Origin of the sequence: Gordonia sp. IITR100, assembly GCF_002009645.1 — a bacterium.
GTDB classification, from domain to species: domain Bacteria; phylum Actinomycetota; class Actinomycetes; order Mycobacteriales; family Mycobacteriaceae; genus Gordonia; species Gordonia hongkongensis.
In genome coordinates this window covers 57,672-102,605 of the sequence record NZ_MVKV01000018.1, presented here as the reverse complement: position 1 = coordinate 102,605, position 44,934 = coordinate 57,672, and the positions used below count along the sequence as shown (strand labels likewise).

Genomic DNA, 44,934 nt, shown 5'->3' with positions numbered 1-44,934 from the left:
ACACCAGCACCAACCATCAAAAGGCGACACCGACAACCGATCGGCGAAACCCTACCCACCCGTGAAAGATTCAGGCTGAGGAGGCCGGAGCTTGCGGAGGGCGCGGCCACCCCCGCTCCCTGAGGAGGCCGGAGCTTGCGGAGGGCGCGGCCACCCCCGCTCCCTGAGGAGGCCGGAGCTTGCGGAGGCCGTCACGAAGGGTCCTGGTGAGTCGGGTTGCGAAGACCCTTCGTGACGCGCCCTCCGCAAGCTCCGGGCGCTCCTCAGGGAGCAGGGGGCAGGGCGTTCTTCCGGATTAGAGGGAGCGGGGGTGACCGTCGCTCACACCTCAGGGAGCAGGGGACGACGAACTCACCTGTGCGCCAGATGATCCGGGCGTGGCTCGGTCCCGCCGAACGGCGCCTGGAGGGCGTTCGATTTCGCGTTGAAGACGACGAACAGATTGCTGCGCGGGAAGGGCGTGATGTTCCCGCCGGACGCGTGCATGCAGTTCGAGTCGAAATACAGTGCGGACCCGGCGGGGCCGGTGATCGTGTCGATGCCCAGTTCGTCGGCGAGGCTCGCGACATCCTCCTCCTCCGGTGTCCCGAATGGCGGCCGATACGACGTCAGCGATTCCCGGTGGTAGTCATCAGGTGTCTCGCCCACGCAGCTGACGAACCGGCGGTGTGATCCCGGGATGATCATCAGCGGACCGTTGGTGGTGTGGTTCGGCGTCAAGGCCAGCGAGACGCTCAGCGCACGTGGGGCGGGCATGCCGTCCTCGGCGTGCCACGTCTCGAAGTCCGAGTGCCAGTAGAACGGACCGCCCGCGAACCCGGGTTTCAGGTTGATGCGGCTCTGGTGGATCGTGACGTCGTCGTCGAGGATCTGCCGGGCCACCCCGGCAATCGTTTCACGCGAACATATCTCGGCGATGACGTCACTGAGCTGATGCACCGCGAACAGCGATCGCACCTGCCCGCTCGATGATTCGCGGATCACCCGATCGTCGTCGCCGAGCCGCTCGGTGATGGACTCCACCTCGCGTAGGCAGTCGGCGATGTCGGCGTCCGAGAGAATGTTTGTCTCCGTGTGGTATCCGCGATCGGCATAGTGCCGGAGTTCGGGCGCGGACAGCGGGCCCGGGTTTCCCATGCTCCCCCACACGGTGTTGTGTGGGCGCGGTTCGATCTGGCTGCGCTGCGCGAGCCGGGTGCGGTAGACGTCGACGGGTGTGCTCGTCGACTGCGCGCCGGGCGAGACATCGGCGGCTTCTGGAGTTCTGGCTGCTGTGTGAGTTACCACGATCGCAACGATCCTTTCCTTCATCCGGCGGGCCGCTCGCGGAGCAGTTCTGCCCCGGCGGCAGGCAAGGTGATTGTGTTGTGCGCGACCGTCGCACGACGACGCGTCGCGAGGTACGGCGTCCGCGGCGCGGAGTTCTGCACGCCCTTCGGGAAACGGCCGTATATGTGCACCCTGCCAGGGACGACAAACCCCCGCAACCATGCTGGTATGCGCCGCGGAGAAAGTCCTCGACTCAACCGAGCCGGGCGAACTCCAGGATGATGTCGACGGCCCGCGCCGCGCTCTGACACGCGCCCTCCATCGTCGTGGTCCAGTCGGTGCGGGTCCAGTCACCGGCGAGGGCGAGGCCGTCGACCTCGGTGCGCTGGTCTGGGCGGAGGCCGGCGGTCCCGGGTCGTTGCGCGAAGGTCGATTTCGGCATCCGGACCACGTGGCTGTGGACCACCTGCGCGTTCGCCGCCTGCGGGAAGTAGCGGCGCAGCATGTCCATCTGGATCTCGGTGATCTCGGCGTTCGTCTTCGAGATCAGATTGTAGGACGCCGACACCGTCGTCGAGTAGAAGTAGTTGTCGCGTGGTTCGCGCCCGTGCATGCGCTGGCGGTCCCAGACCTGTTCGAGCACTCCCTCACCGCCGTAGAGGATCTCGCCCCAGTCGGTCATCCCGATCGAGCGGTCGAGATAGAGGTTCACACTGACGATGGGCACCGGGGTCAGGTTCTCGACGGCGCGATAGATCCGCTCGTGCCCGGGCACCTGGTCGAGCAGACCCTTCACGCTCCACACCGGTACCGCGCAGATGACGGCATCGGCTGCGATCTTCTCGCCGTCGGCCAGCGTCACCCCGCTCACCGTCCCGTCGGTGACGTCGATCGACGAGACCACCGCCCGGTGTCGGACCTCCACACCGGCGTCGGCGAAGCGCTTCTCGGCGCCGTCGATGAACAACGTGTCGAGATCGACGGTGGGATACCCGATCGAGATCGGCGTACGCGTCTCCCGCGCCCGGCGGGCTCCCGTGACGAGCAGATCGGCCGGGACCTTGGCCGAGGAGATGTCGGGCTTGTCGCCGGTGAGACCGATGACGATGCCGTCCCACAACGCATCCCGGGCCGACTGCGGCAGTCCGATGCGACGGAACCACTCGTCGGCGGTGACCTCGTCGAGCCAGTCGGGTTGCCGAAATGCCTGCCGTATCAACCTGATCTGCGCACGCGCCGTGCGCAACCGGTCGAGGCCGGTCACCCCGGGCAGGTCGCCGAGTGCGGCCCGCAGTCCGGGCAGGCCGGTGAACGCCGATCGGCGCGTCGACCCACCGGGCATCCGGACCGTCATGTGACCCGGGAAGGCCACGTGCTCCCGCGTACCGACGCTGTCCAGATAGCGCATGAGGTGCTCGTACCCGCTGGCGAAGACGTGCTGCCCGTTGTCGGGCACGTCGTCGACGGCGTGCAGCGGCATCGAGATGGTGCGTCCGCCGAGTGAACCTCGACGTTCGAGCAGGGTGACGCGTTGCCCCGCCTCCGACAGCCAGACCGCCGACGCCAGTCCGGCCAGTCCCCCACCCACGACCACACAATGCATGGCGACAGATTAGCGGTCAGGGCTGACCGATACCGACTGTGCGACGAATTGTCCGGGTCCCGGCGCAGACCTCGTCAACCGGTCATCTTGACGTCCTTGGCGGCGCCGAGGACGGAGAGCGCCTGGGGCACCAGCACGAGACCGAGCACCGCCATGGCCAGGGTCCACGAGCCGGTGACGTCATGGATGGCGCCGATGATGATCGGGCCGGCCGCCGCCGCCAGGTAGCCAACGCACTGCGCCATCCCGGACACCTGGCCCGTCTGTTCGGATCCCGAGCTGCGCAGCACCATGAAGAGAAGGGCCAGACTGATCGACGAACCGGGCCCGACCATCGCACAGGCCGCCCAGAGCCCCGGCCAGACATCAGTGCTCAGCAGACCCACGAAGCCGACGGCGCAGACCGCGATCACCGACAGGGTCACCACCCGCTGACCGGCGAAGCGGCCGGCGACGATCGGCGCGACCAGCGACATGATCAAGGCGACCACCTGCGCCGACGCCAGGACCGCACCCGCCCGCAGCGGCGACATGCCGTCGTCGACGAGGTACTGCGGCAGCCAGGCCACGAACGTGTAGAAGATCAGCGACTGCGTTCCCATGAAGACCGTGATCGCCCAGGCGATCGGGTTCGTCAGCAACGACGATGTCGGCGCCGCCGAGGTCACCCGGTGAACCAGGGGCAGCTGCGGAATCCAGACGACCACGGCGACCACCGCGAGCAGCGACCACGCGGCCAGCGCCAGCCGCCAGTCCCCGCCGAGTGCGTCGTTGATCGGCACGCTCACCCCGGACGCGACCGCCGCCCCGCCGGAGAGAGTCATCGAATAGAGGCCGGTCATCAGCCCGGAGCGGTGCGCGAAGTCGCGTTTGATCAGCGCCGGGAGCACGACGTTGCAGGTGCCGATGGCGGCGCCGATGACCGCCGAACCCCCGAACAGGGCGGCCGGCGACGGGATGAGCCGGACGAGGATGCCGACGATCAAGACGAGCAGGGCCCCGAAGATGACCCGTTCGATGCCGAACCGGTTGGCCAGACGGGGAGCCACCGGCGCCGAGATCCCGAAGAACAGCACCGGCAGCGCGGTCAGCAGACCGGCGACGGCGCTGCTGAAGCCGGCGTCGTCGGAGATCACGCCGATGAGCGGTCCGACGGCCACCACGGCCGGTCGCAGGTTCGCGGCGACCAACATCACTCCGACCGCGGTGACGATGACCCCGACGGCGGACTTCTCGCGCGTGGACAGAGCCTGCGCACTCATCCCCACACCTCGGTGGAGTCGACGTAGGCGTACACCGCCGCGCGCGCTGCGTCGGCGTCGCCGCGCTCGATCGCGTCGACGACATCTCGATGACCGCGCGGGTGCGACTGCTCGGCCAGCGGACGTCGCAAGACCGACGGATGAGTACGGGCGATCGCCTCGGCGATTCCGTCGTACATCGCGATGAGCAGCGCGTTGCGGGACGCAACGACGAGCTCGGCGTGGAATGCGATGTCCGCCTCGGTGTATCGATCCAGGTCACCGTCGGCCATCGCGTCCTCGGTGCGCGCCAGCAACAGCCGGAGGCGTTCGACGTCGGCGGCGTCGCCCCGGGCGGCCGCACCGGCCGAGGCCTCGCTCTCGAGTGCACGTCGCACTTCGAGCAGATCCCGGAGCTCCGACGGCGCGGAGGTCCGCGCGATCGCACCGGCGAGTGGGCTCCGGCCGCGCACATACGTGCCGTCGCCCCGCCGGGGCTCGAGCATGCCGGCGTGTTCCAGGGCCCGGGCGGCCTCCCGGATCGTGTTGCGGCCGACGCCGAACTGCGCCACGAGCTCGGGCTCGGCGGGGATCCGTTCGCCCAGGGGCCAGGTGCCGTCCGCGATCAACTCCTGCATGCGCTGCACGACGAGCTCGCTCGTCCGGCGAGGTGGGGTGATCTGTCCGGACACGCAAACAACCTAACATCCCATGTTTCAGTCCCGGTCGGTGCCGCACGGTCTCCCCCGCCCGTAGCCTCAGCCGGTGGCCGCCCGTTCCAGCGCTCCGGTCAGGTCGTTGACGGTGGTCGGCACCAAGCGCTGGTCGTCGAGAAAGAACGTAGGGGTGCCCTGTACGCCCAGGGCCAACCCATCGGCGACATCGGCACGAATCCGCTCCAGCGTGGCGGGACTGTCGTACGCGGCGTCGAAGGCCGTCATGTCCAGCCCGAGATCGATCGCGAAACCACGGAACACGTCGTCGGCGGGAACCCGCTGCTCCCCCCATCGGGCCTGGGTGGTGAACATGCGCTGGTACATCTGCTCGAATCGGCCCTGCTGTGCAGCCGCTTCGACGGCGCGGGCCGCGCGCTCGGCGTTGAGATGCCCGGGCATCGGGAAGTAGCGGACCACGAAGGTGATCCGGTCGCCGTAGGTGCGCCGGAGATCTTCGATGATCGGGTAGACCGCGCCACAGGCCTCACACTCGAAGTCGAGGAACTCGACAAAACGCGCCCGCTCACGTTCCGGCGACGTCAGGCGGTGGCTGTCCGGGCGCACCACGAGATCGGCCGCGACGGCGGTGCCCGCCGGGGCAGGCGCGGGTTCGCGGTCGATGAGTACCGCGACACCGAGGACGACGACGACGGCCGCGAGGGCCGTCCATGCGATCTTGGTCGGTCTGCTCACTCCTGCCCTGCCCACCCGTACACCGTAGGGGTGACAGAGCCGAAAACGGACATCCGCCTGCTCGATCGCTGACGCAGACACCCATTCGGTGCTTAGATGAGCCATGTCGTTCGGGGTGCGCACGAGTTGGCTGCGCGTGGGTGTCATCGGTGTGGTCGTCGGCGTGCTGCTCGGCGTGTTCGCGGGCACGCCCCCCGCCCAGGCCGACCCCGGGCCGGGCTCGCCACTGCCGTCGGCCGACCCGTTCTACCGTTTCGACGCTTCGCTGTCGGGCGTGGCACCCGGAGCGGTGCTCCGCAGCCGCCCCATGCGGTTCCAGACGCCCACGATGTCCACCCCGATCACCGGCTCCCAGGTGCTCTATCGCACCACCGACCAGTTCGGCGAGAGCGTGGTGACGGTCGCGACCGTGCTGCGACCGCTGATCCCGGGCCCGACGCGCCTGGTCTCGTACCACATGGCCTACGACGCGCTCGGGTCTCAGTGCGATCCGTCGTACACGCTCAGCGGGGGTTACACCAACGGCACCGCGACCGCCGAACAAGGCGTCATCGCAGGCTATCTCGCCGCCGGGTACACCGTCGTGGTCCCCGACTACGAGGGCGAGAAGCTGCAGTGGACCATCGGCCGGCAGTCGGGCTATGCCGCACTCGACGGCGTCCGCGCCGCACAGTCGTTCCTGCGGCTGCCGCGGTCGACCCCGGTCGGCCTCGTCGGATATTCCGGCGGGTCCATCCCCACGCAGTTCGGCGCCGAGGTCGCGCCGCGCTACGCGCCCGAACTGAACATCGTCGGCGCCGCCGCGGGCGGATTGCCGGTGGACCTCGCGCACAACCTGCCCTATATCAACGGCAGTGCGAAGTGGGCGGGTGTCATCCCGGCGCTCGTGGTCGCCTACCAGCGGACCTACCGGCTCGACACCTCGACGTTCCTCTCGACCCGCGGCCGACAGGTCGCCCAGGACGTCAGCGACGAGTGCATCTCGGAGTTCGCGTCGAAGTATCCGGGACTCACCAGCGCGGACATGGTCAGGCCGCCGTACACCGGCCTGCTCGACGTCCCGCAGGTGGTGCGGGCGATCAACGACAACATCATGGGACGGTCGGGCACCCCGTCGACGAAGATGCTTCTCGCGGTGGGCCACTACAACGCGATCGGGGACACCCTGATGATCACCGGTGACGTGATCGGCCTCGCGAACGAGTACTGCTCACGCGGCGTGGACATCACCTACCGGCAACTCAACGGCCTGACCCATCAGGAGGCGTTCCTCCCGTTCGAACCGCTGGCACTGCAGTACCTCACCGAGCGGTTCGCGGGTGCCCCGACACAGAGCAACTGCGGCTCGCTGCCGCACGGGAACAGCCTGGCGCCGCTGCCGGTGCCCTGACCCGGCGGCCTACCCCGGCAGCGTCTCGCCGCCGATCGGGGCCAGCACCTCGCCGGTGTAGTACGACGAGAGCTGCTCGGCCGCGAAGAACACGTACGACGGTGCGATCTCGTCGGGCTGGGCCGCCCGTCCCATCGGCGCCTGGGTGCCGAAGTCCTTGACCGCCTCGGCCGGCATCGTCGCCGGGATCAGCGGCGTCCAGACCGGGCCCGGCGCGACGCAGTTCACGCGGATCTTCCGTTCCATCAGCGCCTGCGCCAGCGAGTAGGTCAGGGCCAGCACCGCGCCCTTGGTCGCCGAATAGTCGATGAGGCTGTCGTTGCCACGCAGACCGTTGATCGACGACGTGTTGACGATGGCGCCGCCGCCGGTCAGATGCGGCACCGCCGCTCGCGTGGTGTGGAAGAAGCTGTCGATGTTGACGTCGAAGGTGCGTCGCCACTGCTCCGGCGTCAGCTCCAGGAAGTCGTCCACGATCTCCTGATAGGCGACGTTGTTCACCAGGATGTCCAATGCGCCGAGCTCGTCGACGGTCCGCTTCACGATGTCGGCGCAGTGCGCCGGGTCGGCGAGGTCGCCGCGGTACGCGCGGGCCTGCCGTCCTTCGGCCTCGATGAGCTCGACCGTGTGGCGGGCGTCATTGTCCTCCTCCAGGTAGGCGATGGCGACATCGGCGCCCTCCTTGGCGAAGGCGACCGCGACCGCGCGACCGATACCCGAGTCGCCGCCCGTGATGAGGGCGGTCTTGCCGACCAGCAGATCGCGGCCGCGATAGTCGCGCATCTCGTCCCGGGGGCGTTCGCCCATCTCGTCGGTCTCACCGGGGTAGGAGATCGTCTTCGGTTCGTGCTCGGGGTTCTGGTCGCTCATGATCGAGATGGTGCCCGCTGAGAAGCGTGCGGAAACATCGGCGCAGACTGAGGAGCGGACGTCGTCAGGGGTTCGGGTCGGGGATCTCCTGGTCGAGTTTCTCGTCGAGGGACTCGCCTTCCCGCTGTTCCCGGGCGGTCGTGCCGGTCCGATCACTGGCCGACCAGTCCTCGGGCGGGTCCATCCCCTCCTCGAGCGGGTCCTGACCGAGCCGGTCCTCGTCGAGATCCTCGAAATCGGCTGTCGACGTCAGATCGGGGTTGATGCCCTCGGATGCCGCTGTCGCACTGTCGCCCACGTTGTCGGTACTCATTCTCGTCCTCCTGGCCGTAGCCGAGATCGGTGTCGGTCGGGCCGGGTCTCGCCGTCGGCCCTGCGAGTACGGCGGATACCCGCGAGACACGGCACCGAAACGATCTCCGCGAGTCCTGCCCCGGGACACGCACCGGGTCGATTCCCGCCAAATGCGTCAGCCAGGTAAGCTCATCTTTCGCCCGAGACCGCTGGCATTCCTGTTGATTTGTGGTTTGTAGGGGTGAGGGTGACAGACGCCAACGATCACACCGCCGGCGAGTCCCGTATCAGTCACGTCGGCAGCTTCCGGTTCTTGTTCGACACCCAGGAATGGGAGTGGTCCGACGAGGTCGCCGAGATGCATGGTTATCGGCCCGGTGAGGTCACTCCGACGACCGAGCTGATCGCGGGGCACAAGCACCCGGACGACCGGCAGTCGTTCGAAGAGCTGCTCGCGACGATGCTCGACCGCCGGATCCCGTTCTCGAGCCGTCATCGCATCGTCGACACCAAAGGTGAGGTCCGCCACGTCGCGGTGGTGTCGCAGCAACTCACCGACGAATCCGGCGCCGTGATCGGCGCCGAGGGGTTCTATCTCGATCTGACGGCAATCGAGGAGAAGGCCGTCAAGGACCGCGTCGACGAGCACGTCGCGCGATTCCGCGAGCACCAGGGCGTCATCGAGCAGGCCAAGGGCATGATCTCGCTGGCCTACGGCGTGAGCGCCGATCGCGCGTTCGAGGTCATGCGCTGGCGTTCGCAGACGGCCAACGTCAAGGTGAACGAGCTCGCGCGGTCGATCGTCACCGGCGTCCACCGATACGTGGTGCTACCGGACCCGGTCCGGCAGTCGTTCGACCATCTGCTGCTCAACGCACACCGCTTCGACGACGAGAACGCCTCGTCCTCGAAGTAGCACCGACGCACCACCGTTCATCGCGTCGACGGGCGGTTTCACCGCCGACATTCCGGGGTATCCGGACCGGCACGAGACAGGTGCCGGAAACCGGCAGTCATCTGCGGCTCGCCGAGGCCGCGATCGTGCAGGCCCGGTTGAGAACACAGCCGTTGCGACCCTAGTGAACGGATGTGGCAGTGAGCAGTGCGCAGCCAGGCGGAACAGCAACCCTCGAGACAACGGGGTCGAACACGACACGAGGTCTGTCGACGATGTCGGCGGGCCTCGGTTCGCGGAGGGGCGGTGCGACCCGCGTGCGCGTCGCGTCGGTGCCGCACTCCCATGTGTACGTCCGCCACCTGTCGCCGCTGAACGGGACGGTCAGCGGGCTCGACTCCGGCCCGGTCTCGGTCGTCCGCCTGCCCGACCCGGTTCCGGCCGACGGCGCCAAGGTGCCGGGCGGCTGGTGGCCCCCGCTGATGCTCGACCCCGCGTGGATCGCCCGCAACCACAACGAGTTCGACGTCTTCCACCTCCACTTCGGGTTCGACGCCGTCGAGCCGGCCGAGATGTCGAAGGTGATCGACGAGCTGCGCACCCACGGCAAACCACTCGTGTACACGCTGCATGATCTGCGCAATCCGCATCACCCCGAACCGGGACGCCACGAGGAGGTCCTGGACATCCTCGTACCGGCGGCGGATGAGGTCATCACCCTGACCCCCGGCGTCTCCCGGGAGATCGCGCGTCGCTGGCAGCGCGAGGCGACCGTGCTGCCTCACCCGCATGTCGTGCCGCCCGGCCGATTCGGTCCGCGCACGCCGCACGCCGACGACTTCGTGGTGGGGGTGCACGCCAAGAGCATTCGCGCCAACATGGATCCGCTGCCGGTGATCATGACCCTGCTCGAGGCGGCCGCGGACTACCCGGACATGACGGTCCAGATCAACCTCCACGACGAGGTGTTCGTCCCCGGGAAGCACGCGTACAACCCGGACTTCGGCACCACTGCGCTGGCACTCTCCCGGCACCCCTATGCCCGCGTGCTCGTGCATGAGTACTTCACCGATGATCAGTTGTGGGACTACCTGCGGAGCGTGTCCGTGTCGGTACTGCCGTACCGATTCGGCACCCATTCCGGCTGGCTCGAGGCCTGCCACGATCTCGGCACCACCGTGATCGCGCCGAGCTGCGGCTTCTACCGCGAGCAGCAGGACTGCCTGTCCTTCGGGTTCACCGAGGACACCTTCGATCCGGACTCACTCGTTTCTGCCCTGGCACAGGCCTATTCGGCTCGTCCCGCGGCGGCCTCATGGCCCGACCGGCGCGCGCAACGCGAGTCCCTCGCAGACCAGCACGCCGCCCTCTACACCAGGGCTCTGGATGCCTGACACGTTGCGGATCGCCATCGTCGCGTCGAGCCGCTACCCGATCGCCCAGCCGTTCGCGGGCGGACTCGAGGCCCACGTCTGGCATCTCACTCGCGCCCTCACCCTCGCCGGTCACGAGGTCACGCTGTTCGCGGGCGCGGGCAGCGATCTACCGGTCGACTCGGATCGCCTGCGCGGCGAATTGTTCGAGCCCTCCGCGGCCGCACGCTCGGATGTGTCGATGCCCCAACTCGAAGCACTGCAGGATCATCACGCGTACCTGTCGCTCATGCTGTCGTTCACGAACAACCCCGGCGACTACGACGTGATCCACAACCACAGCCTGCACTACCTCCCGGTCGCCATGGGTCCGGCCGTCGAGACCCCGATGGTCACCACGCTGCACACCCCGCCGACGCCGTGGCTCGAGTCGGCCCTGACCCTTGCGCCCGGTACGCGTTGTGTCGCCGTCAGTCGGCACACGGCACAGTCCTGGTCGCATGCGCTCGGCGAGGTCCCGGTGGTGCACAACGGGGTTCAGTTGGACCGCTGGCCCGCCGGCCCCGGCGGGGACGACCTGGTGTGGTTCGGCCGGTTCGTACCGGAGAAGGGCGCCCACCTCGCGATCGAGGCCGCCCAGCGCGCGGGCCGTCGACTCCGGTTGGCCGGACCCATCAGCGACACAAGGTATTTCGAGCAGCAGATCGCCCCGTCGCTGGGCGGCCTCGTCCACTACGAGGGACACCTCCACCAGCACGACCTGGCGCGATTGGTCGGCTCCTGCGGCGCGACCCTGGTGACCCCGGTGTGGGACGAGCCCTACGGCCTCGTGGTGGCCGAATCCCTCGCCTGCGGCACCCCGGTGGCGTGTTTCGCCCGTGGCGGTATCCCCGAGATCGTCGGCGAGTACGCCGGCGTCCTCGTGCCGCCGGGCGACATCGACGCGCTGGCCCTCGCGGTGGACGATGCGCTCACCCTCGACCGGGGCCTCGTGCGTCGGCGCGCGGAGGACCACTGCTCGGACATCGCGATGATCGATCGGTACCTCGACATCTACGCCGATCTGGTCGCCGGGCGGCCGTTGGCCGACTCCTCGCTCCCCCGGGAGGTCGGGGTGTGATCGGTTACTACGTCCACCATCAGGGCCGCGGACACTGTTCCCGGGCCACCGCCGTCGCCGGCCACCTCGGCACCGACGTCGTCGCGCTGACCAGCGCGTCGCTGACCGCCCCGGTGTTCAGCGAGGTGATCACGCTCGAGCGCGACGACTCCGACCCGCAGCCGCGGGACATCGACGCCGGCGGCCTGCTGCACTGGGCCCCACGGCACGATGGCGGACTACGCACACGCATGGCGCAGCTGGCCGAGTTCGTCGAGACGCGCCGACCGGCCGCCGTCGTCGTCGACGTATCGGTGGAGGTCACCCTCTTCCTCCGGCTGATGGGCGTGCCGGTGATCGTGACGGCGCAGCCCGGCGTTCGCGACGATCTGCCGCATCAGCTCGCCTACCGGGCGGCCGATGCGATCATCGCGCCCTGGCCCGCCGAGCTGTATCAACCGGACTGGCTCCGGGAGCATCTGCCGAAAACGGTCTTCACCGGCGGTATCTCGCGGTTCGACGGACGACTCCCCGTGTCCCACCCCACCTTCGCCGCCGACATCCTCGTCGTCACCGGCGCGGGCGGGGTACCGGGTGCCCCGCATCCGGCGACCACACTCGGCGAGGAGTTCCCGGAGCACACCGTCGTCGGGCTCGGACCCGCCTTCGGAACGTGGGTCGACGACCCGTGGCCCTTCCTGTGCAGCGCGCGGGTGACCGTCATCGGCGCGGGTCAGGGAAGCGTGGCCGACGCCGCCGCGGCCGGGCGCCCGGCGGTGGTCATCCCCGAGGACCGACCCTTCGCCGAACAACGGGCAACCGGCAACACCCTCGCACGCTCCGAACTCGCTCTCGTCACGTCGTCATGGCCGTCCACCGAACGCTGGCGCTCGATCCTCGACACCGCCGGGAGTTCGTCGCCGGAGTGGTCGCGGTGGCACACCGCCGGCGCCGCCGAACGTGCGGCGCGGGCGATCGAGGCGGTCGCGCACCGATGACCGGCGTCCCCGAGGTGGTCGCCGTCATCACGATCGTGTCGGGGCGGCACCGCCACCTTCGACGACAACTCGAGGCGTTCGCCCATTCAACCCGGCGGCCCGACCTGCATTTCGTGGTGGCCATGGACGACCCCGACATCACATCCGTCACCGACGGTCACCCGGTGGAGGTCATCCGGTTCGCCAACGACGACCCGGACACGCTGCAACTCGCCGATGCCCGGAACGCCGGCGCCACGGCCGCCATGACCGCGGGGGCCTCGCTCTTGGTGTTCCTCGACGTCGACTGCATCCCCGGCCCGGACATGCTCGAGCGCTACCTCCGCTCCTGCACGGCCACACCGGACCTCAAAGTCCTCTACTGCGGCCCGGTCACCTACCTCCCCTGCGGCCAGCCGACCTTCGATGCGCGCGAGCTCGCCCGGTTCACCGATCCACACCCTGCGCGTCCGTCACCGGGAACCGGGCAGACACAACTCTCATCGGCGCTGATGCTCTTCTGGTCGCTGTCGTTCGCCGTCCGGGCCACCGACTGGCTCGCCCTCGGCGGCTTCCACCCCGGCTACCGCGGTTACGGCGGCGAGGACACGGACTTCGCGATGTCCGCGCGCGACAACGGGTTTCGCATCGCCTGGGTCGGCGGCGCGCACGCCTACCACCAGCACCATCCGGTCTCGAACCCGCCGGTCGAACACCTCGCGGACATCCTCCGCAACGCACGAGTGTTCCACCGGCGATGGGGCACCTGGCCCATGGAGGGGTGGCTGCGCGCGTTCGCCGACCGCGGCCTGGTCGCCTACGACACCGCAGGCGACGAGTGGCTCCGGGTCAGCGACGGAACTTCGAGAACCCGATGACGACGCCGCGGGAGGCGGCACCCGGGCGCGGTTCGTCGTAGGAGATCGTGTGGGTGTCGGTGACGGTCTGCACGATTCGCCATCCAAAGGTCGACTGCTTCAGGGTCACGTCCGGTACGAGTTCGCCCCGGATCTCGCCGATCACGCCCTGCGACGACATGTGCAGGGTGAGTTCGATCGACGAGTCGTCCGCGGCGGCGGAGATGATCTGCGAGCAGATCTCGTCCACGGCGACCTTGGCGTCGATGACGTCGTCGAGCGCCCAGTCGTCGATGTACAGCGCGGTCTCGACCAGAGCGCGCACCAGCGCGAGACGATCGGTGGCGGCCGGAACCCGCAGGACCGTCGGCGTACCGCCGTCGATCGATAGCTGGGACGTCGCGTCGGAATCGGTCATCAAATGAGTTTCTTCGCCCGTTGATTGGTGGTGCCGATCTCGGCTGGTCTGGTCATGAGTGCCCCGTGATTCCGTGTTCCAAACCGCGGCCGGAGGACCTTGCCGCGCTGAACGTACCCCCCGAGCACGTGTCGACACGTTAGCAGAGCGTTTACCCAGATCATGACTCGATGAGATTCACGTCTCCATCCGTCCCATGACCGACGCGGGCGCGGTGGGGCGACGTTTCATCGCCGGCCGCTCGCGGTAAACCCTCCGCACCGAGGCCGGTGTCGAGCACGCCGGCCACCGAGCCCGACCAGACAGCGCAGGGAGTGCACCATGCCAGATCTGACACCTGAACGAGAAGTCGCGTCGCGTGAGGCCATCGCGCGGCGCCCGGCACGAAAGTCGCGAGGACTGAAGGCCGTCGGCCTACTCGGCTTCGTCTGCCTCGGACTGATGCTGGTGCTCGCCGGCATCGCCATCGCCGCCGGTGCGAGCGACCGCGATGCGACGGTGTGGCTGGCGGTCGGCGCCGTCGTCATGGGTCTGCTCGCGATCGGACTGCTGATCGGCAGCCGCGTCCTGCTGCGACGTCGCGCAGCCCGGGACGGCGATCGGGCCCATCAGGACCCGATCCAGCCCGAGACCACCGCCGAGGAAGCCGAACGCTATGAGGAGCGGTTCCACGACTTCCCGGTGGAACACGCCGGAAAGAGTGAACGAGGACGAGACGACCGCCTCGAGGAGATTCGCGAAGAGCGTCGAGCCGACAACGGAAAGGCCTAGAGAATGCGTGCAGTGACCTGGCAGGGCAAGCGAAACGTCTCGGTCGAGACGGTGCCCGACCCGAAGATCATCGAACCGACCGACGCCATCATCAAGGTCACCTCGACCAACATCTGCGGGTCGGACCTCCACCTCTACGAGGTTCTCGGTCCGTTCATGCAGGCGGGCGACATCCTCGGGCACGAGCCGATGGGGATTGTCGAGGAGGTGGGCAGCGACACCGGCGACCTGCGGGTCGGCGACCGTGTGGTCATCCCCTTCCAGATCTCCTGCGGCTCTTGCCTTTTCTGCAACGAGGGCCTCATGACGCAGTGTGAGACGACCCGCGTCACCGAGCAAGGGATGGGCGCCGCGCTGTTCGGCTATTCCCAGCTCTACGGCTCCGTGCCCGGTGGGCAGGCCGAGTACCTCCGGGTGCCGCAGGCCCAGTTCACCCACATCAAGGTGCCGCTGGAGAAGCCCGACTCGCGGTTCGTCTATCTCTCGGACGTGTTGCCGACGGCCTGGCAGGCCGTCGCCTACGCCGAGATCCCCCAGGGCGGAACCGTCACGGTGCTGGGCCTCGGCCCCATCGGCGACATGGCTGCCCGCATCGCCGCGCACCAGGGAGCGCGGGTCATCGGTGTCGACCGCGTGCCCGAGCGACTCGCCCGGGCGGAGGCCCGCGGCATCGAGACCGTGAACTTCGACGCGGTCGACGACGTCGGCGACGCCATCCGCGACCTGACCGGGGGACTGGGTACCGATTCGGTCATCGACGCTGTCGGGATGGAGGCCCACGGGTCGCCGGTCAACAAGGCGCTGCAGAGCGTCGTCGGCCTGCTGCCGGACGCCGTCGCCCGCAAGGCGATGTCGGAGGTGGGTACCGATCGGCTGGGTGCGCTCTACTCAGCGATCGACATCGTCAAGCGCGGCGGCACGATCTCGCTCTCCGGGGTGTACGGCGGCGCGGCCGACCCGCTGCCGATGCTGACCATGTTCGACAAGCAGATCCGGCTGCACATGGGTCAGGCGAACGTGAAGCGCTGGGTCGACGACATCATGCCGCTGCTGACCGACGACGACCCGTTGGGCGTCGACACCTTCGCCACCCACGAACTACCGCTCAGCGAGGCCCCGCAGGCCTACGAGACCTTCCAGAAGAAGGACGACGGAATGGTCAAGGTGATCCTCAAGCCGTGAACCCGCGTGGCGTGCCGCGGCCCTTCGTCGCGGCACGCTCGCTGTCGGCCTGCGATCCACCGCCGCCGTTCTCGTTCCCGGTGTCGTCCTCGTCGACCACGACCTCGGACCGCAGGGTTTCGAGAATCCGCGTCAGCAAGCGCGACACATGCATCTGGGAGATCCCCACCTGACGCGCGATCTCGCTCTGCGACATGGACTTGAAGAACCGCAACGTGAGGATGGTGCGCTCACGTTCGGTCAGCCGCTCGAGGGCCGGCTGCAACGTGACGAATTCTTCGACCAGTTCTAGTCGCGCGTCCTCGTCGCCGAGGGTGTCGGCCAGCGTCCAGCCGTCGGTCGACGAACCGGCTTCGGCATCGATCGAGCTCGCCGTGTAGGCCGACCGGGCGACCATGCCCTCGATCACCTCGCTGACGGGCAGCCCGAGGTGCTGGGCGATCTCACTCGGGCGCGGCGACCGTCCGAGGGACTGCAGCAACTCCTCACTGGCCTTGGCGATGTTGAGCGACGCCTCCTGGGCCCGGCGTGGCACGCGGATGGACCAGGTGCTGTCCCGGAAGTAGCGCTTGACCTCGCCCATGACGGTCGGGACCGCGAAGGCCAGGAAATTGTTGCCTCGTTCGACGTCGAAACGGTCTACGGCATGCATGAGACCGATCCGCGCCACTTGACGCAGGTCGTCGATGGGCTCACCGCGCTCCGAGAAGCGCCTGGCGACATGGTCTGCCAGGGGCAGGCACCTCGCGATGACGTCCTCCCGCAGCCGGGCACGACGATCGTCGTCCTTCTCCTCGTGCATGGTCCGAAGAGCCGGAAGGACATCACTGTAATCGTCGTGATCGCCCCGGTCACCCGACGCCATTCTCACCACCAGACTTCGAAGACAGCTCGAGATCGATGCGCAGACCTCGTGCCGCATCCAGAACAGGACTGATGTGCGCACCGGGTTCGACGCATATCCGAGTCCAGCCAACCACGGTCGCCCGGCGGCGTCCAGCCACGGCGGCCCTCGGCTGGTCAGGGCGTCGCGTGGCAGGAACAGACCGCATAGAAACTGCCGAAGTGGGTACAACCTTGTAGGTGATGCCTTGGCAACGTAGGGTAAGAGATGCGGTTCAGGTAGAAGCTGCGTTCTAAGCGTTGGGCGCCCAGGGCCTTCTCGCTTTCCACCATCACGTCCAATCCCCCTTACCGGGTGATCGTGAACTTGGGGTACTGGCGCCTATTCGGCGCAGCACCAAGGCTTCCGATCCAGAAGTGACGGTCGTGGCCAGACGCACTCGACTGAATTGAGAACATCATGGCTCTCACCTCTTCGACCACCTTCCGTTCGGCGTTCGATCCCACCGCGGAGTCCGCGCCGACACCTCATCCGCATCAGCTTATTTCTCCGAAATCGTATTGCGTGCAAGGATTCTCGGGTAGCGTGGACCGCGACTCGGCGGCCGACTTCGCCGCCGCCCTCGACCGCGTGATCGGCGGCCCCGTCGACGGCATCGTCCTCGACTTCTCGGGCCTGAACTTCTTCGGGACCGTCGGGTTGGTGCTCCTGCGTTCGTTCATCGACGACGCCGGTCGCCGATTCGTCCCAGTGGTGGTCGTGGGTGGCCGCGCGGTGACCCGCCCCCTCGAACTCTGCGGAATGGCGCCGTATGTCAAGACTTTCGAGTCCATCGAGGACGCGGGACGCGCTCTGACCCAGGATCAGGTCGGGCCCAGAACGATGGAGTTCACCGTCACCGAGTGACCAACCTTGCCCCGTGAGATGCAGGGAGCGGGTCTCCTGCCCCCTGAGGTGCGAGGAGCGCAAGCGACGAGCCTCGAAGGGTCGCGTCAGGTCACCGTGTGACGGTGATCTGACGCGCGATGTCGACCAGCTTGGTGTTCGAGTCCTGCGACAGGCGCTTCAGCAGGTCGAAGGCGGCCACCGCGTCGATGTCGAACCGTTCCATCAGCATGCCCTTGGCCTGACCGATGACGTCCCGGTTGGCCAGGGCGCTGTGGAACTGCTTGTCCTTCTTCACCTTGTTCCACGCGAGGGCGGCATGCGTCGCGAAGACCACCCCGATGTCCTCGGCGTGAAGGTCGAAGGCGAACGGCTCGTCGGCGTAGAGGTTCAACGCCCCGATCGACGTGGTGTCGGCGAAGAGCTGGAACGACAGGACGGAACGAATCGGCGTCTCGACGAGCGCGCGGCGGCGGTATTCGGGCCAGCGCTGCTCGTTCTCGAGGTCGTCGACTCGGACGATGCGATCGGCGAGCGCTGCCGAGATGCACGGTCCCTCACCGAGTTCCGCTTGAATACGGTCGTGTACGTCGGCAACGTCGTGCGTGGACCCGAACGACGCGATCGATTTTCGGTCGATTGCGACGGTGAGGCCGGCGTACGCGACTCCGGGGATGTCGACCAGCGCGTTCTCGACGATCGTCTTCGCAACCTGCTCGTCGGAGTCGTCGCCGTGTAATTCACGCGCCAGATCCGCGATCTTGCGGTGAACGTCATCGTCAGCCGGATCGGTCATGGTCGAACCCCTTTCGACGCCCGACGTGAGCGAACGACCACGGACGCGCATTGTTCGGCGTGCTCGTCCAACGTAACCCACTGCGCCACGTTCCGTGGGCGCCGGTGGTTACCGCCAGGCGCCTGACTGCCTCAGCGAAACGCCGCCGACCCGGTGAGTGCGCGCCCGATCGTGAGCTGGTGGACCTCCGAGGTCCCCTCGTAGGTGAGCACCGACTCCAGGTTGTTGGCGTGCCGGATCACCGGATACTCCAGAGTGATGCCATTCGCGCCCAGGATGGTTCGGCATTCGCGGGCGATCGCGATCGCCTCGCGGGTGCTGTTCAGCTTGCCGGTGCTGACCTGCTCGGGCGTGAGTTCGCCGCGGTCCTTCAGACGGCCGAGGTGGTAGGCCAGCAGGTGACCCTTGCCCACCTCGAGCGCCATGTCGGCGATCTTGGTCTGGGTGATCTGGTAGCCGGCCAGCGGCTTGTCGAACACCTGGCGGGACTGCGCGTACTCGATGGCCGCCTCGAGGCAGTCGCGGGCGGCACCCATCGCCCCGAAGATGATCCCGAAGCGGGCCTCGCCGAGAGCGGTCAGCGGTCCGCGCAGCCCCTCCGCCTTCGGCAGCATCGCCGAGGCGGGAAGGCGCACGTCGTCGAACACGAGCTCGGAGGTGACCGAGGCGCGCAGCGACATCTTCTTGGTGATCTCCGGCGCCGAGAACCCCGGCGTGTCGGTCGGGACGACGAACCCGCGGATGCCGCCGGGACTGTCGGCGAGGTCGGTCTGCGCCCACACCACCGCGACGTCGGCGATCGAACCGTTGGTGATCCACATCTTCGTCCCGTTGAGCACCCAGTCGTCGCCGTCCCGCTTGGCGTGGGTGCGCATACCGGACGGGTTGGACCCGAAGTCGGGCTCGGTCAGGCCGAAACAGCCGATCGCCTCGCCCGCCGCCATCCGCGGGAGCCACTCGTTCTTCTGCTCCTCCGAACCCCAGTGGTGAATGGAGAACATCGCCAGCGAGCCCTGCACCGAGACCAGACTTCGGATGCCGGAGTCGACGGCCTCGAGTTCCAGGCACGTCAACCCGTAGGACATCGCGCTCATCCCGGGGCAGCCGTAGCCCTCGAGGTGCATGCCGAGCGCTCCGAGCCCGCCCAGCTCGCGGGCGATGTCGCGGGCCGGAAGCCGGGCATCCTCGAACCAGTCGGCGATGTGCGGACGCAACTTCGACGCCGCGAAGTCCCGCACGCTGTCACGGATGGCGATCTCGTCGGCGTCGAGCAACGAGTCCAGGGCGAAGAGCTGGGTCAACGTGCTGGTGCGGGACATGGCGGACCTCCGTCGAGAATGGGACTCGCGCGGACCGAGGGCCGTCGACGAGAACGTTTGCACGAACGTTTGCATCGCCTAAGGTAGGTGTTCGATGCCCATCGGGTCAATCAGGAAGAGAGAGGATCAGCGTGGTCAGTGGTCAGCGCGCCCCCACGCTGAAGGAGATCGCCCGGCGTGCCGGCGTACACGTGTCCACCGCCTCCCGGGTGCTGCGACAGTCCGAGCCCGCCGACGGGTGGTCGGCGTCGGCTCTGCGGGTGCGGGAGGTGGCCGACCAACTCGGTTACCAGCGCAATGTGTGGGCGGCCAGCCTGCGGACCCGCCGAACCACCACGATCGGGGTCGTGATGACCCGCCTCACCGACGGCGTCGTGGCCACGACCTACCAGGGCATCGAACAGGCCGCCACCCGGGCCGGGTACTCGGTCCTGCTGTCATCCCCGCCCGACGAGGAGGCCGCTCAGCGACGGGCCATCGAACTCCTCGTCGGCCGGCAGGTCGACGGTCTGCTGCTGAGCGGATTACACCTGCCGGGCCGGGACTTCGTGGAGTCCCTGCGGGTCGGCGACCTCCCGATGCTCACCCTCACCCGGCACGCCGAGGCCGGACTCCCCTTCGTCGGCGGCGATGACGTGCGCGGCGGACGCATCGCCGCCCGACATCTCTTGGAGCGCGGTCACACCGACCTCGCCGTCATCGGCGGACCCGGCCACGCCACGACGGCCACCGACCGGCTCCGCGGGTTCCGCGCCCAGCTGGCTGATGCCGGGATCACGCTGTCCGACGACCGCATCGTCGCTTCCGACTTCGAGGTTCACGGCGGGACGGCGGCCGGGCGCGCATTGCTCGATCGTCCGGACCGTCCCCGGGCGATCTTCGCGGTGTCGGACACCATCGCCATCGGAGTCCTCGGTGTCGCCCGCGACCTCGGCCTCCGCATCCCCGACGACCTCGCCCTGATCGGCTACAACGACATCCCGGTGGCCGCCCAGCTCCCCGTGCCGCTCACGACGGTCCGCTCCCCCGCTCGGGAGATCGGCGAGACCGCGGTGCGCGGCCTCCTCGACCTCGCCGCCGGGCGGGACGTCGAATCCCGCCGCCTCCCGGTCGAACTGATGGTTCGCGGGAGCACGTGACCCTCAGGGCGCAGAGGTACCCGAACGTTCTTGCGCCGCAAGGAACATCGCGACGACCGCGGTGCGGACGTCGCCACGATCGCGGACCGGGCGATCCCAGGCGAGCCGCACCCCGACGACCCCCTCGGGAACCGTGGCGTCGAACGTCGCTGCCTCGTGGTCGAATCCGGTCATCCGCGCCGCGACCGCATCGGGCCGCCCGCCCAGCACACGGCAGATCAGTAACGAGTCGTCGGCGTGGTCGTCATTCATGTGTGCAAGTACGGCTGCCACGACATCCGGTCTGAATTGCGCTGCATCCGTGGTGTTTTCGTCAGTCACGCCCGGCCTCCTCGGCCTCGGGACGCACGAACCTCGAGACCCAGCCCCGGAAGTGGTCGACGTCGCCGCCGTGCTCCTCGAACCATCCCCACGCACCGCCGCGCGCACCGGTCACGTCCCCGACGACGAGTTCGATGGCCTCGCGCGGGGTGCGCAGGATCGGGGCGTCCAGCGTGGTGCCCGCCGGGATCCGCTTGCGGGACCGCAGACGCGCGAACACCCCGGCGATGCCGTCCTCGGTCCGGTGATAGTCGGTGACGACCGCTTCCTCGTCGACGCCCGCCAACAGCAGGGCGATCGCGATGATCACCCCGGTCCGGTCCTTGCCGGCAGCGCAGTGCACGAGCGTCGCGCCCTCGGAGTCGAACTCGTTCAGCGCGGCGGTGAGTCGATGCCCGCCCGTGCGCATCATCGCGGTGTAGATCTCGACGAGCGCGGTGTCGGCGAGGCGGTCGACGCGGGCACCCGAGGACACCGGACGGTGCACGACGCGAACGTTCGGCGGCCAGGTGACGGCCATCCGGCCCAGCTCGGTGGGGTCGCGCAGATCGACGACGGTCGCCGGCGGCCAGGGCAGGCCGACGGGGTCCTCGTCGTCGGGATACGGGGCATCGCTGCGGATCAGCACGTTGGCGGCGGTGACGCCGCCGCCGGCGACCCGCATACCGCCCAGGTCCCGGATGTTGGCGAAGGTCCGCAGGTCAGAGGCGGAGGAGAGGGTCACGGCGGTCCCGATCGTCGATGTGCGCGGTGGTCGGTCGCACCTCACCTTACGCAGGCGATGGAACGGGTGACGGCTGACGTACCGTGGCGATGATGACGACCTACCACTCCTACGAGCCGTCGCAGGGCAACCGGCTCTCTCACGACCCGGTGAATGCCATCGTCGCGCCGCGGCCGATCGGCTGGATCTCGACGGTGTCCGACGACGGCGTCGGCAACCTGGCTCCCTACAGCTTCTTCAACCTCTTCAACTACACGCCGCCGATCGTCGGTTTCGCCAGCGTCGGATACAAGGACACCGCGGCGAACGCGATCGAATCCGGCGAATTCGTGTGGAACCTCGCCACCGACGATCTCGGCGAGCAGATGAACGCCACCTCGGCTGCGGTGCCCGCCGGCGAGGACGAGTTCGACGTCGCCGGCCTGACGCGCCTCGCCTCTGATCTCGTGGCCCCGCCACGGGTCGGCGAGAGTCCGGTGAGTTTCGAGTGCCGAACCACCCAGTCGTTCCAATTACGTATGGCCGCAGGCGACCTCGTCGACACCTGGATGGTGCTGGGCGAGGTGGTCAAGATCCACATCGCCACCCATCTGTTGCGCGACGACCAGACCTACGACACGGCCGGCGCCCGACCACTGCTGCGTGCGGGCGGGCAGGGCGACTACTTCCTGCCCAGCGACGACCACCACCGGTTCATGAAACGGCCGAAACCGGCCACCCGCTAGCGGCTCCCTCCCGGCCGGTTCCGCTCACATCGCGCGGCGGATCTCGTCGTCGCTCGGCATCCCGGTCCGGGCGCCGACCGCGGCGACGGACAGCGACGCCGCCGCGACACCACGTCTCGCCGCCTCGACTACCGTCGACCCGGCGGCGAGGGCGGCCGCGAACACGCCGTTGAAGGTGTCACCCGCACCGGTCGTGTCGACGACCCGCGCGACCCGTCCGGCGGGGAGCGAGATCACCTCGGACGCGGGGTCGGCGATCAGTACGCCATCGGCACCGAGGGTCACGAGAACCGGTGCGCCCGTTCGGGATGCGACCGCCGTCGCCTGTTCGGCCGCCGATATCTCCGGCGCGGCCACACCCTCGGAGACGAGTCCGTACAGGTCCCGCAGTTCAGAGGAGTTGGGCGTCAGTACCGGCGCCGACGCCATCAGGTCGACGGTCGACGGCAACACCGGGGCGGGGTTGACGACGCAGCGGATACCCCGGGCGGCGGCCGTCGTGACCGCCGCGGCGACGGCGTCGGCCGGGATCTCGGTGCTGACGAGGACACAGCCGGCCCAGCCCGCCGCACGGTCGACCACGGCACGGACCTCGTCGGTGCCGAGGACGGCATTCGCGCCTGCCCCGACGGCGATCTGGTTCTCCCCGTGCGGATCGACGACGATCAGCGCCATCCCGGTGGCGACGCCGTCGAGCACGTCCACGTCCGTCACGTCGACACCGGAGTCCCGCAGTTCGGCGAGTGCGCTCGCGCCCATGTCGTCGGAACCCACAGCGCCGCAATATCGCACCCCGGCACCCGCACGCGCCGCGGCGACGGCGGCGTTCGCACCCTTGCCGCCGCCGTGACGTGTCACGGACGGACCGACGACCGTCTCACCGGGCCCCGGCAGACGGTCGGTCGCCACCACGAGATCGACGTTGACAGCGCCGACGACGAGAAGCCGGCCGGCTCGATCGAGGGAAGTCATCGTGCCTTCGTATCCGTCAGCGCACCCGGCGTCCAGTCCGGCCAGTCGGGTACGCCGGCGACCAGACCGTCGACGTACCGCGCGACGATGCGCGTGGTCGGTTGCTCGTTGGCGTACACGGTTGCCAGGTCACTCCGCGCGATGGCCGTCCGGACGAGCGGCCACAGGCGTCGGAACCGCTCGCGGATCTTGACCTCGGGGACCGCGTGCCCGCCACTGTCCACGCGCAATCGGACGCGATGGACCGCGAGAGCCTCGGGGATCATCACGACGTGCAGCGCGACTCGGTATCCGGCGGTATGCGCACGTTCGATGAGCTCCAGTTTCGAGGGGTGCGAGAAGACCGTCTCGGCGATGAACGAGGTGCCGCGCTCGATGAGAGTGTCGCGGGTCGCCGCCGCCAACCGGGCGGCGTCGTAGGAATGGGCTTCCGCGGAGTCGGGCCACCGCTGCCGGGCGATCAGGTCGGCGTTGACGAAGGGCACATGCAGCAGGGGCTGCAGATGACGCTCGACCAGCGTCGACTTACCCGCGCCGTTGCATCCGACGACCAGATCGAGCCGCGGAGTCACTGCTCGAGGATGACGCTCGTCCCGTCGGGGCGGTGTTCGACGAGCCGTCCGGCGTCATCGACGACCACCGAGGACAACCCTGCCGAGGCACGACGAACCACGTGGTCGTCGGTCGCGAGCCGCGCTTCGAGATGGGCGTCGACCTCGGCGTCGTAGACGACGGCTTCCTCTGCGGTCAGCACCTCTCCCGACAGATCGCCCGCCAGCGCGGCCTCGACCCGCTGACGCGACGCGGTGGTGCGCTGCGAGACGCTGCGCCCGAGACGCGCCCAGTGTTCGAGTTGCTGCCGCGCCGACCGCTGCTCTCGCGCGCCCTCCCGGGCCGCATCGGTCACCAATGCGGCAGACAGCCGGGTCACCTTGTCCGTACCGGTGCTCATCGCACACCTCCCGCGCGTGTGTAGCAGAGTGCTACATCGCCCCAGCATACGCCGACGAACCCGTCGACGGTCGTTGTCGCATGACCGTCGACGGGCGTCGGCACTGTCAGCCGGCCTCGCGCGTCACCGCGTGGACGCCGCGTCCCGCTTCGGCAGCACCCATCCCGGGCGCGGGAAGTGGCAGGTGTACCCGTTCGGGAAATTGAGCAGATAGTCCTGATGTTCGGGCTCGGCCTGCCAGAACGGACCCAGCTCCTCGATCGTCGTGACCGCCTTGCCGGGCCACAGCCCCGACGCATCGACGTCGGCGATGGTGTCGCGGGCGACCTTCTCCTGTTCCGGTGTCACCGGGAAGATCGCCGAGCGGTAGCTCGTGCCGACGTCGTTCCCCTGCCGGTTGCGCGTGGTCGGGTCGTGGATCTGGAAGAAGAACGCCAGGATGTCGCGATACGACGTCTGGGTCGGGTCGAACACGATCTCGACGGCCTCCGCGTGACCGGGGTGGTTGCGATAGGTGGCGTGGTCGTTCTGTCCGCCGGTGTAGCCGACCCGGGTGTCCAGGACGCCGGGCTGCTTGCGGATCAGGTCTTCCATCCCCCAGAAGCATCCGCCCGCGAGGACCGCGGTCTCGGTGCCGGGACGGACGGTGATCTGGCCGGGGTCGGTCGTCATGCGTTCTCCTCCTGGGTATCGGTGGTGTGGGAATTCGTGGTGTGCGTGCCGCCGAACAGGCCGGCGTACTCGCCGTACCCCTCCGCCTCGAGCTCGCCAACCGGGATGAACCGCAACGAGGCGGAGTTCATGCAGTAGCGCTGTCCGCCGGCCTCGCGCGGCCCGTCGTCGAAGACGTGCCCGAGGTGACTGTCGGCGCCGGACGAGCGCACCTCGGTGCGTCGCATCCACAGGGTGCGGTCGGTCTTGGTGGCGACCGCGTCGGGCTCGATCGGCTTGGTGAAGCTGGGCCAGCCGGTGCCGCTGTCGTATTTGTCGGTCGACGAGAACAGCGGCTGTCCGGACACGACGTCGACGTAGAGGCCGGGTTCGTGGTTGTCCCAGTACTCGTTGTCGAAGGCACGCTCGGTGCCGTCACGCTGGGTGACGCGGTATTGGATGTCGGTGAGGCGGTTCAACGCCTCGGGGGTCTTGCGGTAGGTGTTGCTCACGTTTCCTCCTGCTGACGCTCCCCCGGCTCCGTCGAGCGACGGCGCTCGGAAGGCGTCACCGTGCACAACACCACGATGCCCCGATTTGGTCTCCCGACACACGAGAGGGCCGCCGCCCACCAGGTGGACGGCGGCCCCGCGCCGCGGCGGACCACCGTCAGCCCACGACGTCACGCCCGAAGATCTGCCGAGCGAGCACCCAGCGCTGCACCTCGCTGGCACCCTCGTAGATCTCCCCGATCTTGCTGTCCCGGTACACCGCCTCGACCGGACCCGACGAGTCGTCGTCGCCCAGCTCCTGGGTGAACCCGGACCCGCCGAACGCCTGGACCGCGTCGCGCGCCATCTGGACCGCGACCTCGGTACCGCGCAGCTTGGCCATCGCCGCCTCCGGTTCGGGGAAGCGCGTGCCGGAATCGAGCCGCATCGCCGTCTTGATGTAGAGGTCCCGCGAGATCGCGATCTCGGTCGCGCGGTCGGCCATGAGGAACTGCCAGTGCTGCCGGGCTGCGAGCGGTGCGCCGAACGCCACCCGGGTGCTCAGGTGTGCCGCCGTCCGGTCGAAGGCGGCCTGCGCCATACCGACACCCGCGGCCGCGATCCCGATGCGCCCGTAGGTCAGCGTCTGCAATGCGACCTTCAGCCCGCCTCCCTCGGTCCCGAGAAGGGCCTCCGGTCCCAGCCCCACGTCGTCGAGGTGCACGTCCGCGGTGATCTGCCCCTTGTTCCCAAGCTTGCGATCGGGCGTGCCCACCCGGACGCCCGGGGTGTCGGTCGGGACGATGAACGTCGAGAGCCGGTCACCGGTGCGCGCGAGCACCACGACGAACGCGGCGACAACGGAGTTGGTGATCCAGCGCTTGCGTCCGTTCAGCACCCAGCCGTCGCCGCGGCGGTGCGCCACGGGCCGGACCGCCTCGGGTGAGAGATCACTCGACGCGGCCGGCTCGCTGGTGGCGAACGCGCCCACGATCTCGCCGGCGACGACCGGTGCCAGCCACCGGCGGCGCTGCTCCGGCGTGCCCCGGTTGACGGCGTTGCCCGCGAGGATGCAATGGACGTCGAAGATCGCGGCGACGCTGTTGGAGAAGTACGCCAGTTCTTCGACGGCGGTGGCCGTCGCGGTCGCCGGGTGGGCCAGTCCGTCGCCGCCGACGTCGGCCGCGAAAGGGATGCGGTAGATCCCCGCCGCGGCCAGCCGATCGAACACGTCGCGCGGGAAGCCGTCGAGCCGTTCGTCGCCCCGCGCGATCCGATCGGCCACCGGGGCGACGTCGCGAAGCGCGACCTGCCGAACCCTGCGACGGACCTCGACTACCTCCTCGGGCGACACGAGGTCGTGGTACAGGGCGTCGGCGATCCGCGGTGGCTGGTCGGGCACGTTCGTCGGACGACGACACCGCGGCGATGTCGATGACAGTCAGGGAATCTCCCGATCAGACCGGTGCGTCGGCCACGGCACGCGACCTCTCGATCTCGTCGGGCACCAGTTCGACGACCGCCTCGACCTCCGGCGCGGGTGCACCCGGCCCGAAGTCGGCGAACGCCGTGATGTGCTCGTCGAGCGGAAGCGGATTGGGGGTGCCGTAGGTGAAGTAGGTCTCCCACGGCAGCTTCGCGCCGCCGACGGCCAGACCGGTGTCGATGTCGGACATCTGCCAGGTCTTCGTCTCGGCCGACGGATCGAGATGCAGATATCCGGACTCGCCGAACAACTCGATGCGGTTGCCACCCGGTTCGAACACGTAGAGGAACTGCCCCTGGGTGATCCCGTGCCGGTCCGGACCGGCTTCGATGCGGATGTCGTACTCGCGGAACATCTCCACGGCGTCGATGTTGTGCTGACCCGTGCCGTAGTAGAAGGCGAGGTGATGCAGTTTGCCGCGCCCGCCGGTCATGTCGCGCATGCAGGCGACCTCGTGGCCGAGGATGTTCGAGCTCATCCAGGCGCCGATCTCGACGTCACCGTCGACGACGCGCTCGGTGGTTCGGAACCCGAGGTGGCGTTCGAACTCGGTCTTGAGCGCGGTGACGTCCGAGGCCATCAGGTTGAGGTGGTCGATGCGCTTGACCGGAATCCCCTGCAACGGCTTCTTCGACGGCCGGGTGAGGATCTTGCTCTGCAGTTCCGGTGGCGCGACGTAGGTCTCGGCTTCCCACACCAGCGCGAAGTCGTGACCGTCGGCGGTCTTGTACGCGAGCGTCTTGCCGTAGCCGAACTCGTCCTCGTGCCACGAGGTCTCGATGTTCGCGCCCTGCAGCGAGGCGGCACGGCGTTCGAGCGCCTCGGGGGAGCTGGTCCGCATGCCGGCATGGCCCATCCCGGGTTCGGCGGACTCGGTGATCTTCAGACTCCACGGGTAGGGGTCCTCGTAGGCCCGGAGGTAGACGGACTGGCCTTCGCGCTGGGTGACATACATGCCCAGGAACCTGGTGAAGAAGTCGAGGGTCTCCTGGGGCTTGGGGCTCAACAGTTCGGCTCGCGCGAGGTGCGCGACATCGAAGCGTGCGGCGTTCTCGGTCATCGGTTCTCCTGTGGATCGTGCGACACCGGATCTCGGTGGCTGCTGGCTGATGGGCCTCAGCATGGCGACGAGTTGTGACTGCCGTCACCGCCATTCGGGATATCCGAACAACGGTGCCGCCGATGCGCTCCGCGTTCGGACTGCCCGTGCCTTGGCCCCGGAGACGGCAACCGCTCCTTAGGTTCGGTGTCGAGCACGCCGACGGCGACCGAGACCGAACGTGCGCACGAGCAGAGGAGACATGCGATGAGCCGGTTGACCGCCGCCATTGTGGGATCGGGCAACATCGGGACGGACCTGATGTACAAACTGCTGCGGTCCGAGTACGTAGAACCGGTCCACATGGTCGGGATCGATTCCGCCAGTGAGGGTTTGCGCCGGGCGCGCGAGGAAGGACTCGAGGCGTCGGCCGAGGGCGTGGACTGGTTGCTACGGCAGTCCTCGCCCCCCGACCTCGTCTTCGAGGCCACCTCCGCCAAGGTCCACGCCGCCGTCGCGCCCCGCTACGCCGACGCGGGGATCACCGCGATCGATCTGACGCCCGCCTCGGTCGGCCCTTACGTCGTCCCCGCGGTCAACCTCCGCGAACACGTGAACGCGCCCAACGTGAACATGGTGAGCTGCGCCGGGCAAGCCACCATCCCGATCCTCCACGCGATCAACCAGGCCGCCGACGCCGCCTACGGAGAGATCGTCGCGGCCATCGCGTCGGCGAGTGCGGGTCCGGGAACGCGGCAGAATCTGAGCGAGTTCAGCGAGAAGACGGGGCGCGCCCTGGCGCAGGTCGCGGGAGCGGACCGGGCCAAGGCGATCTCGGTGATCAACCCGGCCGAACCGCCGATGAACATGCGCGACACGGTGTATGCGAAAGTGCGCAACCCTGATCCCGTGGCCATCGAACGCGCCGTGGTCGACATGGTCGCCGAGGTCCAGCGCTACGTCCCCGGTTACACCCTCAAGCTCGTCGACACCGATGGCGATCTGGTGACCGTGATGCTCGAGGTCGTCGGCGCCGGCGACTTCTTACCCACGTACGCAGGCAATCTCGACATCATCACCGCGGCCGCCGTGCAGGTCGCCGAGGTGATGGCGCAGGAGAGGGCCGCGACAGCGACACTTCAGACAGGAGCACTGCGATGACCAGCCAGTCCCCGGCCCGCGGGCCACGATCGGTCACCCTCGTCGACACGACGCTGCGTGACGGGATGTCGAGTGTCTCGCACCGGTTCACCACACGCGACGTCGCCGCCATCGCGGCCGGCCTCGACCGGGCCGGCGTCCCGACAATCGAAGTGGCACACGGCATCGGTCTCGGTGCGTCGTCGGTCCAGTACGGCTTCGCCGCGGCCACCGACCCCGAGTACGTGCGCGCCGCCGTCGACGCGGTCGACAACGCCGACATCGCGGCCCTCTACGTACCGGGCATCGCGACGCTGAACGAACTGCAGGCGGCGGTGGACGCCGGCATCTCGACCGTCCGCGTCGCCGTCCACTGCACCGAAGCCGATTGCGGGCAGCAGCCTGTCGAATGGGCGAAGGAGAACGGTCTCACCGTGATGACCTTTCTCATGATGAGCCACAAACTCGAACCCGACGCACTCGCCGAGCAGGCGGCCAAGCTCGACTCCTACGGCGCCGACGTCGTGTACGTCGTCGACTCCGCAGGTGCGCTCGTCCCGCGGCAGGCCGGCGAGCGGGTCGCGGCACTGCGCGAGGCGATCTCCGCGGACATCGGTTTCCATGCCCACAACAACCTCGGTGTCGGGATCGCCAACGCGCTCACCGCCGCCGAGAACGGTGCCACCTACATCGACGGCTCGCTACGGGGGCTCGGCGCCAGTGCCGGCAATGCCCAGACCGAAGTCCTCGCCGCCGCATTCGAACGCGCGGGCTGGGACACCGGCGTCGAGCTGTTCCCGCTCATCGACACCGCCGAGAACGTCGTGGCCCCACTGATGACCGAGCCGCAGATCGTCGACGAGACCGCGCTCGTGCTCGGCTACGCGGGTGTGTATTCCACGTTCTTCCACCCCACCAAGCGCGCCGCGAAGAAGTTCGGCGTCCCCGCCCGGGACATCCTGCTCGAACTCGGCCGTCGCGGCGTCATCGGCGGCCAGGAAGACATGATCATCGATGTGGCCTCCGAATTGGCGGGCCGCACCTACGAGACGCCGGTCGCGGCGGAGGTGTGAGGAAATGACTCTTTCCAGCCATCTGAAAAACACCGATCAGAGCGGTACTGCCGAGGTTCGCCACCTCATCGGGAACGAGTGGCGGACGGCCTCGGACGGCGCGACGTTCGAGTCGCGCGACCCGCACGACGGCGCGCTGCTCGCCCGGGTGGCGCGCGGCACCGTCGACGACGGCGTCGCGGCGATCGACTCTGCCCGCACCGCTTTCGACGACGGGCCGTGGCCGCAGATGTCACCCAAGGAACGCGCGGCGATCCTGCATGCGGTCGCCGACGCCGTCGACGAGCACCGAGAGGAGCTGGCACAGCTCGAAACCCGTGACGGCGGCAAGACGATCACGCAGTCGCTGCACGCCGAGATCCCGCGGGTGGCCCACAACCTGCGCTTCTTCGCCGATTACGTCTCGATGGCCGCGAACGAGGCCTACCCGGACGGCGATCTGCTCTCCTACGTCCTCTACCCGCCCGCCGGGGTCGTGTCCGCGATCAGTCCGTGGAACGCGCCGCTGATGCTGGCGACATGGAAGATCGCGCCCGCACTTGCCTTCGGCAACACCGTGGTCCTCAAACCGGCACCGCAGACACCGTTGACCGCCAACCGTTTCGCGCAGATCGCGCTCGCGGCGGGTCTGCCGCCCGGGGTGCTCAACGTCGTCCACGGCTTCGGTGGTGAGGCCGTCGCCGGACCGCTGACCTCCGATCCGCGCGTCGACCGCATCACCTTCACCGGATCGAGTGCCACGGGCGTGAAGATCCTGCAGGCGGCCGCCGCGAACCACACGCCTGTCTCGGCCGAGATGGGTGGCAAGTCGGCCAACATCGTGTTCGCCGACGCCGATCTCGACGTCGCCGTACCCATGTCGCTGCGGGCCATCTTCGGCGGCAACGGACAGGTCTGCCTGTCGGGTTCGCGACTGCTGGTGCAGAACTCGATCCGGGAGGAATTCGTCGACCGCTTCGCCGAGGAAGCACAGAAGCTCGTGGTCGGCGACCCCAAGGACCCGACGACGTTCATGGGCCCGCTCATCGAGCAGCGACACCTCGACAAGGTGCACAGCTACGTCGAACTCGCGCAGGACGAAGGCGGCAAGATCATCACCGGCGGCGAACGCCTCACCGATCCGGATCGGGCAGGCGGCTTCTACTATCCGCCGACCGTCATCACCGGTCTGACCAACGACTCCCGCACGGCGCGAGAGGAGATCTTCGGTCCTGTCGAGACGGTTCTGGGTTTCGACACCGAAGAGGAGGCCCTGCGCATCACCAACGACTCCCCTTACGGCTTGGCGGGTATCCTCTTCACGCAGAATCTCGACCGGGCGCATCGGATGGCCGCGCGCTGGAAGGCCGGCACGGTCTGGATCAACACCTTCTTCGAACGCGATCTCCGGCTGCCCTTCGGCGGTGAGGGCATCAGCGGCCTGGGCCGTGAGGGTGGCCAGTACTCACGCGAGTTCTTCACCGAACCCCGTGCGGTGACCCTGCGCATCCGGAAGTAGGACCCGTGTCCACAACCGAGACATGTGTGGTCGTCGGCGCGACCGGCGCGATGGGGACCGTGTTCACACGACGCCTGGTGGCACGCGGGATGCGGGTTCTCGCGGTGGGGCGCCGTGCCGAGGAACTCGAACAGCTCGCGGCAACAGACGAGCTGATCATCCCGTGCGCGGCCGACATCGCCGAGGACTGGTCCGTGGACGCGATCCGATCCTGCCTCGACGGGCCCGTACGACTCGCGGTGTTCGCGGCCGGTCTCCCGGTGCGCGGCTCCGCGGACGCGATCGAGCCATCGCTGCTGGCCACCGCGGCCAACATCAAGGTGGCCGGCACCGTCCGGTTGCTGCGAGCAGTCCGCGACCATCTCGCCGACGGCTCGCGGTTCGTCGCGGTCGCGGGTTCACTCGGACTCGAACCGGGGCCCCTCGACGCGGGACCGGGTACCGCCAATGCCGCGTTGTTCAATCTGATGCGACAGATCTCGGCACTCTATGGACCCCGGGGTGTCACCGTGCACACCATCGCGCCCGGGCCCATCGACACCCCTCGGCTCCGCGCCTTCGTCGACACCGAATCGCGTGAGACCGGTGCCGCGCCGCAGGAGATCTGGGACAGGTACACGGCCAAGACCACGCTGGGTCGCCTGCCCACACTGGACGAGATCGCCTGGCTCGTCGAGATGTTGCTCGAGCCCCAGGCCGCCGTGCTGCACGGCAGCGTCCTCAACGCCGACGGCGGAACTCGCCACGGCATCCAGTAGCCCGGTCCGAAACGGACGCAGGCACTTCCCGAACGGAGCCAACATGCCGGTTGCACACTTCCACATCCCCGTCGGCAGCGCGTCCACCGAGCAGCGCGCCGCTCTGCTGACCGCCGCGAGTGCGGCCTACTCCCGCATCCTCGACTCACCGATCGAGCGGGTACGCGCCTTCGTCGTGCAGTACGACCCGACCGACCTCGCCGTCGGCGGACAGCTCGTCGCCGACGGCGGGTCGACAGCCCCCTATTTCACCGCCATCGTGCTCGCAGGCCGTCCGCCGCAGCAACGTTCGGAACTTCTGGCCGCGTTCACCGACCTCGTCGTCGAGCACCTGGACGTTGAACGCTCGGGCGTCCGTGGACAGATTGTCGAGGTGGCGCCGGAGAATTGGGGCATCGCCGGCGTGCCGGCGAGTGATGTCCGGGCGTCGGAGATCGCACTCCGCGCGGCTCGCTGAGCCCGACACATCTACACTGTGGAGTTGTCAAAGGTCGTGTGGCGCCGGAGTCGACGCCGGAGAGTCTGGGCGCGGTGGTTCTAGGGTTGGCGACTACACGAGGGCGTCGTCGAGTCGCATGGTGCGGCGGTTGTAGGCAGGCCGGGGTAACCGTCGGGGGTCGATGTCGGCCGGCGGGATCAGCCACGGATGCCGATCAGGACCCATCACCACCTCCCAGCCATGGTGATGGACCTGGGTATGGCAGCGCTGACACAGCAAGCACCCGTTGTCCAGATCAGTCGGACCACCATCAGCCCAATGGACGAGATGGTGGGCCTGCTTATGCGCGGCGGGGGCAACGCATTTCACACAGCACATATCGCGAACGATGATCGCTCGACGTGAGTGGTGTGGGAACAGCCGATTCGTGGTGCCCATCCGCAACGGCACGCCCTCGTGTCGAGCACGATCTCGGCCACCCCACCGTCGCAGGACAGTCGTCGTGCCGTCGACGCCGTGACCGCACCGACCCACGGCAACCGCGCCGGATCGGTGTTGTCGGCCGGGATGGTCACCAGCACCTGGGTGCGGGGCGCGCCAGCGGTGGTCATCGCCGCACCGACCGCCGCCTGATCCAGCAGCAACTCCAGGCCATCAGCACGGCGTTGCCCGGCGTCACGCCGATCCTGGGCACCGTCGGATTCCGGCCGCGGGCAGGACCGTTCGTCGATCATCGACAGGAACTTCTCCCCGATCACCGCGGTCACATCCGCGGCGAACGCGACTCTGCCCTGCTCGGTCACCCGCATGTGCACCGTGTTTAACGACGCATCATCAGCGGGCGCAACACTCTCGGGATCGACGTCGGCGACCCGGACGGCCAGGGAGCAGAGCTGACGCGCCGCGTGACCAACAGACTTCAACTCGACTCCTAGACTTCGATCGAAGTCCATCGGTCGAGTTGAAGTCTGCCGGTCATCGGCCGGACTGCAGGTATAGCGGCGGTTTCGAATCAGGGACCATTTGTTGCAGTTCCCGTGGACAGTAGCGAGCAGCTCCTCCCGCGCCTCACGATTCCGTGATCGCCGCCTGACGTTCGGCAACGGTGACGTCGCCCGCCGACCAGTGGGTGGTCGGGACCTCGCGGACGCATACTCGGATGTTCGCGATCGGCGCGCCGATCGCACGGTGGGCGGCCGCCGTCAGTTCGCGCATCAGCGCGCGCACCTCGTCGGGTGAACGCCCCTGGGCGATGGTCACATCGATGAACGGCATCTCACCCTCCCGCGATCGTGATCGAGCCGAGCGTGGTGAAGTGTGCCGCGACCCGGCTACCCGGCTCGACCGGCACAGCGTCCGTCATGCCGCCGGTGAGGACGACCCACCCTGCCTCCAGGGTGACGCCCCGCGCGCCGAAGGTGTTGGCCGCGAACGCCAGTGCCTCGGCAGGATGTCCGAGCACCGCCGAGCCCGTCGCGGTGGCGACGATGTCGCCATCGATCTCCAGAAGGCACGCCTCGAGTCCGAAGTCCACGTTCGCGACATCTCGGATGACCGGACCCGTCACGTAGACGCCGGAGGAGTTGTTGTCGGCCACCGCATCCGCGAGGGTGAACTTGAACCCCGAGTAGCGACTGTCGATGATCTCGATCGCGGCCATCGCATGGTCGACCGCGGCGAGTGCTGTGGCCGCGGTGACACCGGGACCGGTGAGGGGCCGCCCGAGCACGAAGGCGATCTCCGGCTCGGCGCGCGGATGGATGAGTCGCTCACGCGGAACCGGCAGACCGGCGGGCAGCACCATCGCGTCGGTGAGCCAGGCGACCGACGGTTCGTCGACGCCCATCTGTTTCTGCTTGGCCCGCGAGGTCAGGCCCAGCTTGATTCCGGTCACGGTCTCTCCGCGCGAGCGCCGATCGGCGAGCGCGATGTCCTGAGCGGCATAGGCTACGTCGAGTGTCAGGCCCGGCCACTCGTGGTGGATCGAGGTCCGCGGCGTCCGCGAGTGTTCGGCGGCGAGCAGCGTGCCGGCGACGCGAACCGCACTCCAATCGTCGATTCCTTTGTCTGTCACATCTTCTCCTGATGGTTCGAGGACACGAGCACTCACGCGCCGGCCAGCACCGCGGTGACGCTGCCGAGTCCGGCGATGGTGGCGACCACGGTGTCCCCCGGCGCGACCGGCACGGCCGCGGTCATCGAACCGGGCAGGACCACGTGGCCTGGTTCGAGGGTGACACCCAGCGGCCCGACTGTGTTCGCCAGCCAGACCAGCGCGTTGATCGGGGATCCCAGCACCGCACCACCGGCGCCGGTGTCGACGAGGTCGCCGTTCACATGCAGGTTGCAGCCGGCCATCCGCAGGTCGACGTCGACGAGCGGCACCGGCCGTCCGCCCAGGATCACCCCGCCCGACGACGCATTGTCGGCGATGGTGTCGAAGATGCCGATCCGCCAGTCGCGGATGCGCGAGTCCACGATCTCCAGTGCGGGGAGCACGAAGTCGACGGCCGCGGTGGCCTCTGCGACCGTGACCCCCGGCCCGCGAAGCGGTTTGGCGAGGACGAAGGCGACCTCTGGCTCGATGCGCGGCTGGATGAAGGTGCCCGCCGGGATCGGGGCGTTCTCGAGATGGAACATGCTCGCCGTGAGGTGCCCGAAGTCCGGCTGGTCGACACCCATCTGCCGTTGGATGGCACGGGAGGCCAGCCCCACCTTGTGGCCCTTCACCACATCGCCGTTCTTCTCCCAGTCCTGAACCTGCGCGAGCGCGATCTCGTACGCGGTCGACAGTGGGTGGCCCGCGAACCGCGAGGCCAGGGGTTCGATCGTGGTGTGGTGGCGGTAGGCGTCGAGGAGTGCCTCGGCGGCGGTGCGGACGAGGTCGGCGTCGTCGGCATGGTCGGTCATGGAAGGCACGATCTTTCTGGGCTGAGGAACGGCGATCGCGGGGTCATCCCGCCACCGCGTGCAGGACGGAGACCTCGCGCTCGGGCAGGCGGATGGGCGTGGACTCGTCGCCGGACGAGGTGCTCAGCGCGCGGGACGCGTCGGCGGCGGCCGCGATGACCGCACGCCGGAATTCGTGTTGTGCCGGGACGAATCTGGTCGCGGGCGCGGTGATCGACATCGCCGCCACGACCACCCCCATCTCGTCGCGGATCGGAGCCGCGACGCAGTGCACGTCGGGAACGGCTTCGGCCAGGTCGAAGGCGCAACCCCGACGCAGCACACCCTTCAGTTCGGCCGCCAGTTCGTCCGGGTCCGTGACGGTCGACGACGTGTACCGCCGGAGCTGCTTGTCGGTCACGTTGCGGGCCAGCTGAGCCGGGTCGCAGTGCGCGAGGAGTACTTTGCCGACCGCGCTGCAGTGCGCGTCGAGTTGGGCGCCGATCCGGGCGCCGGACACGTTGATGACGTGATTGCCGAGCACCTTGTCGACGTATATCACCCGGTAGCGTTCCATGACCGCGAGATGGGTTGTCTCGCCGAACTTCTCCGACAGCACCTGCAAAGCCGGTGCGGCACAGGATTTGACGTCGACCGTGCCCTGCAACGCCTGGTTCAGCTCGACGACCCGCCAGCCGATGCGGTAGCGGCCGCGGGCGCGGCACTGGAGCAGGCCGATGTCGACCAGTGAGGCCAGCAGCGCGTGCGCGCTCGACCGGGGGACGCCGAGCTCACCCGCGACCTCCGACACACCCCACTCCGGACGTTCGACGGTGAACAGATCCAGGACCGGGCCGATCTTCTGGACGGTCTGCAACGCGGCCATCTCAGGGCCCCACCGTCGACTCGTCACTGAACAACATGGTGGCACCGCCGGTGGCGAAGTTCGCGACATCGCCGGCCGCGGTTTGCCCCTCGGGCGAGCCGAGTGCCTGCCCAAGAGACTCTTTCGAATCGAAGTACAGCTCGGCCACACTGTACGAGGCGGGTTCGGTGCCGTCGAGGGACTCGCATTTGCCTGCGGCGAACCGCCGCAGTCCGGGGATGCGGCGAACCAGCTCGGCATGCTCGTTCTCGTAGTGCCGGTCGAAGGCTGCCGGGTCGAGCGGGTGTCCGTAGATCACGGTGAGTCGGTACATGGCTTGCCTTTCGGGTTCGAGCGGGATGTCACGACGCTGCAGTGGTCGCCACGGGTGCCGCCACGGTGAATTCCTCGCGGAAGATGAGACGGGGCGCCATCCGGCGACGTTTGAGCGCCCGGACTCCGGCCTCGATCATGGCCGGTGGGCCACACAGGTACGCGCTCAGCCCTTTACAGCTCCGGAAGTCCTCGACGACCGCGTCGGTGACCATCCCGGTCGACCCATCCCATTGCTCCTCGCTCAGGACGGGCCGGTAGTGGAAGTTGCCGTGCTCGGCCTCGAGGTCGCGGAAGAAGTCGACGTCGTAGAGGTCGTCGCGGCGTCGGCCACCGTGGTAGAGGTACAACTCGGGGACCAGACCGTGATCGAGCACATGACGGGCGATCGACTTGAGCGGGGCGAGTCCGGTGCCCCCACCGATGAGGATGGCCGGTTCGCTCTGTTCGCGGACGAGGTGGAACTGGCCCAGCGGTCCACGGAGTTCCACCCGCTCCCCCACCGACAGCGCGCTGAAGATCCAACCGTCCGTTGCCCTTCCACCGACGGTGCGCTTGATGTGGAACTCCAGGCGCTTCGGTTCCGACGGCGGGTTGGCCATCGAATACTGACGTCCGAGACCGGTACCGGGGATCTGCAGTTCCGCGTACTGACCGGCGTTGAACGACATCGGTTCGTCCAGTTCGACGACGAGTCGCCGCGTGTCGGTGGCGATGTCGTCCAGGGCGACGACGGTGCCGTCGAAATCGCGCAGTGGATGCCGTGGTGCGCCATCGTCCGACGCGGTGCCCAGTGGTTCGACGACCAGGTCGGAGCACGGCGTGGCCAGACAGCCCAGCGCCAGGCCGGCACACCGTTCGGCCGGCGTCAGCGTGTACGCGGGCGAATCATTGTGCGCCACCTGGCCGTCGAGTACCCGCACCTTGCAGGTCCCGCATGTTCCCTGCGTGCAGGAGTGCGGGAGCCACTCCCCGGCACGCAGGACCGCGTCGAGAACCGACTGGTCGTCGGCGACCTCGAACGGGGTGTCCGAGCCCTGGATACGGACCCGATGTGTGCTGGTCACGGCTCAGACCTCCCACTTCACGTGGAGCTCCTTGGGACCGCGGAAGCCCCAGCCCCAGAAGTTGACCTCGTGGTCGGTGTCTCGCTCGATGTTCGGGATCGTCTCCAGCAGTTCCTCGAGCGCGATCCGGATCACGTTGTTCGCGAAATAGGTTCCGGCACAGGCATGGACGCCGCCACCGAAGGTCATGTTCGGGATCACGGCCCGGTCGAGGTCGTAGGCGGTCGGGGCGTCGTAGGCGTTCTCGTCCTGATTCGCCGACCCGTAGGACAGCATCACCACGGAGTTCTGCGGGATCGTCACACCGCCGACGACGACCTCGTCGGTGGCGATCTTCGCGGCCGCCGACCAGATCGGCGCGACCCACCGCATACCCTCACCGACCGCCCTGGGGATGAGGCCGGGATCGTCGACGACCCGCTCCAGCTGTTCCGGCCGGCTGAACAGACCGGCGAGTGTGGTCGCCATCGCATGTCCCGGCTCCTGCATCGCCCCGAGAAGGAACACATACAGGTTGGGATAGATGACGTCGCGGCTGCGCGTCTGGCCTTCCGGCATCCCGTCGTGGAGCCAGTGCGAGATCGCGCTGTGATCCGGGTTGACGATCCACTCGTCGATCTTGGGGTCGACGTGCGCGATGATCTCGGCCTTCGCCTCGTCCCCCGGGACGAAGCCGTCGGGATTGGCGAACTCGCCGTCGGGCGTCATCGCGGAGTTGGTGAACGAGCCGCTGAGCTTGTGGAACCACTCCCGCAGTTTGTCCGTGCTCACATCTCCGAGGCCCAGCAGGTCGCCGAGGGCACGGACACTGACCGGTTCGCAGTACTCGGCGACGATGTCGGCCGAACCGTTGTCCTCGATCCGCTCCAGCAGTTCGCGTGCGAACGGACGCACCAGATCGTCGATGTAGTCGTCGACAGCCGACGGTTGCAGATGCGGCTCGACCATGTCGCGCAGGTCGCGATGCTCGGGGCCGTTCGAGTTGAGCAGCGCACCGTGGCCGAACGTGCGTCCGCCGGCCGGGGAGATCACCGCAGGCCAGGTGTCCGAGTCCTTCGCGATCTGCATGCAGAGTTCGCGGGTCGAGACGATGTACATCCCGAGTGACGGCACGAACGCCACCGGCGCCTCCTTTCGGAGCCGCTCGTAGAAGGGGTACGGATCGGCCTCCAGCTCGGCCATCGTGATCTCTTCGACGAACTTCGGGGTGACCTCGTGGGAGGGCTGTACTGCGGTCATGTGACTCTCCGTTGTCGTTCCGGATATCTGTTGTCTGGGGCCGGCTCGTTCGGTCATGCCGCCGGCCACGTCGGCGATGTCTTGTGATCTGGAACACTATGGGTGGAGGTGGTGGGAGAGAATGACTGCGAATGCACCGATGGATGACTCCGCGCGCACCGCCGGATCCGTGGAACTGAGCACCCGCGAGCTTGCGAGTGCCGAGGGCCGGGTGCGGTGGGCCGAGGCCCTCGACGCCACCTTCTGCGAGATGGACATCGACTGGCCCCAGGACCGACGCCCGTTCACCGCACAGATCGTCGCCCGACCCGTCGGCGCCCTGTCGGTCAGCGTGGTCCGCGCCGATCCGCACACCGTCGTGCGCACGCCGGCGATGATCGAATCCGATCCGGCCGACGACTATCTGCTGTGCCTCATCACCCAGGGGGCCGCGACGATCTCACAGGGTGAGCGCACCGGATTGCTGGAACACGGCGCCTTCGGGATCATCGACGCCACTGCACCTTTCGTCGTCAGTGGCGCAACCGAGTTCGAGCAGATCGTCGTGCGCGCCCCGCGGGAACAGCTCATCGCGCGGGCAACCCACGACGTCGTCGACGACGCGACGGGCCGCGCGATCGCGGTCGACTCGGGCATCGGACGGCTGGTGTCGAACTTCCTGGTCGATGTCGCGGCCCAGGTCCAGGGCGTCTCCGTGCCGTCGTCGAGCACGGTGGCGAGCGCGGTCCTCGACATGGTCGCCGGCGCGATGACCGAGCAGGTCTCACCTCGCACCGCGACCGACCGGATACACGCCGCCGACCTCCGCGCGGTCCAGAACGCGATGGCCGATCACCTCCACGATCCTGACCACACCATCGCACTGGTGGCCGCAGAGCTCGGGATGTCGGTGCGCTACGTCCACAAGCTGTTCAGCACGACCGGCACCACACCTCGGGCGTGGCTCTACGCCCGGCGGCTCGACCGGGCCCGTAACCTGCTCGTCCAGAGCGATCTGGGCGTCGCCGACATCTGCGCACAGGTCGGGTTCCGCGACCCGTCGCACTTCAGTCGTGCGTTCAGCCGGACCTTCGGGGTCAGCCCGTCCCGGTACCGGACCATCGCGCCCTGAGCGGCGCCCTCCCTAGGATGGTCGGTACGCGACCGCAGGAAGGGCCCATGACGACCAGCGACATCGACCGCAGTGCTCGATTCACCCGTTCCGAGTCCATCCACATCGACGCCACGCCGCAGCAGGTCTGGGATCTGGTGACCGACATCGCTCGCACCGGCGAGTGGAGCCCGATCTGCAAGGCGTGCTGGTGGAAGGAGCCCGCGACCGGACCGGAGGTGGGCGCGTGGTTCTTCGGCCGCAACGAGACACCCGAGCGGGTGTGGGAGACCCAGTCGCGGGTGGTCGCCGCACAGGAGCCCGTCGAGTTCGCCTGGATGGTCAACGGCGACGCCGTGCGGTGGTCGTACACGATCGAACCCGACGACGACGGGACGACGCTGACCGAATCGTGGGCCGTGCAGCCGGCCGGGTTCGAGCTGTTCGCCGAACGCTTCGGCGACGACGCATCGCATCAACTCGAACAGCGTCGCGACGCCGCGCTGGCGGGCATCCCGGCCACCCTCGCCGCCATCAAGGAGATCGCCGAGCGCGGGTGATCCTGCTTCCTGAGGTGCGCGGCATTCGCGCACCTCAGGAAGCAGAGGACTTCTAGGAGCTGGCCACCTGCGAGTCCTGCCGACCCCACGCCGGCGACTTCTCGATCGCACCGATGATCTGGGGCCGGAGCTCGTCGGCCTGGATGACCGCGTCGACCGAGCCGACCTCGACGGCACGGCGGATGCTGTGCACCGAGTCGAACTCGGCGGCGATCTCACTGATCTTCTCCGCGCGCACCGACTGTCGAAGGTCGGCCAGTTCGGCGTTGAGCCGCGAGCGGTCCGGACCGGTGGCCTGTGCGGTCTCGGCCTCGAGTTCGCGCACCCGCGCGTCGGCACTGACCCGCTTGGCCACATCGCCGGCGAAGACGACCGCGGCCGCCGGCGCACCACCCAGCACGGATGCGAACGAACCGTCGATGGCGAGCACGGTCATGTTGGGGTTCAACGCCTTCGAGAACACCACGAATGCGCCACCGTGGTAGCGCGAGATCACGCAGAACACGATGGGGCCCTTGAAGTTCACGATGGCCCGGCCGATCTCCGCGCCGTACTCCAACTGCAGCTTGCGCAGCGACTCCGGCGATCCGTCGAACCCGGACAGGTTCGCCAGCACCACGAGTGGTCGGTTGCCGCTGGCCACGTTGATCGCGCGCGCCGCCTTCTTCGACGATTGCGGGAACAGCGTGCCGGCGGTGTAGGTGTCGGGACCGTCCGTGGGGGTGTATCCCCGGCGCGGCACCTCCCGTGACTCGATACCCAAGAGACACAACGGGATTCCACCCATGTGCAGATCAGTGACCACCGCGGTCTCCGCGTCGGCCATGCCCGCCCAGCGCTCGAGCACCGGGTGATCCTGGTCGGCGACGGCGCGGATCACGGTGCGGATGTCGAACGGCTTCTTGCGATCCGGGTTGGTGGCCGCCGAGAAGATCTGCCCGACGGTGGTGAAATCGCTGCCCGCGAGGACGTGCGGGTAGTCGGAGATGTCACGGTCGACGGGGTCGCTCGTGATCGCGCGGCGCGGCGTCTGCTCGCCCGGCAGCACGTAGGTGTGCTCGTAGTGAGCCATCAGGAGGTCCCGTGCCGCACCGAGGTTCGGTGCCCAGTACTGCGCCTGGCCGTTGGGGCCCATGACGCGGTCGTATCCGCCGATGCCGAAGTTGTCCTCGGCCGACACGCCTCCGGAGAAGTCCAGCGACTGCTTGCCGGTGAGCACCATCGCCGACTCCGGGGTCATCACCAGGATGCCCTTGGTGTGCATGAGCATCGTCGCCTCGGCGTTCCAGTACGGCTGCCCGCCCACGTTGATCCCGGCCACGACGATGTTGATCTCACCGCCGGCCTGCGTGAACTCGACGATGCGCTTCAGTGCCCGGGCGATCCAGTCCATGTTCTCCGTGCCGGAATCCATGGAGATCCGCGCGCCCGACGACAGTGCGTACCACTCGAGCGGGACCTGCATCTGCTCGGCGAGGTCGAGCGCCGCGACCAGCCGGCTGCACTCCGGTTCTGCCAGCGCGCCCAGCGATTTCGTCGGGTCGCCGAGCAGGACCACGCGGGTGACGCCGCGCGGGTACTTCTCGGTCGGGGTGGTGACCACACCGGCGACGATCGCCGCCGAGTTGCGACCCTTGGCCCGGTCGACCGGCACCAGACGCTGCTCGGCGTCGAGGTCGTACTCGGTGAAATCGCCCAGAATGGCTGCCAATTCGTACGGGTAGACCGTGTTGCGCTTGGCTGCCCGCAGCACCTTCTGGCGGTACTCGTCGACCGGTTCGATCGGCTCGTCGGTCGGGTCGACGACCCGGACGTCGAACCCGCCGGTCGGGTTGACCGAGAAATGGACCGAGACCTTGCTCAGCTCGCCGGTGTCGCGGTCGCGGCGACGCGCGATGAGCTGGACCTCTTCGAGCCCCACTCCCTGTGTCGTGCCGCGGATGTGGTCGGCGATCGCGTCGAGGACGTCAGCGTCGACGTCGATCGGCGGCCACACGTACATGATGATACGGTTGGCGCTGGACAGGTTGGTGGAACCGCGCTGCGCGCGCCGGATCGAGTCGACGCACGACGCGAGCGCCGCCTCGGCGGTCGGCAGCGTCAGCAGGCGGCCGTCCTGGTCGCGCAGTGCGGTCAGGTCGCGGACCTGCGCGAAGGCGACGAGACGGCGATCCGACGCGTTCTCCCGTGCGACACAACGGAAGAGGTAGACCTCTTCGTCGTCCGACGACGGCAGTCGGGTGAGGTCGAACTTGCGGAGCCGTTCCATCTGCATGCGTTGCGCGATGTAGGGGTGCAGTCCGCGGATCAGGCGTTCCTCGGCCATACCCGTCGCCGACGGCCGGAAGGTCACGTGGTGATGCATCCGCGCATCGGCACTGCCGGCGACCGTGATGGTGACGCGGTGCACCTGCGGCGGAAGCGAACTGGTGGCGACGATGTCGTGCAGTGTCCCGGCGAGCACGTCGAAGTCGTCGGGTTGCTGCTCCCACGCCAGGTAGATGTCGGCATCGACCGCGGCGGTGTCGCGGGCGAGTTCGGCGAGTCCGCCGATCGTCGCCGGCAGGGCGTCGAAACCGACTGCGGCCGAAGCGATGTCACCGGCATCTCGCTGGGCGACCACGAATGTCGCCCCGCCGGCCTCCCGGATCCGGATGTCGGCGAGGCCGCGGTTGCCGTAGTAACGCCGGGTCAGCACCTCGAGCATCACCGTGTTGTCGGCGTGCCGCTCGATGCGCTGACCGAGAAGCCGGACGAGCGGTTCGGTGCTGCGCACCATGTCGTCGATGCGGCTCGTGCGGTCGGCGGCGTCGGGGTTCTCGTCGAGGTACTTGAGCTGCTTGCGCACATTGCTGTAGACACGGGCGCGGTCGCGCAGCAGCAGCGGCTGGCCGTACCAGGCGTAGATGACGCCGCGGGCGAGGTCGGCGACGGCCGGGAAGCGGACCTGGGTGGCGGCGACGAGGCGGTCGAGGGCGGTGCCCACCGCGTCGCGCAGTTCGTCGCGCGGGGTCGGCTCGTCGAGCCATTCCAGGAGCAGCGAGCTGATCACCGCGGCCGAGTCGTTCGGGTTCTGCAGCGCGAGGAAGATCCGGAACACCGCGGCCTCGAGCTCCGGGGTGCGCTCGAGATCGGTGACGCCGTAGTGGCTGAGCGCGCGGCTCAGTTGATCGTGGAACGCCGCGGGGAGTCCGTCGCGCTCGACGTCGAGACTCTGCAGGTAGGTGTGAAAGTTCTCCCGCGCGCTGTGCACGTGCTCGACCCCGACCTCGTGCCGCGACGGCCGGTTCTGGCTCAGCTCGGCGAGGTCGGCGAACACCGTCACGAGTTCGAGTTCGTCGGCGAGCGGACGACGTCCGCTGTCGATGGCGGCCCGGCGGACCGCGAGGTATTCGTCGAGCAGTCGCGTCCGGTGGTTGGGGTCGACGTCGAAGCCGAGCAGCTGGCTGCGCAGGTCTTCCTGACTGCGGGTGGTGCGTTCGGTCGGGTCGACCTGGGGCTCCTCCGGCAGTTCGAGGTCGACGGTCGCGCCGACTTCTTCTTCGGCCTCGTCCGCGTCGTCGGCGAGCGGCTCGAGTCGCATCAGGGTGGCGCCGGTCTCGACCTGCGTACCGACCGACACCGCGCATTCCTTGATCCGCGAGCGCACCGGGGCGCGCAGCACCGTCTCCATCTTCATGCTCTCGAGCACCAGGATGGGGGCGCCCGCGTCGACCTCGTCACCGGCCTGCAGCGGCGTCGCGACGACGAGCGCCGGCGCGGGCGAGCGCACCACACCACCCTCGTCGCGACTGACGCGGTGGGTGACCCCGTCGACGTCGACGAGGTGGATCGGTCCATGGGTGTCGGTGAGCAGGCGGTAGCGGACCCGGTTCACCACGAGCTGCGCGGCGTGGTCGTCGAAACGCTCCAGGTCGACGTCGGCGGTGCGGGTCTCCCCCGGCGTCTCGATGACGACCCGGAAGCGATGAGCACCGATGGCGGCGACACG

The 44,934-nt window shown here is 68.3% G+C and carries 46 protein-coding genes and 1 pseudogene (1 of these 47 cut by a window edge); 18 read left to right on the top strand and 29 right to left on the bottom strand.

Features of this window, described 5'->3' with window-relative positions; all coding sequences use genetic code 11:
* Positions 1-351: 351 nt before the first annotated feature.
* The 5 genes from thpD to B1818_RS20100 form a co-directional block, all read right to left on the bottom strand.
* Positions 352-1,287, bottom strand: coding sequence for an ectoine hydroxylase (gene thpD, locus B1818_RS20120; RefSeq protein ID WP_065632509.1), 936 nt, complete (start codon positions 1,285-1,287; stop codon positions 352-354).
* 235 nt (positions 1,288-1,522) lie between these two features.
* Positions 1,523-2,872 carry a hydroxysqualene dehydroxylase HpnE gene (hpnE, locus tag B1818_RS20115; RefSeq protein ID WP_078113788.1) on the bottom strand — a complete coding sequence of 450 codons (1,350 nt, stop codon included), beginning with the start codon at positions 2,870-2,872 and terminating at the stop codon, positions 1,523-1,525.
* A 74-nt stretch (positions 2,873-2,946) separates the two neighbouring features.
* Entirely contained in the window at positions 2,947-4,134 is a 1,188-nt protein-coding gene (locus B1818_RS20110) for an MFS transporter (RefSeq protein WP_078113787.1), read from the bottom strand.
* A complete protein-coding gene (locus B1818_RS20105) occupies positions 4,131-4,805 on the bottom strand; it encodes a FadR/GntR family transcriptional regulator (protein ID WP_078113786.1) in 675 nt (224 codons plus the stop codon). The genes B1818_RS20110 and B1818_RS20105 overlap by 4 nt, the downstream gene beginning before the upstream one ends.
* Positions 4,806-4,871: 66 nt before the next feature.
* A complete protein-coding gene (locus B1818_RS20100) occupies positions 4,872-5,522 on the bottom strand; it encodes a thioredoxin domain-containing protein (RefSeq protein WP_078113785.1) in 651 nt (216 codons plus the stop codon).
* A 103-nt stretch (positions 5,523-5,625) separates the two neighbouring features.
* Between B1818_RS20100 and B1818_RS20095 the strand changes: the two genes are divergently transcribed.
* Positions 5,626-6,912, top strand: coding sequence for a lipase family protein (locus B1818_RS20095; RefSeq protein WP_078113784.1), 1,287 nt, complete (start codon positions 5,626-5,628; stop codon positions 6,910-6,912).
* Positions 6,913-6,921: 9 nt separating this feature from the next.
* On the opposite strand, the gene B1818_RS20090 is transcribed toward B1818_RS20095, so the two are convergent.
* Both B1818_RS20090 and B1818_RS20085 read right to left on the bottom strand, forming a co-directional pair.
* Positions 6,922-7,782, bottom strand: coding sequence for a glucose 1-dehydrogenase (locus tag B1818_RS20090; RefSeq protein ID WP_078113783.1), 861 nt, complete (start codon positions 7,780-7,782; stop codon positions 6,922-6,924).
* A gap of 64 nt (positions 7,783-7,846) precedes the next feature.
* A complete protein-coding gene (locus B1818_RS20085) occupies positions 7,847-8,095 on the bottom strand; it encodes a hypothetical protein (protein WP_078113782.1) in 249 nt (82 codons plus the stop codon).
* Positions 8,096-8,323: 228 nt separating this feature from the next.
* On the opposite strand from B1818_RS20085, the gene B1818_RS20080 reads away from it, so the two are divergent.
* From B1818_RS20080 to B1818_RS20060, 5 genes are all read left to right on the top strand, one after another.
* Complete coding sequence (locus tag B1818_RS20080; RefSeq protein ID WP_078113781.1) at positions 8,324-8,992, top strand: PAS and ANTAR domain-containing protein; 669 nt, start codon at positions 8,324-8,326, stop codon at positions 8,990-8,992.
* Between the two features lie 254 nt (positions 8,993-9,246).
* Positions 9,247-10,365, top strand: a complete 1,119-nt coding sequence (locus B1818_RS20075) for a glycosyltransferase (protein WP_078113780.1) — start codon at positions 9,247-9,249, stop codon at positions 10,363-10,365.
* A complete protein-coding gene (locus B1818_RS20070; protein WP_078113779.1) occupies positions 10,358-11,464 on the top strand; it encodes a glycosyltransferase family 4 protein in 1,107 nt (368 codons plus the stop codon). Before B1818_RS20075 ends, B1818_RS20070 begins: the two co-directional genes overlap by 8 nt.
* Positions 11,461-12,441, top strand: coding sequence for a hypothetical protein (locus tag B1818_RS20065; RefSeq protein WP_078113778.1), 981 nt, complete (start codon positions 11,461-11,463; stop codon positions 12,439-12,441). The genes B1818_RS20070 and B1818_RS20065 overlap by 4 nt, the downstream gene beginning before the upstream one ends.
* Positions 12,438-13,298: a glycosyltransferase family 2 protein gene (locus B1818_RS20060; protein ID WP_078113793.1), complete on the top strand. Its 861-nt coding sequence runs from the start codon at positions 12,438-12,440 to the stop codon at positions 13,296-13,298. Before B1818_RS20065 ends, B1818_RS20060 begins: the two co-directional genes overlap by 4 nt.
* Here the strand turns inward: B1818_RS20060 and B1818_RS20055 are convergent.
* Complete coding sequence (locus tag B1818_RS20055) at positions 13,270-13,695, bottom strand: anti-sigma factor (protein WP_065632598.1); 426 nt, start codon at positions 13,693-13,695, stop codon at positions 13,270-13,272. The genes B1818_RS20060 and B1818_RS20055 overlap by 29 nt on opposite strands.
* 321 nt (positions 13,696-14,016) lie before the next feature.
* Here B1818_RS20055 and B1818_RS20050 point away from each other — a divergent pair, with 321 nt between their 5' ends.
* Both B1818_RS20050 and B1818_RS20045 read left to right on the top strand, forming a co-directional pair.
* Positions 14,017-14,466, top strand: coding sequence for a hypothetical protein (locus B1818_RS20050; protein WP_078113777.1), 450 nt, complete (start codon positions 14,017-14,019; stop codon positions 14,464-14,466).
* Between the two features lie 3 nt (positions 14,467-14,469).
* Positions 14,470-15,648 carry a zinc-dependent alcohol dehydrogenase gene (locus tag B1818_RS20045; protein ID WP_078113776.1) on the top strand — a complete coding sequence of 393 codons (1,179 nt, stop codon included), beginning with the start codon at positions 14,470-14,472 and terminating at the stop codon, positions 15,646-15,648.
* Here B1818_RS20045 and B1818_RS20040 read toward each other — a convergent pair.
* On the bottom strand, positions 15,638-16,513 hold the full coding sequence (locus tag B1818_RS20040) for an RNA polymerase sigma factor SigF (RefSeq protein WP_078113775.1): 876 nt from the start codon (positions 16,511-16,513) through the stop codon (positions 15,638-15,640). The two genes, B1818_RS20045 and B1818_RS20040, sit on opposite strands and share 11 nt — an antisense overlap.
* Before the next feature lie 438 nt (positions 16,514-16,951).
* Here B1818_RS20040 and B1818_RS20035 point away from each other — a divergent pair, with 438 nt between their 5' ends.
* Positions 16,952-17,398 (top strand): STAS domain-containing protein, encoded by a 447-nt coding sequence (locus B1818_RS20035; protein ID WP_078113774.1) that lies wholly within the window; start codon positions 16,952-16,954, stop codon positions 17,396-17,398.
* Between the two features lie 91 nt (positions 17,399-17,489).
* Here the strand turns inward: B1818_RS20035 and B1818_RS20030 are convergent, their stop codons facing one another.
* Positions 17,490-18,173 (bottom strand): GAF and ANTAR domain-containing protein, encoded by a 684-nt coding sequence (locus tag B1818_RS20030; RefSeq protein ID WP_078113773.1) that lies wholly within the window; start codon positions 18,171-18,173, stop codon positions 17,490-17,492.
* A 131-nt stretch (positions 18,174-18,304) separates the two neighbouring features.
* Positions 18,305-19,492 carry an acyl-CoA dehydrogenase family protein gene (locus B1818_RS20025; protein WP_078113772.1) on the bottom strand — a complete coding sequence of 396 codons (1,188 nt, stop codon included), beginning with the start codon at positions 19,490-19,492 and terminating at the stop codon, positions 18,305-18,307.
* A gap of 131 nt (positions 19,493-19,623) precedes the next feature.
* Between B1818_RS20025 and B1818_RS20020 the strand changes: the two genes are divergently transcribed.
* Entirely contained in the window at positions 19,624-20,631 is a 1,008-nt protein-coding gene (locus B1818_RS20020) for a LacI family DNA-binding transcriptional regulator (protein WP_078113771.1), read from the top strand.
* Between the two features lie 3 nt (positions 20,632-20,634).
* Here the strand turns inward: B1818_RS20020 and B1818_RS20015 are convergent, their stop codons facing one another.
* Both B1818_RS20015 and B1818_RS20010 read right to left on the bottom strand, forming a co-directional pair.
* Entirely contained in the window at positions 20,635-20,952 is a 318-nt protein-coding gene (locus B1818_RS20015) for a DUF2470 domain-containing protein (RefSeq protein ID WP_078113770.1), read from the bottom strand.
* The gene (locus B1818_RS20010; RefSeq protein WP_078113769.1) at positions 20,945-21,676 is read right to left on the bottom strand and encodes a tyrosine-protein phosphatase; all 732 of its coding nucleotides are present in this window, start codon (positions 21,674-21,676) and stop codon (positions 20,945-20,947) included. The genes B1818_RS20015 and B1818_RS20010 overlap by 8 nt, the downstream gene beginning before the upstream one ends.
* A gap of 92 nt (positions 21,677-21,768) precedes the next feature.
* Here B1818_RS20010 and B1818_RS20005 point away from each other — a divergent pair, with 92 nt between their 5' ends.
* Positions 21,769-22,401 (top strand): flavin reductase family protein, encoded by a 633-nt coding sequence (locus B1818_RS20005; RefSeq protein WP_078113792.1) that lies wholly within the window; start codon positions 21,769-21,771, stop codon positions 22,399-22,401.
* A 24-nt stretch (positions 22,402-22,425) separates the two neighbouring features.
* On the opposite strand, the gene B1818_RS20000 is transcribed toward B1818_RS20005, so the two are convergent.
* The 7 genes from B1818_RS20000 to B1818_RS19970 all read right to left on the bottom strand — a co-directional run bounded on the left by B1818_RS20000 (position 22,426) and on the right by B1818_RS19970 (position 28,013).
* Positions 22,426-23,373: a PfkB family carbohydrate kinase gene (locus B1818_RS20000; RefSeq protein WP_078113768.1), complete on the bottom strand. Its 948-nt coding sequence runs from the start codon at positions 23,371-23,373 to the stop codon at positions 22,426-22,428.
* Positions 23,370-23,945: a zeta toxin family protein gene (locus tag B1818_RS19995; RefSeq protein ID WP_078113767.1), complete on the bottom strand. Its 576-nt coding sequence runs from the start codon at positions 23,943-23,945 to the stop codon at positions 23,370-23,372. The genes B1818_RS20000 and B1818_RS19995 overlap by 4 nt, the downstream gene beginning before the upstream one ends.
* The gene (locus tag B1818_RS19990; protein ID WP_078113766.1) at positions 23,942-24,325 is read right to left on the bottom strand and encodes a hypothetical protein; all 384 of its coding nucleotides are present in this window, start codon (positions 24,323-24,325) and stop codon (positions 23,942-23,944) included. The genes B1818_RS19995 and B1818_RS19990 overlap by 4 nt, the downstream gene beginning before the upstream one ends.
* 123 nt (positions 24,326-24,448) lie before the next feature.
* Positions 24,449-24,997 carry a peptide-methionine (S)-S-oxide reductase MsrA gene (gene msrA, locus B1818_RS19985; RefSeq protein ID WP_078113765.1) on the bottom strand — a complete coding sequence of 183 codons (549 nt, stop codon included), beginning with the start codon at positions 24,995-24,997 and terminating at the stop codon, positions 24,449-24,451.
* A complete protein-coding gene (msrB, locus tag B1818_RS19980) occupies positions 24,994-25,488 on the bottom strand; it encodes a peptide-methionine (R)-S-oxide reductase MsrB (RefSeq protein WP_078113764.1) in 495 nt (164 codons plus the stop codon). The genes msrA and msrB overlap by 4 nt, the downstream gene beginning before the upstream one ends.
* A gap of 157 nt (positions 25,489-25,645) precedes the next feature.
* Positions 25,646-26,869 (bottom strand): acyl-CoA dehydrogenase family protein, encoded by a 1,224-nt coding sequence (locus tag B1818_RS19975; protein ID WP_254859769.1) that lies wholly within the window; start codon positions 26,867-26,869, stop codon positions 25,646-25,648.
* A gap of 55 nt (positions 26,870-26,924) precedes the next feature.
* Positions 26,925-28,013, bottom strand: a complete 1,089-nt coding sequence (locus tag B1818_RS19970) for a VOC family protein (RefSeq protein WP_078113762.1) — start codon at positions 28,011-28,013, stop codon at positions 26,925-26,927.
* A 246-nt stretch (positions 28,014-28,259) separates the two neighbouring features.
* Between B1818_RS19970 and B1818_RS19965 the strand changes: the two genes are divergently transcribed.
* The 5 genes from B1818_RS19965 to B1818_RS19945 are packed head-to-tail and all read left to right on the top strand — an operon-like array spanning position 28,260 to position 32,918.
* A complete protein-coding gene (locus B1818_RS19965) occupies positions 28,260-29,153 on the top strand; it encodes an acetaldehyde dehydrogenase (acetylating) (RefSeq protein ID WP_078113761.1) in 894 nt (297 codons plus the stop codon).
* Entirely contained in the window at positions 29,150-30,205 is a 1,056-nt protein-coding gene (gene dmpG, locus B1818_RS19960; protein WP_058249712.1) for a 4-hydroxy-2-oxovalerate aldolase, read from the top strand. Before B1818_RS19965 ends, dmpG begins: the two co-directional genes overlap by 4 nt.
* A gap of 4 nt (positions 30,206-30,209) precedes the next feature.
* Positions 30,210-31,703: an aldehyde dehydrogenase gene (locus B1818_RS19955; RefSeq protein WP_078113760.1), complete on the top strand. Its 1,494-nt coding sequence runs from the start codon at positions 30,210-30,212 to the stop codon at positions 31,701-31,703.
* 5 nt (positions 31,704-31,708) lie between these two features.
* Positions 31,709-32,461 (top strand): SDR family NAD(P)-dependent oxidoreductase, encoded by a 753-nt coding sequence (locus tag B1818_RS19950; protein WP_078113759.1) that lies wholly within the window; start codon positions 31,709-31,711, stop codon positions 32,459-32,461.
* Between the two features lie 43 nt (positions 32,462-32,504).
* A complete protein-coding gene (locus tag B1818_RS19945) occupies positions 32,505-32,918 on the top strand; it encodes a tautomerase family protein (protein ID WP_078113758.1) in 414 nt (137 codons plus the stop codon).
* 93 nt (positions 32,919-33,011) lie between these two features.
* On the opposite strand, the pseudogene B1818_RS24525 reads toward B1818_RS19945, so the two are convergent.
* The 8 genes and pseudogenes from B1818_RS24525 to B1818_RS19905 form a co-directional block, all read right to left on the bottom strand.
* Positions 33,012-33,784: pseudogene (locus B1818_RS24525) on the bottom strand (DUF222 domain-containing protein); the annotation flags it as partial.
* 184 nt (positions 33,785-33,968) lie between these two features.
* Positions 33,969-34,175 (bottom strand): tautomerase family protein, encoded by a 207-nt coding sequence (locus B1818_RS19935; RefSeq protein WP_058249708.1) that lies wholly within the window; start codon positions 34,173-34,175, stop codon positions 33,969-33,971.
* Position 34,176: 1 nt separating this feature from the next.
* A complete protein-coding gene (locus B1818_RS19930) occupies positions 34,177-34,974 on the bottom strand; it encodes a 2-keto-4-pentenoate hydratase (RefSeq protein WP_091344194.1) in 798 nt (265 codons plus the stop codon).
* Positions 34,975-35,006: 32 nt separating this feature from the next.
* Entirely contained in the window at positions 35,007-35,810 is an 804-nt protein-coding gene (locus tag B1818_RS19925) for a 2-keto-4-pentenoate hydratase (RefSeq protein ID WP_078113757.1), read from the bottom strand.
* Between the two features lie 43 nt (positions 35,811-35,853).
* On the bottom strand, positions 35,854-36,675 hold the full coding sequence (locus B1818_RS19920) for an IclR family transcriptional regulator (RefSeq protein ID WP_078113756.1): 822 nt from the start codon (positions 36,673-36,675) through the stop codon (positions 35,854-35,856).
* A 1-nt stretch (position 36,676) separates the two neighbouring features.
* Positions 36,677-36,988, bottom strand: a complete 312-nt coding sequence (locus tag B1818_RS19915) for an EthD family reductase (RefSeq protein ID WP_078113755.1) — start codon at positions 36,986-36,988, stop codon at positions 36,677-36,679.
* A gap of 28 nt (positions 36,989-37,016) precedes the next feature.
* Positions 37,017-38,030: an NADH:ubiquinone reductase (Na(+)-transporting) subunit F gene (locus tag B1818_RS19910; RefSeq protein WP_139363058.1), complete on the bottom strand. Its 1,014-nt coding sequence runs from the start codon at positions 38,028-38,030 to the stop codon at positions 37,017-37,019.
* 27 nt (positions 38,031-38,057) lie between these two features.
* Positions 38,058-39,293, bottom strand: coding sequence for a cytochrome P450 (locus B1818_RS19905; protein WP_065632478.1), 1,236 nt, complete (start codon positions 39,291-39,293; stop codon positions 38,058-38,060).
* Between the two features lie 121 nt (positions 39,294-39,414).
* Between B1818_RS19905 and B1818_RS19900 the strand changes: the two genes are divergently transcribed.
* Together B1818_RS19900 and B1818_RS19895 are read left to right on the top strand one after the other, a co-directional pair.
* On the top strand, positions 39,415-40,404 hold the full coding sequence (locus tag B1818_RS19900) for an AraC family transcriptional regulator (RefSeq protein ID WP_058249702.1): 990 nt from the start codon (positions 39,415-39,417) through the stop codon (positions 40,402-40,404).
* Positions 40,405-40,451: 47 nt separating this feature from the next.
* Positions 40,452-40,943, top strand: coding sequence for an SRPBCC family protein (locus B1818_RS19895; RefSeq protein WP_078113753.1), 492 nt, complete (start codon positions 40,452-40,454; stop codon positions 40,941-40,943).
* A 52-nt stretch (positions 40,944-40,995) separates the two neighbouring features.
* Here the strand turns inward: B1818_RS19895 and B1818_RS19890 are convergent, their stop codons facing one another.
* Positions 40,996-44,934 carry the 3' portion of a carboxyl transferase domain-containing protein gene (locus B1818_RS19890; RefSeq protein ID WP_078113752.1) on the bottom strand. Its footprint extends 1,557 nt past the window's final position, so the window shows 3,939 of its 5,496 coding nt (coding positions 1,558-5,496); the start codon falls outside the window, past its right edge; the stop codon is at positions 40,996-40,998.

What these genes read in the sequence shown, in the direction of transcription:
- B1818_RS20055 (WP_065632598.1), bottom strand. Translation starts at nt 13,695, where the DNA reads ATGACCGATTCCGACGCGACGTCCCAGCTATCGATCGACGGCGGTACG.
- B1818_RS19920 (WP_078113756.1), bottom strand. Translation starts at nt 36,675, where the DNA reads ATGGCCGCGTTGCAGACCGTCCAGAAGATCGGCCCGGTCCTGGATCTG.
- B1818_RS19925 (WP_078113757.1), bottom strand. Translation starts at nt 35,810, where the DNA reads ATGACCGACCATGCCGACGACGCCGACCTCGTCCGCACCGCCGCCGAG.
- B1818_RS19900 (WP_058249702.1), top strand. Translation starts at nt 39,415, where the DNA reads ATGACTGCGAATGCACCGATGGATGACTCCGCGCGCACCGCCGGATCC.
- B1818_RS20030 (WP_078113773.1), bottom strand. Translation starts at nt 18,173, where the DNA reads ATGACCGATCCGGCTGACGATGACGTTCACCGCAAGATCGCGGATCTG.
- hpnE (WP_078113788.1), bottom strand. Translation starts at nt 2,872, where the DNA reads ATGCATTGTGTGGTCGTGGGTGGGGGACTGGCCGGACTGGCGTCGGCG.
- B1818_RS20090 (WP_078113783.1), bottom strand. Translation starts at nt 7,782, where the DNA reads ATGAGCGACCAGAACCCCGAGCACGAACCGAAGACGATCTCCTACCCC.
- B1818_RS19915 (WP_078113755.1), bottom strand. Translation starts at nt 36,988, where the DNA reads ATGTACCGACTCACCGTGATCTACGGACACCCGCTCGACCCGGCAGCC.
- B1818_RS19990 (WP_078113766.1), bottom strand. Translation starts at nt 24,325, where the DNA reads ATGAGCACCGGTACGGACAAGGTGACCCGGCTGTCTGCCGCATTGGTG.
- B1818_RS19955 (WP_078113760.1), top strand. Translation starts at nt 30,210, where the DNA reads ATGACTCTTTCCAGCCATCTGAAAAACACCGATCAGAGCGGTACTGCC.
- B1818_RS19970 (WP_078113762.1), bottom strand. Translation starts at nt 28,013, where the DNA reads ATGACCGAGAACGCCGCACGCTTCGATGTCGCGCACCTCGCGCGAGCC.
- B1818_RS20075 (WP_078113780.1), top strand. Translation starts at nt 9,247, where the DNA reads ATGTCGGCGGGCCTCGGTTCGCGGAGGGGCGGTGCGACCCGCGTGCGC.
- dmpG (WP_058249712.1), top strand. Translation starts at nt 29,150, where the DNA reads ATGACCAGCCAGTCCCCGGCCCGCGGGCCACGATCGGTCACCCTCGTC.
- B1818_RS20110 (WP_078113787.1), bottom strand. Translation starts at nt 4,134, where the DNA reads ATGAGTGCGCAGGCTCTGTCCACGCGCGAGAAGTCCGCCGTCGGGGTC.
- B1818_RS20025 (WP_078113772.1), bottom strand. Translation starts at nt 19,492, where the DNA reads ATGTCCCGCACCAGCACGTTGACCCAGCTCTTCGCCCTGGACTCGTTG.
- B1818_RS19895 (WP_078113753.1), top strand. Translation starts at nt 40,452, where the DNA reads ATGACGACCAGCGACATCGACCGCAGTGCTCGATTCACCCGTTCCGAG.
- B1818_RS20085 (WP_078113782.1), bottom strand. Translation starts at nt 8,095, where the DNA reads ATGAGTACCGACAACGTGGGCGACAGTGCGACAGCGGCATCCGAGGGC.
- B1818_RS20005 (WP_078113792.1), top strand. Translation starts at nt 21,769, where the DNA reads ATGACGACCTACCACTCCTACGAGCCGTCGCAGGGCAACCGGCTCTCT.
- B1818_RS20035 (WP_078113774.1), top strand. Translation starts at nt 16,952, where the DNA reads ATGGCTCTCACCTCTTCGACCACCTTCCGTTCGGCGTTCGATCCCACC.
- B1818_RS20050 (WP_078113777.1), top strand. Translation starts at nt 14,017, where the DNA reads ATGCCAGATCTGACACCTGAACGAGAAGTCGCGTCGCGTGAGGCCATC.
- B1818_RS19945 (WP_078113758.1), top strand. Translation starts at nt 32,505, where the DNA reads ATGCCGGTTGCACACTTCCACATCCCCGTCGGCAGCGCGTCCACCGAG.
- B1818_RS19905 (WP_065632478.1), bottom strand. Translation starts at nt 39,293, where the DNA reads ATGACCGCAGTACAGCCCTCCCACGAGGTCACCCCGAAGTTCGTCGAA.
- B1818_RS20045 (WP_078113776.1), top strand. Translation starts at nt 14,470, where the DNA reads ATGCGTGCAGTGACCTGGCAGGGCAAGCGAAACGTCTCGGTCGAGACG.
- B1818_RS20070 (WP_078113779.1), top strand. Translation starts at nt 10,358, where the DNA reads ATGCCTGACACGTTGCGGATCGCCATCGTCGCGTCGAGCCGCTACCCG.
- msrA (WP_078113765.1), bottom strand. Translation starts at nt 24,997, where the DNA reads ATGACGACCGACCCCGGCCAGATCACCGTCCGTCCCGGCACCGAGACC.
- B1818_RS19965 (WP_078113761.1), top strand. Translation starts at nt 28,260, where the DNA reads ATGAGCCGGTTGACCGCCGCCATTGTGGGATCGGGCAACATCGGGACG.
- B1818_RS20095 (WP_078113784.1), top strand. Translation starts at nt 5,626, where the DNA reads ATGTCGTTCGGGGTGCGCACGAGTTGGCTGCGCGTGGGTGTCATCGGT.
- B1818_RS20040 (WP_078113775.1), bottom strand. Translation starts at nt 16,513, where the DNA reads ATGGCGTCGGGTGACCGGGGCGATCACGACGATTACAGTGATGTCCTT.
- B1818_RS20060 (WP_078113793.1), top strand. Translation starts at nt 12,438, where the DNA reads ATGACCGGCGTCCCCGAGGTGGTCGCCGTCATCACGATCGTGTCGGGG.
- B1818_RS20000 (WP_078113768.1), bottom strand. Translation starts at nt 23,373, where the DNA reads ATGACTTCCCTCGATCGAGCCGGCCGGCTTCTCGTCGTCGGCGCTGTC.
- B1818_RS19935 (WP_058249708.1), bottom strand. Translation starts at nt 34,175, where the DNA reads ATGCCGTTCATCGATGTGACCATCGCCCAGGGGCGTTCACCCGACGAG.